Raw genomic sequence first — 57,671 nt, forward strand, 5'->3', positions numbered from 1 at the left:
CTAATTTTTTCAAACAAGACTAGTGGTCTGTCCCATTAATTTTGAGGAGTAAAAAACGAACCGCGAAGACGCGAAGTGCGCGAAGGAAGAGAAAAGAAGAAGAAACTTACCCTACATAATTAATGAGACAAAGCACTAGGATGTACCTCAGTTGCAACTCCTAGTTTCATAGTCCATACTGCATATTTTATGTTTTTGATGGAACACAATTTATGAAGAAAAGTGATATCTTGCGAATTAGGTATAATAGTAAACTCCGATACAATGATGCATTAGATAATACTTTGATTTTCTCCAATCCAATTTAAAAAACATTCTTTCACGGGTGTATCATCTTTGATATTGTTTAGCATATTTTTACGCTGTAAGTATAAATCTGTTCTGATAGTTTCCAGATTTTTATTTCCTAAAATTGCGTGGAGTATGTCAAATAATAACTTAATTCTTAAAGATGCAATATATTCTAATTTTAAGAATTCGTCTTCTGTATAAAATGTTGTAAAAATATTATTTTGCATTTTTAATGCAAACTCTTCTAATTCATTTTCTGGCAATAAATATTCAATAAAATCCTCAAACAAAAAAGCAGTATCATAGTTAGCGCGGTGTCTAATTTCCAAAATTTCAAATGGGTTTTCTACGTCATACTGATAAAGCTCATGATAAGATGAGATACTATATTTATATTTTTTGTACACATTATAATATTGCCTCCATACATCTTCATGAGGTTTATAGTTTCTCATTTCAATAATAAACTTATCGGCGGCAAAATCTTCAGTATAAACATGAAATACTATTTCTTTTTCTTCACCACTACTTGTTAAAAGTATAGGACGAGAGAATCCATTACCTTGAATATTTAGCAATCCATTAATACAATAAAATTGTGCATAATACAAGGTAACACAAGCCCATGACCATAAACCTTTGGAAACCAATTTTTTATAAATTGACCAATTATATAGAGCTTTACTAAATTGAAGATTTGCTTCATACAGTAATACTGATTTGAATTCTTCATCTACTAAACTATATACTTTGTCTGGGCTATCATATGTTCTGATTGTATTTTTAAGATAAATTTTAATACAATTATTCCTATCTATAATTTGAGTTCGAGCGTAAATTATTGCTTTTAATAAAGGAACATCAAAACTTTTATCACTTAAGCTAGGTCTATTTCTTTTATTGAAGCTAGTACTGATGTCATTGAGCATTTTATTTTAGGAATAAATATTATATTTTAATATCTGACGTATCCGATATTTCCGGAAGCATTTTGTTCAAATCTGCTGTAATTTTTTGAATTGCAACTTTATTTGTACTTTTACCTAATTTGGCACTACTAAAATCAAATTTTTTAAGATGAATTATCTGTTTTATAATATTTTCTACTGTAAAATCTTTGCCACATAAGCTATGAACTTTAGGAAAAATTCCACACATTGCCGATAACACAACAGCTTTTGTCAACACGTATTTAGTACTACCCCATTCTTCAGAAAAAACTGCTTTAAATGCGTTAAAATAGTTAACTAGTATGCCATACTGTAAATTTTCGTTATAAGGTGATAAAACACCTCCATTAGGATCAATCATTACCTCAACATTTCTTGCAAATGCCGCTTGAGAAACTAAACCTTTCCCAATACCTAACATTTTGATTTCATTATACCAAGGAGATTCAGGATCTAAATTCATTTGTTTCACTAAACTATGTGTTCGTTTTTCTTTAAAATCAGAGTCTTTAATTAAAGGTAATAAATCATAAATCACAGAAGGATTAATTCCCTTTTGCTCATTATTGATAGTGATAAATATCTTGGCTTGGCTTTCAAGTTTGAGATTGATAAAACCTGAGCAGAGAAGATCCAACTTTTTTGCTGTAAAATTAAATCCAAAAAGTCTATGTTGACCATCAACAACCCAAACTGATTTTTCTATATCTGGAAATTTAATTTTCCCAATTAATTCGTTTTCGGTTGGAGCAATATATTCCGTTTCTTCTGGTAAGTTAAGAATTATATTATTAGCAATAATAGCATCATTAGAATTAATAAACTTAGCAACTTCTTTGCATCTTCTCTCACTTAAAGGTCTTTGAACACCTTTGCTATTTCTTTCTTCTATGGAAACATAGGCTATACGCTGTAAAATGTCACTGTTACAAATGAATACATAAAAGTTTCCACCAGGGTGATTGATTTCCTGAGCAGGTAGTTCAATATAATTTGTCATCAGCTATACTCCACTAACTAATTGCAATAAATTTGGTAGTAATTTTATATGATTTATGTTCTTATAATAATTGGCGTAAATCAAACTCTTTCCTTAGTAAATCATTACTAAATATTTCAGAACTTAGAATTAACATCAGTCGCTCTGAATAGTCTACCGCTCCACGTAGCTCATTTTGTAAAATTTCCAGTCCACCATTGGCATACTCTTCAAATATATGAATACGTTGCTCGTCAGCGACATCTTGTTCGCTGAGGATATTAATGTCTTTGATTTCATTAATAGCCAACAAATTAATTAACAGAGAGAAACTGCTAGAAAAATAATCTTGTCGTAGTGGAGATAAATCTTTAGCAATTCCCTCTAAAGGAACTCGTTTTTTATTCTTTGCTCCCAACGCTGCTGCAAACACCATCACTTCTACATAGGTTTGGAAAGGCCCTGTTGTATCTTTTGACGCTACTAATGCTTTGACTAACTCAACTTTATCTTTAGCAATCCTGATTCTGTTTGCAGCCATTGATTTGCATATCTACATTGTGGAAATTTTAACCGAAACCAAAGAGCGATGGCACTACTTTATTGCCACATCCAAGCGATCGCTCTTTCTTCCCACCGCATCTGCTACAATTTCAAAAAACCCTACGTAGGAAATTGCACATTCTCATACAGCAAAGCTATGGGAAAGCGAAAATCAACGCTGGTTAAATGAACTTCATCCCCAGTTTCATAAGGATGTAATTCCCAAATTCCTCTATCATTTAACCGAAAACAATCTACACCAATTTTCTCAGCATCAATCAGCACATATTCTTGCAAAGTTTCAATTCGGCGATACCGCGTAAATTTACTACCTCTATCGTAAGCTTCCGTACTTGGGGAAAGGACTTCCACAATTAAACAAGGATACTGCAGAAATTGAATCGCTTGTTTATCTCGTTCATCACAACTCACTACAACATCAGGATAATGAAAGGTATTCTCTGACACAGCTACTTTTGCAGCAGCCATAAAGGGAATACAGCTACTTCCCCGTAGATGGCTTTTTAACGCTGAAGCCAAGTTTAAAGCAATATCATTATGGGGAAGAGTACCCCCAGTCATGGCGAAAACTTCACCATCAATATATTCGTATTTAATTTCTTGACGTACTTCCCATTCCAGATATTCTTGAGGAGACATATACTTGCAACTTACTCCCTCTCAAAAGCCACCTTTTTTAACTCTAACTAAAAAACTCTGCGCCTCTGCGTCTCTGCGTGAGACATTACCCCTCCGTCCTCACCGTCACCACCTGCGGCGGCGTAGAATCAGGAGGATACAAAAAATCTACCTGTACTTGTCGCTTCTCCCCCGCTAACATCTTCAACCTCACCAAAGGTTCACCCATTTGTCCCCGACGTTGTACTAAATGTACGTAGCGCGTCTTTTCCTCGCCATTATCATCGGTGTAACGCACCTTCACAGTACCGCGAAAAAATATTTGTTCCACCTTTGGCTTTAAAAATAGTAATCTATCGGTTCCCCCTTCATCTTTTAAAGGTGTATGCATTGATACGGTAACTATCTGGCTTTGATTACTATTATTACTTAAAGGCAAAGTCAAATTGTACTCTACACCATAGTTGCTGTGAGCAAAATATGCTGTATCAGGATAGCGTTTTAGCATTAGCGCACTCTGTATTTGTCCGGTGCTAAGAGTAATTAAAGGCACAGTCCCTAAAGGATAAGCAAAGGCTTTTCCGGGTTGGGGTATCGTTAACTCAGACACATTAGGATTATCCGTTAGATTAGCTTGCCATTGCGTACCTTGAGAGACACCAGCAACGCGGCTAAATACTGTTGGTTCCCTGGGAGGGTCGAGAGGGGTGGGAATGGGGTCGCGTTTTCCTGCTAAACTACCTGTATCTAAAAGCCTTTGCCATTCAGCCACAGTGGGAGGTGTAGAGCTATTTTTAACTAAGTTTGCCAGATAAATTGGGCGATCGCTCGCTAATCGCATCATTGTTGTGCGACCATTAGAAGAGGGAGCTTGTACAGGGATGGGTAAATTCGCTAATATTTGGGTTTTTCCTGGTTCTATCACCAGCTTTTCGGGAAAATTACTCTGTCTAATTTCTCGTAGGACATCATTCATTGTCCTACTACCAGGGCCAGCGTAAACTGTACTTTGGGAATTATCTACCATATCTGGTAAAGCAATAAATGGTGCTTCACTAGAAAGGTAGCTGGCGGCGTGTAATACTTGCAGTGTCACAGGTTGATTCCCTGGATTGTGGACAATAATTCCTTGGTAAACAGTGCGGTTTTGGGCTGGTGTTTCCGCCCTGACGATATGATGGGCAAATACATCAAATCTCCCCGAGAAGGGATAATTAAGGTGTGCTTCTGGAGATTTTTTACCATCTGGGGGGAAGGTAGAAAGTAAAATTCCTTCGGTAGTTATTAACTCCGGACTATTACTATTAAACGTAGGGATAGTATCAAGTTTTCCCGGTAAAAGGCGGACTTCTTGCGGTTGGACTTCTACGCCAGCAATATATTGTGGGGGTACAGTATAAATATTTAACGCCCGACACATCAAAGCTGCTACTTCTCCTCTGGTGGCGCTTTGCTGGGGTTTTAGCTGTTTGACTTGGGGATAGTTGACGACAATACTGTTGATTGTAGCGGATGCGATCGCACTGTGAGCATAGTTAGGAATTTGTGCTGCATCCTCAAAATATTGTTGTAATGTCTGCACTGGGTTAGATACAGGACTATAATTTTTACCCCCAGCGACAACACCGATAATTTGGGCGCGGGGTATTGGTTGGTTTGGTTGAAAAATTCCCCCTGGATAACCAGAGAAAAAGCCTTTTTGGTAAGCAGTAGTAATTGCTTTATTTGCCCAATAATTAGCAGGTACATCTTTAAATGTAGTAGCACTGCGTTTGATTGGTGCATCGGGGAAAGCATTCAACATTAAGACTGCGGCTTCAGCGCGTGTAACTGTTGCTTCTGGGCGAAAGCTTCCATCCGGATAGCCTGTAATTAATTTTCTTTCTCCTAGTTCTTGAATACAATTATTAGCCCAATGTTTTTGTGTATCAGAAAAGGTGAGAGTGATGGAGTTAGGTAAGGTAAAAAGCGAGGCGAGTATTAATGGTAGAAGCATTAATAGTAGTTAGTAGAAACTTAGGCTATTAAAGCATACAAGGATAACGAAACCCAGAAGCACAGAGAACACAAAGAAGTAGAGGTAAAAATCTTAATACTCTCTCTTTTTCCTCTTTCCTTCGTGTTCTTAGCGTACTTTGCGGTTCGTTTCTCTTGATCACCAATCTCGCTTTACCTCCACAACCTCTGTATACTCAAATTCATTAGGACTTTGCCTTACCAAAGGATATCTTTCCCCTCCCAATTCAATATAATCTTGTTCACAATCTGGCTTAGAAGAAAAGTACGTCAGCACATATTCCCTGCCAATTCTATCTGCCATTTCCTCTTCAACTTCACCCCGCCATTGAGTTTTTGTGACTAAAACAATTAACTGATTTGCTAACTTGGGAATTGTTTGAGCAATATGTCGCCGGGAAATTTCATCTAAACTACCAAAAGGTGAATCCATGACAATTGGAAAGGTACTGCTTTCTGGTAACATCAGCATTTTCCGCTTTTCACTCCATTCCCTGACTCTATCAATAATACTGGCGATAAAAGATAAACTGAGAATTTGATTCTCGCCAGTAGAAGCTGCAACTGGTGCTTCTAATCCGGCGGTATTTTCTACTAGCGTCAGTTCATATTTATCGCTAATTTTGGGAATATAAGGCGTAAAAGATATTTCTGCGAATATTTCCTGGACTCGCTTTTCTAATTGCAGCCGAAATTGCTTTTCTTGACGATTTCTTACTTCTGTTAACCGTTCAATTGCATCTTGGGTGGCGTTAATTCTTCGCTGTGCTAATGCTTGACGTTCTTCGTTTAGCTTTTGCTTGGCGATTTGTTTACCTAAGGCTTCAATTTCTGTAGTGAAGTGGGCGATTTGTTGTTGGTTAGCGCCTTGTTCTCGATTTAACTCATCTATTTTATTTTCGATTCCGTCTAAGCGTTTCTGTAAACTACTAATCTCTTCGTTAGCATCTTTACGCAATCTGTCTTGAATGTTATCTAATTCGCTTTCTATCTGTGAGATATTTTGCCTTAATTGATTAATTCTCCCTTGTTCTCTGTCAACTTCTTCCCAAAATGCGATTGCTTGTTTATCAATTTCATCAACTTGGGCGCTCATCCGAAAAGCCATTTCTTCTACTGCTGAAGAACACGCTTGATTTAACCATAGAGTCACATTTGTATGGGGGTGACTACCGATATTTAAATCTGTGCCGCAAATACAACGTTGCGAATTAAGTAACTCATTGATAAACTCCCGCGAAATTCCCGCCGTTAGCTCACCACGTTGTTTTAAATCATGCATAACTTCCCGAAACTGGGATGTGGTTTCAGCCAGGAGAACTGTATAACCTCGTGCAGAAATAATTTTTTTCAGGGCTTCGCGAGTCTTTTTATATTCTTCTTTATAGGCTTGGTTCTGCGTTTCTAAATTTTGACAGCGTTCCTGTAATTCTTTCGCCGCACTCAGTTCCCGTAAACGGTTACTTGTTTCTTTTTTAAAGGTTTGTTGATATTCTAATTCTTGTTTAATTTCAGTTTGGCGTTTGGTAATACTTTCAATTTCCCGTTCTATTTTTTCTTGCTGGCGCAAAAGCTGTTTGATTTCGGAATCGCCAATGGCTTTTAAGTCGTTCTCTAAACTTTTTTTCGCTTCACTCAAATGTTTAATTGAACGATTAATTACCTCTACACCCAAGAATATCTTTGTTGCTTCCGCAATTTCCGCTTTTTTATCAGAACGGACGATTTCTTCAATCCGTTCGCCGTCAAAGAAAAAATATTGATGCAAACTCGCAGGTAAAATTTGATTGATGATATCTTCTGGTTGCTGGGGTGGGAAATACCATTTACCATCATCGCCACCTACCCACATGGTTAATTGAGTTTTCCCAGCTTCAAAATCACTCTCGTTTTTATAAACCCGACTGGAACGTTTTACACGGTAGCGTTTACCTTCATGTTCCCAACCAATTTCTACCCAACATTCAATAGCTTGCTTTGGTTTAGCTTCTGCGATCGCTCTTTTATTAACTAGCTGTTCTACTGATGCAAATGCTGCACTAAACTTCTCATATAATACCCAGGTAAAGGCATTGAGTAAACTGGTTTTTCCAGAGCCATTATTGCCATGAATAATCGTAGTGTTGAGAACATCTCCTCCCGAAAGTACTATCTCTGGTGTCGTACCATAAAAGGAGCGAAAATTGCACAGCTTAATTGAAGTTAGCTTCATCGCACCTCTTCCTTAATAATCACCAATATTTCATCGTTAATGTGGCTGTTAATTCTCTTATCTAGTCTGCCTTTTTCCAGCTTCCATACCCGCTCAATAATTTGCCGTACTTCTGGCGGGGCGCTGGTAATTGGCTCCTGCACATCATCGATATTTTGCTCTGGTGACATCGCGGATGGTAGATAATTGTTTCTTTATTTTACCTGTATCTTCGAGTGCGATCGCATCTTCTGCTCTACCCTTTGTCTTATCTTTAATTTCTCACAAATTGGTGGGGTAAAGTCGAAAATTTTTAGTGAGGAGGGCTTTATTTAAAAGTGCTTTGCTGATATACTAAAAGCATATAATATAATGGAATATTTTCGACTTTAAAAATTTGACTCACATCCCATTATAAAGAAGATAATTTAATTATCCCATACTTCTGAACCTCATTCTTCACTATTACCAAAATTTTTACAAAAAGCAATAAAAAACCGCAGATAAACACAGATAAATAATCGGCGTTTATCTGCGTCTATGGCGATTCATATATCTAATAAACCATACCGTTTTTGTAAAGCAAGTAACTTCATTCTCGCTTCGCCAGCATTGTCAGCTAAATCGGCAAATTCTACAAAGCGCCGCAATTCTTTTTTTAATAAATTGCGTTCTACTTCTATAGTTTCCCTTTCTAAATCTGGCGGTAAAACTATCATGTCGTAAATAATGGCGCGTTCTTTCCCAGGATGGGGACGTAAAACGCGCCCGCGCCTTTGGATAAACTGACGAGGATTACCGGAACTTGATAAAATTACTGCAGTTTGAATTGCAGGAATATCCACACCCTCATCTAAACAGCGAATTGCAACTAAACCTTGCAATTCTCCGCTTTCAAATTGACGGCGTAAAATCTCCCTTTCTTGTAAGGAAGTTTGAGCAGTGTAGGTACTAACTTTGTATCCCAATTCTACGCCGAGAATTTTAGCAACGGCTTTCAGTTGACGCAACGATGAACGTTGTCCCACCTCTTGCGAACCATCACTGCAATAAAATAGGGTGTGAGTAGTATCTTTGCGAGTTGCCATTAATTTCCGCAAAGCAGTTAACTTGTTTTCTGCTGCACCAATTAATCTGGCACGTTGCATTAACAATGGCTTCAAATCTTCGTTATCTTCAAAATCTCCGACTGTGCCATTTTCTCTTTCCCGATATAGTAACGATCGCCCAATTCTGCGCGTTAATTTTAAATAGGCAATACTTTCGGCTTCTGTTAATTCCACCAAAATTGGGTAATAGAGATAATGTACCAAAGCACCTTGAGCGATCGCATCTCTCAAGGTAAACTCTGGTTGCAGCACAGGGCCAAAATAATCAAACAAAGATTGGGTACCATCATCATCAAAATACCTTTCCGGTGTGGCAGACAAGGCCAGTCTCAGCCCAATCCGGCGTGGTAGACTTTCTTCTAACTTTGGTGCGCCTAAATTATGGGCTTCATCGCCAATAATTAAAGTTCTGTCGGGGAAATATTTCACCTGCGACTGAAAACCATCTCCAATTAAAGTGGAGTTAGTAGTAATCACCGTGACAAATCTTTGGGAACCAGAACGCAGATTATAGATTTGGGTAGAGAGTTGACTTTGCCAATTGCGGACATTCTCAAATGCTAAAATCGGCTGCAAGTTAAATTTTTCGCATTCTCGCGCCCATTGGGTGACAAGATGACGATAGGGACAAACCACCACCAAAACTTGTAAATTAATCTGCTGATACAATTCACAAGCGATCGCCAATGCCGTGATAGTCTTACCACTACCAGTAGCCATTTTCAGCGTACCTCTGCCATTATTAGCAAACCAGCTTGTCATAGCTTGGCGCTGATATTGCTGCAATTGCAAAGATTGCGGCATTTTTGGGCATCCTAGTAATGATTTTTGAGTTTGATAACTGCCCTGATTTTCCCTTAACAATGGCAATCGTAAGCGAAAACCGGGCAGTTCTTGCACTCTATTTAGCGTCAGGTACATAATTTGTCATTTGTCATTTGTCATTTGTCATTGGGCATTGGGCATTGGGCATTGGGCATTGGGCATTGGGCATTGGGCATTGGGCATTGGGCATGGGGTAATTGGTAATTGGTAATTGGTAATTGCTTTTCTCCCCTTGCCTCCTCATCTCCCTCATCTTCCTCATCTCCCCAATCCCCAATCCCTAACCCCTAGTTATAATCACGCCAAACGGCGATTAAAGAACCTTGCACCTGTACATTCATCGCCGGAACTTCAATTGGTTGGTATTTAGCATTTGCAGGTTTGAGAGTCACGCGATCGCCACTACGATAAAAACGCTTTAATGTAGTACCATGTCCTTCAACTCTGGCAGCAACAATGGTGCCATTTTTAAGTTGATTTGGTTCTGGTACTGGACGCAAAAATACTAAATCACCATCAGCAATTAAATCTTCAATCATGCTGTCGCCAGCTACCCGCAAAGCATAACTTTGGGGAGGTAAGGCAAAATTAGTAATATCTAAATGTTCGACAGCATCTGTGAAAGGTTCTATTAAACCTCCAGCAGCAATAGTACCTAAAATTGGTACACCTGTTGCTACAGGACGTAAAATCCGAATTGTGCGCGCTTTCCCTTCAGTCCATTCAATATACCCTTTAGTGCGTAAATGTTCTAAACGGCTTTGAATTGGTGCTGGTGACTTCAAATTCATCGCTTGCATCATTTGCCGAATTGAAGGCGAATGCTGATGCGTTCGGATGTATTCTGCCAGCCATTCATAAAGTTCTTGTTGAGCTTCGGTTAAACGTTCCATAATTTTGTTGGGAAGTAATTACAAATGTCCCTAGAACATTAGTACTACATAAAATCCCATATAAGCAAGATAAAACTAAAAAGAATATATGGCAATCCGATTTAATTTTGGAATTGATTTGTAAAGATAGCGATTCTCAATGAGTTGTGAAATTACTGGTTAAGGTAAGAAACAGGAAAAAAGCAGGTACAAATGTACTTTTGGTTTCACAAATGAAATAGAAATGCTATATAGCGAACAATAATCACAGGAAATAAAGGATGAGGTCGTTTTTTTATGACTGCTTGAGGGTGAAAAATACATTTAAACCTCATCCATGTTGAAAAATAGGTTCCTCAAAAGCAAACAGGGAAGAGTCTGAGATTTGAGCAGAAAACTCTATGCTCAAAAATTAGGGGTTAAAAGTAGACAATAACTCTTTCTCCCCCTGCTCAACCTACAAACCTCTAGCCTCTCCTTACTCTGCCCCTAAAATACTAGCCAACAAAGCTTTTTGGGCGTGCATTCGATTTTCAGCCTGATCCCAAACCCGTGATTGCGAACCTTCAATAACGGCTTCGGTAATTTCTTCACCACGATGGGCTGGTAGGCAGTGTAAAACAATGGCTTCGCGGTCAGCCAGACTTAATAACTGCTCAGAAATTTGGTAATCTTGGAAAATTGGGAAGCGATCGTCTGCTTCTGATTCTTGACCCATACTTGCCCAGACATCAGTGTAGAGAACAGCAGCCCCTTTAGCAGCAATTTCTGGATCGTTAGTCAGGAGAACTTCAGTTTGATTATTAGCGATCGCTCTTGCCTGTTCTACAATTTTATTATCTGGTTCATAGCCTTGAGGTGTCGCAATTCTGACATTCATTCCTGCCAAAGCACAACCCAACATTAAAGAGTTAGCGACATTATTGCCATCACCTACGTAGGTTAAAGTTAACCCTTGGAGGGTACCAAAGCACTCTTGAATTGTCATTAAATCGGCTAATACCTGACAAGGATGTTCTGCATCAGTTAGCGCATTAATTACAGGAATCTTGGCATAGTTAGCAAAAGTTTCCAACTCTTGTTGAGCGAACGTACGAATTGCCAACACATCCAGATATCGATCCAACACCCTAGCTGTATCCTGCACTGGTTCCCCACGACTCACTTGAGTAACATTTGGGTTGAGATCAATTACCTGTCCACCTAGTTGGTACATAGCCACAGTAAAACTCACGCGTGTGCGAGTTGAAGCTTTGGAGAACAATAATCCCAAGACTTTATTACTGTGTAGCTTTAGTTGTTTTGACTTGAGTTGAGTTGCTAATTGTAGGAGTTCCTGAAGTTCTGTAGAACTCAGATCCGCCAGACTTAATAAATCTCGTCCGTTCAACGCTGCCATGCTTGTGATCTGTAAATAATAATGATGTCTTTGTGTTCCTTTAGCCAGTCCTACCCAAAAAAGTATCGCCTTAAAACTCTACCAGATGTTTTTGTGTCTAGCCCAGGATGAAAGTTAGCTTTTGCTATGACTATTAATTTATCAACTTTATGGGTGATTAATATGCTTGATTTTTGTTAGTTGTCCTACAAATGTCACACTTGCAAACCACTCTCGAATGTGAAACCTTGGCAAAATACAGAGGTTGCATCGAATAAATTCCTCAGATTTTTCCTGTTTCTTTTAGGTTCAAAAACAATTTTAATTGTGTTTCTTGACAAATCTTTTGCTTATGCTATGATTAGAAATCGGTTAGTGCTTAAGAGCAACACCTCAGCCCGCCAGCATAGCACAGTGGTAGTGCATCCGACTTGTAATCGGAAGGTCGTCGGTTCAAATCCGACTGCTGGCTTTATGTTTATTTTACATTCGTACATTATATGTCGCGATTCGCAAATGTACAGTGACTAATTATTTGTCGTCGGTGACAAATTGTTGTCGTTGAAGACAAATTAATGTCGCTGAAACTAGATAAGCCTTTGTAGGGAAATAGTGACAAATTAATGTCATCTAATATAGAATTCATGAGTTATGTAGGCTTTACTCTATATGATATCAAGCCAGCAGTCGGATTTGCTTTCAACCCACACAAACAAGAGAATTTATTATTTTATCCTAAATACTTGGGGTTATTAAATTATTAAACGTTCTAAAGTTTTTCAAAATTGTTGCTATACCCGTTCTTTAACTTAATACGAGAAACGCTTCAATAGAAAACCACGAGCATCAGGAATAGCTTATAAAATTTTAACCGTCTAATTGCTGCAAGGATACTTGCAAGAACTGTGATTCACTTTGTGGACTTGCATATAATATATTTCAAACTTCCCAGTGTTGAGAGAAAAGTTGCAACCTAAAATTCTGCATAAACACATTTAGAAGACAGCTTTCAACTCTCCCATTGCTGAGAAGACAGTTGCAACGAGGCATTAAAAATAAATCGAGTTTTAACTGCTGCTTTCAACCCTCCCATTGCTGAGAGGACGGTTGCAACGACTATTAGCTTGGGTTTGGCGTTTTGGTCGAACTTTCAACCCTCCATTGCTGAGAGGACGGTTGCAACTTTGAAGCCTTGGAACTAGCGATCGCTTACATGAGAGCTTTCAACCCTCCCATTGCTGAGAGGACGGTTGCAACACCCTAACTAGTTTCTTACTCGCTCACCTCCTCGTTCTTTCAACCCTCCCATTGCTGAGAGGACGGTTGCAACTTATCGGTTATTCTGTACGCTACTAGTAAGAAAATGCTTTCAACCCTCCCATTGCTGAGAGGACGGTTGCAACGAGTCTCTGAATCAAAAGCCGAGAAGTAAAACTGCTTTCAACCCTCCCATTGCTGAGAGGACGGTTGCAACTCTCTATAGCATCCCTATTTGGCTCTTTTGCTGGCCTTTCAACCCTCCCATTGCTGAGAGGACGGTTGCAACTGCTGTCATCTCAAACCCTTGTCTAGAAGGGTTTTCAAACCCAGCTTGAGCTAACCTTCTCAAAAATCCTCCCAGGATGTAATTTTTCAATTATCTACAAAAGAAATTTATGACTAAATTCTTTGTAGTATAAGGTTTTCATAACTTGCGCGAACCAAGAGCGGAATTTTGACCATTCTTTAGTCCTTCAAATGAAGAATTGGGGAGGGTTCCCCCTTGGTCGGGGGTGATTGAGTAGCCACTACAGCAGTACATCCGCGCCCTTATTGCTGGGAGCGCACCTATCCTGTCAGTTGACAGCAGCATCAGGGTGAGCAGCTACCAGGGTCAGAAAGCAAGACTGTATTGCTACAGTCAAACTAACCCTCATTTAACACACTTCAGAGGCTGCAAGCAGCATGAACTGCGGCGCTATTGATTATTTTATTGTCAAGGTTCAGATATTTGTCAATGTCACCTAGCTAGGCGGCTATGGTAGGTAGAAAGTGCTAATTCTTTTGCTTTATCCTGGGGACTACCGCGAATAGGTTGTTTTCCCTCTTCAACCATGATTCCTACCTGAGCAGCTTTACTTTGAATGCTTTGAATTAATCTGCCATAGCTCCACTGATGGACATTAACTCGATACTGTTTAGCATATTTTTGCTGGATTTCTACATAGCCAGGACATTTTGCTTCGGCTATAGCTTGAATTTCGCTTTGAACAATTTCCCGCATATCTCCTAGCTTCGGCAAGACTATACTACCTGCTTTGTAGGTTTGTGCGATCGCTACAATTTCTTTAGCTAATAATCTGTCTATATGCTGCCCTAACTCAGATGTACCAAACTGATTGGAAGAGAAACTTTTTTGAGCTTTGTGGCGTTCGTGAGATAGCGATCGCTGTTGTCGTCTTTGGCGATTGAGGAGTTCGTAATTATCGCCAAGTAACTGGCGGATACTCCGATAAGTTAAAACTTTACCTGCGTTAGCGTCAGCTTTGCCGTCAGGCATCGCATCCACTACAGCGATAGTTGCAGGTTTTTCTAGCCCCAAGCTGACTCCAACCAAAATATGTGATTGACCTTGGTACAGGGGTTTACTAGGACGATCAAATGAATTATTGATGCGGGTCAGTGTTGATTCTTTACGTTTAATAAAAGCAAGCTGTGTGTCACTTAGGTCACTTTTCTCGTTCATCTTGGTGATAAATTTGGTAATCTCCTCTGCCTTCTCCTGGCGAACTTGTTCTGTTCCATCCTCTGTCCAAAGGCGATTGTCAACACAGCAATAGAGAGTTAAGTGGTGAATATTCCAAGGTTCTTCTTTACCTTTACCTTCTTGCCAAGCTAAACGACCATTTCTCAGAGTAAATAAGCCACTTGAATGCTGATTTTTGCTTTTGCGTTTAGTTTGTTGATCCTCTAAGAAGCGTTTAAACCAATGCAGTTGGCGACTATCACAATACACTTCAAAAGTTAAATCGCTTAAGCCATTAAAGTGAACGCACAACCTACCTTTTTCGTTTTTTGACCAAACTAAATCTTCATTAGTTTCAAAAATTACAGGAAAAGGGACAGAACTAGATCGGGTTAAGAGAACATCCTGCCAGCGTTTGGCTTCAGTATTATCTTCTGGAACGGTGGTTGTAGCGGTGAAGAGTGTTTCCAACCATTTAGAGTTTGTTAAATCCCGACCCTTCGGAATTCGGCTTATTAGCTTGTCTGTTAGCCTTTGAATTTGAATTTCAACCTTACGACGGCGTTGAGAAAACTTTTCGGGGTCTTCTTCTTTATTATTGAGTTTGCAGGCATTTTTTAGCAGATAGCTAATGGCACTACGACTGAGTATGTCATCAGTTTCTTGGTAAGCGTCAAATAGTTTATGAGATAAACTCCTGTCACTATTGGAAGCGGACGAATTTGAATTTTTTGATTTCTTTGTCTTTCTTGTTTTAGTTACAGAAATATTAGAGCCAGATTCTGGTGTAGTCATTGCCAAAATCTCAGCAGCTTTAGTACGAATAGCCTCTAAACTACAACCACTAATTTCTACTAATTCAGCATCGCTGTTGAGCATTTCTATCCAGCGTAATTTGCCATCTAGCTGCTGCTGTAGCCGTTTCTGTATAGCCAGCCAAGATTTGTAGATGTAATCAACAACATGAATTGCTGATAGATAAAAACGGCTGGGTTGACCTGTAAAACTAGGGTGAGTTTTCAGGGGTTGGCAAAGTTGGTAAACAACTGTGGACGGTAGTTTGCCATTTTTTCGCCATTTCTCAAAATCTGGATGTTTACTAAGCTGCTGAAGCAGTTGGTTAATTAGAGGTGTATTTGATTCTGCCATCAACTTCCAGAGTTGCTGGCGGGTAGATTCACTGGCAATTAGGCGACATTGAATAGTGATTTGGCTCATAAAAATAAAATATCATAAAAACACATAATGTTATACAAAATACTAATGTGTTTTAGAAGATGCTTCTATAGGATGTTTCTTATGGAAGGAAAGTTCTACACCAGCACAGAAGCATCAGAAATTACTCATTGCTCTCGCCGTCAGTTGCAGTATTGGCGAGAGAAAGGAGTTATAGTACCTACGGTTAACAGTAGTGGTAAAGGTCGTAATGTTTACTACTCTAAAGCTGACTTACTGGCATTAACAGTAATGGAGCAGTTGTTGTCCATTGGTTTAAATTTTGAGGTTTGCCATGCAGCATTGGTAACACTGCGCGAACAGGAACCTTGGCTATTTGATGAGTCTGTTCCCGAAGAAAAGATGAAGCGGCTCATGTTATTACCCACGCGATCGCCTGAACAACCTTTGCAATTAGCAGAGTTTGACAAGCAAGTGGCGCTAGAAGCACTTTGTCACGGACAAACTGTGATTCCTTTTTGGAGCGATCGCATTCATCAACTATTAAGGGACAATCTTAAAAGCTTTAGTAGCTAGTTTGGCTTTAGATACTAAGTTATGTGTTTGCCACATAGCATAATGCTAGAGTTATGTTTGCTGCCACACACTTCTCTATTGAGTAAAGTCGGCGATTCTGATGCTGATGGGTTAATAGTTCGTGAGAATTTCGGGATGAAGCTTATACTCTTTGCTATTCCCGTTATGCTGCTCTCCAGCAAAATCCTGAAACGATTCAAAACTTAAAGTTTTACCCATCGCCTTTCCAATTAGCGTTAGCAAATTATGTGCCCGTGTCTGGAAAAATGCTTCAAAGTCATCTCGCCGCAAAGTTGTTGGAGAGATACCGTGAGAGCGCAACATTTCGTCCAATCTTCTTGGTGCTGTCCCAGAAAGTTCAAACTCTTGTAAATAACTGGAAGGAGCCTTACTACCAATTTTTTTGTTCGTTTTGGCACTTAGAGGTGTGCGATTAATCAAGCAGTTATACTTTTTGGAGTCTATTTTTTGCTTGCGACACCATGCCATTGGGAAGATATGATGCGAATCTATCTGTTCTTCAAAATAAATTACATCATTGATTTCCTCACCAGTACTCCAATCAATTGCACCTTCACGTCTTAATAAAGCCGCCAAACCCTGATACACTGCACCGTAACGCTTCCTAATGCTCAGTAATCTGTCAAAAGAAAAATTAGCTTGCATGATAGTAAAAGGAAGCGCACCACCAGCTAACCAGTCTGGGACTTCTACGATGTCTCTCCCTACCCGTGTCTCGTGCCAGCGCGTATAAACTTCACCAAAAATTCCGCACCATAACCACCGTTCGAGCATAGAACGTATATGGGAAGAACGGGAACGCTCTCCAAGAACCGTAAAAATTGCGCTGAGGACAACTAATTGAATGGGGTAAGCCAAATCATCTGCATCAAAGATTTTTTGACTGTAAAGAAAGCGAGCAGACTCTTCAAAACCTCTGGTAATTGGGTCAGCCCACTTTTGATATTCTTCCTTAGTCAGCTTTAATACTTCAGTGCGATCGCAAGCAACACCTGGTAATTTATCGGTATTCCCACCTTTTTTAATAGCTTCCATCCTTTTGGCGTAACCAGCCATCAACGTCACGGCTTGGACAAAATCGGTGCTTCGGAGCTTACGCAATACTTTTAAGGATTGAAAGCGATTTTCGCGCTGCTTCCAGTCATCTCTCAAACTGAAGTCAGCAGTACAATAGCTAGAACTCATCAAGTCAAAGTAGTTGAGGTCACAGCCAGAAGTGTTTGTATCTTCAAAGACTTGGCAAACTGCTTCTTTTGGTAAGGAGTCACGCAGTTGGATTACAGGAATTTGATAATGCTCAAATTTCTTGAGAACTTCTACTTCTAAGTTGTCAATCAGTTCGAGTTTTTGAGGATCGTACTGCCAATACTTAGAAAACTTACTCCGCCATTCAGAAAAAAAGAAAACTTTGGATAGCGGAAACAATAGTGCCTGATATTCCTTTTCAGGAGTAGAGCAGTCAATCAATGCACCAGTATAGGTGCGCGCAATTTTTGATTCAGGTAAGGCAATAATTGCACTATAGCGATCTCCTGAGGGATCGAGACATTTTTGGATATCCAGGTAGTACAACTTTTTGACGGTTTTCTGGCTTTTTTGGTCTTTGATGATGACTGGTTGTTGAGACAGTAGCACCATAAATGCAGTTGTCAAGCGTTGCTGTCCATCGAGAATCAATAAGTTTGGCGGCTGATTTTCTGGTGTTAATACCCCATCAACGAGCCGAGGTTTAAATTGTCGCTGTTGGTTGCCTTGCTGAAGCATCATGACTGCGCCAATTGGGTAAGCCAAAGATATGCTGGCAATCAGACGACGCACATGAGTATCATCCCAAACCCAATCTCGCTGAAAATCTGGCAGTTGGATACGTCCAGTTTTAATGTCTTTCATGACATCAAGGAGAAAATACTTGGTGATGTCAAAGGTAGAGATGGAGTTCATTTGATGTTCTGTCATTTTTGCCATCAAGAAAGATGCGGGTGTTCATAACAGTGGGTACGCTTTCCTGTCAGCCTAAGATTACCCTTAAAGTCAAAACAAGGGGTTTTTAGGGCAATTGATCGTGAGTCGCGATCGCTTTTGTTTATTCTTGAGGAAAGTTTGGAGGTAAAGTCACAATACCTTTTGCCACAAGTTGTCTAAATTGGTTGATTAGATCTGCTTGCCGTAATATGCGGGTAACGTATTTAGGTCTTCGGCGAAAGTCTGTCCCCCAGTCTTTAACAGTTTTTGGGCTAGTACCTGTAACTTGGGCGATCGCATTAATGCAGGCTTTGCGATAATTGCGGCCTGGTTCCTGACTTACCCAACGGTGACAATAATCCGTCGGTTCCAGGGGCAACTGACGGAGTATATCAATTCGATGGTTATTCTGATGGGAGGTTCTCCCAGTCTGCATCTTTGGTCTTGGTGAGTCTGATTAAGCCAGCAGAGGTTGGGAGTAGTAGGAAATGCTAGTGAGCTAACCTGTTACTCTCATCAAGCCTGTGCTTGCTGAACTCAAGTTAGAAAATATCTGCTCATAGTACAAGTATTTTACTCACGAATCACGACTAAATTATTTTTGTGGATAATCAGGAGGTAAGACTATTTTTCTAATTTGGTTAAGCATATCTGCCATGCGTAGTATATGGACTACATAGTTAGGTCGCCTCTCAAAGTTTTGTCCCCAATTCCCTATAGTCCTTTCACTTAGCCCAGTTGCTTCAGCTAGGGCAGCAATACAAGCTTTTCTATATCCCCGCTCATCCGAGGACATTTCAACCCATCGTTGGCAGTATTCCAAAGGCTCCAAAGGCTTCTCACTGAGCGCATCGATTCTATATTGAGTTGTCTGGGGATTGCTGTCTATTGCCCGGTTTATTCTTAACTGCACAATCACTCACGATTCGTGACTATCTTATAGATATTATGAGTCACGATGTGTGTAGAAAGCAGTGTAATGCCTGCGGCGGGCTACGCCAACGCATTCATCAACTATTAAGGGACAATCTCAAAAGCTTTAGTAGCTAGTTTGATTTTTAATAATAGGTTTTCTAGTTCCTAGATAGCAAAATACTAGACTCATACTTAACAGCAAACAGGAATTAAGTCTAGAATTATACTACGCATCCTCTAAACCGAAAGCCGAACTTCTTTATGTCAGAAGCAATTGACAAGAAATCTTTGAGTGAACGTGATATTTGTACGAAGTACATTACACCTGCTTTGACTAGTCGGGGATGGGATATCAACACTCAGATTCGAGAGGAAGTGACGCTGACAAAGGGTAGGGTGATTGTGAGGGGTAAGCTGGCTAGTCGAGGTGAGCAGAAACGCGCTGATTATGTCCTTTATCACAAGCCAGGTGTACCACTGGCGGTAATTGAGGCTAAAGATAATAATCACGGCGTTAGCGCGGGAATGCAACAGGCGATCGCCACTGGTGAATTAATTGATGTACCATTCATCTTTAGCTCGAATGGCGACGCTTTTATGATGTGCGATCGCACGATTAGCGAAGGACAGCGAGAACGGGAAATTCCCCTTCATCAGTTTCCGACACCGCAGGAACTTTGGCAAAAATACTGTGATTGGAAGGGGATTGACTCGGACATTCAGCCGATTGTGGCTCAAGATTATTACCCCAGTCCTGATAAAAAACAGCCACGCTATTATCAACAGATTGCCATTAACCGAACAATTGAAGCGATCGCTAAAGGACAAAACCGCATTTTGTTAGTGATGGCGACGGGTACAGGTAAGACTTTTACAGCTTTTCAAATTATTTGGCGGTTGTGGAAGTCGGGGGCGAAAAAGCGTATCCTGTTTTTGGCAGATCGGAATATTTTGGTTGATCAAACTAGAGTCAATGACTTTAAACCCTTTGGCGCAAGAATGACCAAAATTCAGAAGCGACAGATAGATACATCTTACGAAATTTATCTATGTTTGTATCAGGCAGTAACGGGAAATGAAGAAGCGAAAAATATTTATCGGCAGTTTTCGCCAGGTTTTTTTGACTTAATTATTATAGATGAATGCCATAGAGGAAGCGCGGCTGAGGATTCGGCATGGCGAGAGATTTTGGAATATTTTAGAAATGCTACACAGATTGGCTTGACAGCTACTCCCAGGGAAACCGAAGAAGTTTCTAACAGCTTTTATTTTGGTGAGTCACTTTTTACCTATTCGCTCAAACAAGGGATTGAAGATGGCTTTTTAGCTCCCTATAAAGTGATTCGCATTGATTTTGATACAGATTTGAGTGGATGGAAACCGAAGCCAGGACAAAGAGATAAATATGGTAAGGAAATTCCCGACCAAGTATTTAATCAGCGAGATTTTGATAGAACTTTGGTTTTAGAGAAGCGTACTGAATTAGTGGCGCGGATTATTTCTGATTATCTTAAATCAAGCGATCGCTTTGCTAAAACTATCGTTTTTTGTGAGACGACTGACCACGCAGAACGGATGCGGGTAGCATTGGTGAATGAAAATACTGATTTGGTGGCGGAGAATAACCGCTACGTTATGCGAATTACTGGGGATGATGCTCAAGGTAAGGCAGAATTAGATAATTTCATCGACCCGGAAAGTAAATATCCCACAATTGTTACTACTTCTGAGTTACTGACGACTGGCGTTGATGCTAAAACTTGCAAGTTGATTGTTTTAGATCAGCGCATTCTGTCCATGACTAAATTTAAGCAAATTGTTGGTCGTGGAACTCGCATTGATGAAGACTACGGCAAAATGTTCTTCACTATTATCGATTTTAAGAAAGCGACTCAGTTATTTGCCGATCCTGATTTTGATGGTGAACCTGTACAAATTTACAAGCCTAAACCCAACGATCCAATTAATCCGCCTGATCATGGGGATGATGGGCAAATCATAGATGATGGTGAACTTAGCCGCAAGCAGAAGCGAGAAAAGTATGTAATTGCAGATGAAGAGGTGGCGGTTGCTTTTATTCGGGAGCAATACCACGGCAAGGACGGTAAGCTGATTACAGAATCGATTAAGGACTATACTCGCAAAACAGTTAGTCAGGAGTACGCCTCATTAGATGCGTTCTTGAAGAAATGGCACTCTAGCGAGCAGAAGCAGGCTATTATCCAAGAGTTACAAGAACTGGGTGTGCCTTTGGAAGGGTTAGAAAAAGAGATTGGTAAGGATTTTGACCCTTTAGATTTGATTTGTCATGTTGTCTTTGATCAACCGCCACTAACTCGCAAAGAAAGGGCGAACAATGTCCGCAAGCGTAATTACTTTAGCAAGTATGGCGAACAAACCAGAACGGTTCTCAATGCTTTGTTGGATAAGTATGCTGATGAGGGGATTGAAGATATTGAAAGTTTAGATGTTTTGAAAGTTAAACCTATCAGCGATTTAGGGACTCCGTTAGAGATAATTAAAATTTTTGGTGGTAAGCAAGCTTATTTACAAGCTTTGTCGGTTCTGAAGTCAGAACTATATCGAGTATCTTGACTTGTGGGAATAAGATATGATGTCTCTTCTAGTAGTCTATCGCATTCATTTTGTTCTTTTGCTAGATCCCCGACTTCTTAAAGAAGTCGGGGATCTGATCACCACGAAAAAACGAACCGCGTTCGCGTTGGCGTTCGCGTAGCGTCTCCGTTAGGAGAAGCGTCTCGCAGAAAAGACACGAAGTACACAAAGGAAGAGAAAAGAAGAAGAAACTTACCCCACATAATTAATGAATAGTGGCTATTGACTTGAGAATAGTGGCTATTGGCTAGAGAATAGTGGCTATTGGCTAGAGAATAGTGGCTATTGGCTAGAGAATAGTGGCTATTGACTTGAGAATAGTGGCTATTGACTTGAGAATAGTGGCTATTGGCTAGAGAATAGTACGGGCGGGTTTACAAATATCTTCGCTTTTATAACCCGAATCTCGGTGAACCCGCCCCTACAGACTTTTGACTTTTGATTGTGGTACAGGTGGATTTTTAACAGCAGCAATTGATTACATTCGCCAACATTTTCAAAGTGCTGATGTTCCAGAAATTCTGCAACGGACGATTCGCGGAACTGAGAAAAAGCCGTTACCTTATAACCTTTGTGTAACGAATTTGGTATTACATGGTATTGATGTGCCAGAAGCAGAACATGATAACACTTTGGCACGACCATTGCGTGATTACAGTCCGCAAGAACGGGTGGATGTAATTATTACAAATCCGCCTTTTGGTGGGATGGAAGAAGATGGAATAGAAGATAATTTTCCCGCTACCTTCCGCACCAGAGAAACCGCAGATTTATTTCTGGTGCTGATTGCTCATTTACTCAAAGAAGGCGGTAGAGGAGCAATAGTTTTACCAGATGGTACGCTATTTGGGGAAGGTGTGAAGACGCGGATTAAAGAAAAACTGCTGCAAGATTGCAATCTACATACAATTGTGCGCTTACCAAATGGCGTATTTAATCCCTACACAGGTATTAAAACTAATCTGCTATTTTTCACTAAAGGGGAACCAACAGAAAAGATTTGGTATTATGAACACCCTTACCCAGCAGGGTATAAGTCATACTCGAAAACTAAGCCGATTCGCTTTGAGGAATTCGCACCGGAGCAAGAATGGTGGGATAACCGCGAGGAAAATGAATTTGCTTGGCAGGTTTCAATTGCAGATTTAAAAGCGAATAATTACAACCTAGATATTAAAAATCCTCACAAGGTTGATGTAGAACACGCTGATTTAGATGAGATGTTAGCAGAGCATCAAAAACTCATGGCTGAGTTGGGTGATGTGCGGAGTAAGTTGAAATTTGAATTAATGGAAGCGTTGGAAGATAAGTAGGGGCGGGTTTACAGATATCCTCAATTATCAACGATGATCTTCGTAAACCCGCCCCTACATCCGCAATTAATCACGATGACGATTATGATTAATTACCAACGAATATTCGGGTAGGGTCGGGTTCACAGATATGCTCAATTATCAACGATGATCTTGGTAAACCCGCCCCTACGTCCGCGATTTATAATGATGAATAAATAATATAAATTATGAAATATAATCCAGATAAACATCATCGTAGATCAATTCGGTTACAGAGTTATGATTATACACAGGTAGGGATGTATTTTATAACCATTTGTATTTGGCAACGTGAATGTTTATTAGGAAATGTTGTAGGAACAGATTCACCAATATCATCAAATAACAAAGATGATATCAATCAAACTGCCACTACATATATCGAATTAAGTCGTTATGGTCAAGTCGTTCAATATAACTGGAATATTCTACCTAATAAATTTAGTAATGTGCAGTTAGATGAATTTATAATTATGCCTAATCATATACATGGGATAATTCAATTAACCACATCAGGAGAGGAAGCATTATCAGAAATAATACGTAATTTCAAAACATCTTCTGCTCGTCGTATTAATCAATTGAGAAACTCAAAAGGTATACCTGTTTGGCAACGTAACTATTACGAGCATATTATACGTAATGACGAAGCATTACAGAAAATTCGTGAATATATATTTAATAATCCTTTATCTTGGCAACAGGATCAATTACATCCAAATAATCCATCTAAATGGTAACGGATGTATTCTATCTGCTGTAGGGGCGGGTTTACCCAAATCATCGTCATTAATTGAGGATATCTTTGAACCCGCCCCTACTGTGAACCCGCCCCTACTGCTAGAAATGCGTGATGATGGGTTCATGCTAGACAGTCAATTACAAATTGTGAATCTATTTAAATGAAAGTAGATACGTTTTTTCAGAATTTTGAATTATTAACTGATGCGCCAAATGCAATTGACAAGTTACGGAAAATAATTTTGCAATTGGCTGTAATGGGTAAGCTTACGCCTCAAAATCCAAATGATGAACTTGCTTCAATCTTGTTGAAAATAATTAAGACGCAGAAAGAACAGTTAATTAAAGATAAAAAAATACCCAAAGATAAGCCACTTCCTCTGGTTGTAGATTCTGAATTACCTTATGAAGTTCCTGAACGTTGGCAATGGGTGAGATTAGGTGAATTAGCCAAAGTCATAGAATATGGCACTTCTGAAAAGTCATCAGAATTAGGTGGAGATATTCCCGTGTTTCGTATGAATAATATACGTGATGGGAAACTTTTGTTTGATAACTTAAAGTATTTGTCAGCAAAAATAAAAGATTTACCAAGATTATTTCTACAAAAAAATGACTTATTATTTAATCGAACAAATAGCTATGAATTAGTAGGAAAAACCGGAGTATTTAAAGGTGACAGTAATCAATATACGTTTGCCTCTTATCTAATAAGAATTTCCCTTCTATCAGAGTATATAAGCCCAGATTTCGTTAATTTGGCACTTAATTCAACTTATTTTAGACAGACTCAGATTGAGCCTGAGATTACACAACAGTGTGGACAGGCTAACTTTAATGGAACTAAGCTCAAGAATACATTAATACCTCTTCCACCACTGGCAGAACAAAAACGGATTGTAGAGAAGTGCGATCGCCTGCTTTCCATCTGCGACGAAATCGAAAAACGGCAGCAGCAAAAGCAAGAGAGTATTGTGAGGATGAATGAGAGTGCGATCGCTCAACTCCTCTCCTCCCAAAATCCCGACGAATTCCGCCAACACTGGCAACGCATTTGCAATAATTTTGACTTATTCTACAGCATTCCTGAAACAATTCCTAAACTGCGCCAGGCGATTTTGCAATTAGCTGTGCAGGGTAAACTTGTAAGGCAAGATTCAAATGATGAACCTGCATCAAAATTAGTAAAGAGAATCAGAACTAAAAAAGATATTTTAATTAAAGAAAAGAAAATTAAAAAATCTAGCCTACTACCTTCAGTAGAACTTGAAGAAATACCTTATAGTATACCGGATAATTGGGTATGGGTTCGGCTTGATGATATTAGTGATATAGGAACTGGTAGCACTCCATTAACCTCAAACCGCGAATATTATATTGATGGTAATATTCCTTGGATAACCAGTACAGCAACCTCCCAAGAATTTATTAATTCAGCAGATATTTTTATTACTGAATCTGCTGTTGCTGACTATCGTCTGAGAATTTATCAACCTGGAGCATTAATCGTTGCATTATATGGGCAAGGCAAAACTCGTGGGCAAATTTCTCAACTGCGAATAGCAGCCACTATTAATCAAGCTTGTGCTGCTATTGTTTTCTTTGAAGCAGCTGAAGACTTACAAGTTTACGTTAAAAGAGTTTTTGAGAAAAAATACGATGAACTGCGAGAATTATCTGCCGGAGGCGCTCAACCCAATTTGAACGTAGGGAAAATTAAAGAAACGCTTATCCCTTTACCCCCTCTCGCCGAACAAAAACGTATTGTTGCCAAAGTTGATCGCCTGATGTCTCTCTGCGATACCCTAGAAGCCAAATTGAAACAAGGGCGAGATAGCAGCGAGAAACTGATGGAAGTCGCAGCCAAGCAAGTTTTAACAGCCTGATAAATTCCTAGCGTTTCGCATTCAATCAGCTTGCAGGCGATCGCCGAATACCGTTAACTCAAATTGTAGAGAATTGCGATCGTACTCTCCCTACTTTTGAAAACCCATCAAGATGCGATCGCTTACGTTGGCTCTGTGCTAAAAGCGGTACTGACTGGGGTATTGTAATTGGTCGATTTTATAACTTTGCTAGCGATCGCTGCTGCTGCACATATTACTAGTTGATTCGGTTGAGCAAACTAGCCCCACTGCTGCTTAGATATGCAGATGCTTTCGTAAAAAAGGTTGCTATTCTAAAGCTTGATAAAATCACTGAAGTGCTTATATCTTATAGGTTACAAGTCACAGGTTACAATTTTCTGTGCGAGTCTCCTATGTACATCATCATCAAAACCCCAAGTACCATTCCAAGCCCCAAAATCACTCAATTTCCCCTCAAAATTCCCGTTTACTAACCTCCCCTTGCGCCACCCCCAATCTCCAATCCGGTATTTATACCCTACTAAATCACGTATTATCCACAATGGTGGTGGATGACTAATGTATTTAGTATAAATTAATGCAGGTAGAAAGGCATGAGACGCTGACAACGCACCTGTGGATAAAATTGATTGATATAATTCATCTATCGTATTATTCTTGTACCAACCTACGCACTTAAGATAGTCTCCAAAATAACCATCTCCGTCTTCATCTGTTTCGGCGAGTCCCCGGTAAATTTTCATCTGGATGCTGATACCGAATTCACCGTTACTATTTTCGAGCCAGATTTGATTAATTTCTCTAATAGTTTCACAAGGGAAATTCTCTAACAGCTTCCTCCAATTTTCATAGTTTTCTTTCACCATCACCTGGTAAAAAATCCAAACTGTTTCCTCATCTGCCTCTTTCCAAAGCCCTTGCTTCAGATAGTTTTCTAATAATTCACATAGCCTATTTGCTCCCAATTCATCAGTATATTTTCTCAATTCAGATTCAAAAGCTTCATCTGCTGCTGAGTTAAATTGAACTGCTAACATCTCAGAAAAGCCTTGCCTGAATCGTTCTGAATTGTCCTTATTAGCGAATTTCAATCGAAAAATTTCTTGCCATTTTTCTTTACTTATATTATTTTTATTCCCCCACAACTGATGTAATTTTTCATGAGCTTTTTGGTAGAGATAATAGACTTCTGAAGCTTCAGGTAGTTTAATACCGGGAATGATGTGAGGTAAAATGCGCGAAAATCGATAAAATCGATTTGATTCTTCTGGTTCGGGACTGACTTCTATAAGCCCTAATTCAATCGCTCGACTCAACTGTTTTTTGTAGTTAGAAGTAGACTCACAAACTGCTGATAATGCTGGCATAGGAACGGGAATTTCAAATACCAAACATCGGCTGAGTATTCGCTCAATATTTTGGTCAATTTGCTCGTATAACTCTTCCCAAATTATTCTTCCTTGCCATTGAGTAGGATTAGCTTCAAGTTGAGTGAGTTTTATTTCTACATCTTCTGTTGACAACACCTCATCATTTAACCATTCCAACAACCGAGGATTACCATCAGCCAAAATTTTGGCTCGCTCAATTAAATTTAGAGAAATTTCCTCGGAATTAAAAGCTTTTAATCGCCTCAGTTTTTTCTGTAGATCCGATTTGCGTAAGGATTCTAGAGGTTGTTTGTAGAATGATTCATCCAGCTCTGATTCAAAGTCATAACGACAGGTAATAATAATACGGTTGTCGGCATTACAGTCTTTAATTGCCCACACTAATGACCTCAATATCTCGGCTACTTGAGTTTTGAGAATATACCTTCCTTGACGATGTTCTAAATTCCACTCAAAGTCATCAAATACCAGCAAAAAATGTTTCTCCCCAGATTGGTTCAACTCCGCAAACACATCTCTTAATCGATATTTGAGTTCCTCTTTGCCTTCTCTGAGTGCTGTCCGTAGTTCTGCATTCCTCAGTTTATCTGCTAGCTTACTCACCAAACTAGATTCATCAATTTGTCGCCACCAAATGATTTTTTCACTTTCAGATAAGCGATCGCACAATCTCGCAGCAATCGTACTTTTTCCTAATCCTCCCATGCCATGAATTAAAACCCCAATCTTTTCTGAATAAGGCTTGAGTACCCGCAGACAGTTTTGTAACTGGCGACGACGACCAACAAAAGTTTCACGGGTGGCAACTCTCAGTTTCATCTCTGGGTCTAAAAACTCTTGAGCAACAGAAGCACGAGATACGGGTTTACGTCCGCGCTTGACCAACGCACCAGGTAGAGTTTCTGCCACATACAAGCGCAACAAATGCCAATCTCGTGCTTGATTTTTTAGCAGTACTTGATAAGCGATTGCAACTGCTTCTGTAAGCGTCTTTCCGGCTGATAATTCCTGGTACAAGGCAGCAGCAGTAGCGATGGCATCAGTATCCAACACTCGCTGACCCCAACCGATAACAGCAGTTGCACCTTGCTTTAGTAATGCCTCTGCCATTGATGGTACTGCACCAGCGTCACTTGAGTATCCAGTATTACAACCAGAAAGGAAAATCAGCTTGGGCAGTTGGAATTGCAATTCTGTAGCGATGTCTTCTGCACTGCTATATTCTGCTTCTCCCAATTCCGTCTCAGTGATAAAACATGGTTTTTTACCCAGAAACGTAGCATGACCTGTCAGGTGGATAACATCAAAGTAACTCTTCTCGTAATCATCCACCAAATAACCCAACTCTTTTAGGCAACCACTTTCTTCCACTATCAACGATAAGGGTTGACGCTTCGTTGCTGCTAAAATTTTGGCTTCTTCAGCCTCAAAATCCAGTTCCGGTTCGATTCCCAATGGGGAAGTTGCCATAAACAGAACATTTAATGCCCGATTTACTGCCTGATCTTCCGGTGTCAATTGTTTAGAATCATCATCCTTTACCCACCGGATGGGAATAATGGGAAAAGGTCGCCGATTCAGCAAAAAATCTGTACTATCGTGCAGTATTTCCCACGGTAAATGGGCGAGTTTTTCTGTTGCAGCAATGGCAAGAACGATACCCTCACGCTTATGCTGGGAAATAGCAGTTTGAAAAATGCGATCGCTTCCGTCTAACCAGTTATAAAGTGCCTGCCCAGTCTTAGCATAGTCTTCGGGCAGTCTGGTGTAATAATCTGTTTCTACCTTTTGAATCAACTCAGTGATTTCTGCCAGGGGAAGCTGACGAGACTGGCAATTATTGGGATTATCCCAGAATAAACGCAACTGAGCGTAGCGATCGCCCACGAGTTTCAGGTCAAGGTGGAGAATATTCATTGCTACTTGTAGTTTTCTAGAATCTCCTTGATTTGCTCTACTGTTGCGTCTTTGAGCAGTAATCGCCGATTATCATCAGTAACAATTAAAACTTTCTCAATCCTTGCACCATTTGGGTCGTGTAAAGACTTCTGATTCTTCTCCTTCCACTTGTGAATGCTCTCTGCAACGGTCAATGTTCCACTCACAATTCCCACAATTGTGGCGATAGTGGCTAGAGTTCCTTCCCGCTCAACTTCGTCAATAGTTTGATAACTTCCTTCTAATCCTTCAATTGCTAAAAGTTCTTCTGTAGCGGTGACTGCATCTCGTCCTTGGATTTCAATTTTCATATTATTTGTTTCTAAATAAAAATTTTGCAGAAATAATTTACAAGTTATAGGCGCTTATATCTTTACTTATAAAAATATTAGACACGAGTAGAGATGTTAGAAACTGTTGAATAAAATAGCACAGGGTTCACACCCCACTTGGGCATCTAGCGAAAATTTTTACATTCCTTGAGAATGCGCGGTCTCGCTGCGAATATCTCCAGGATGTACAGAAGTACATCACAAAGAGCGCATAACCAAATTCTCCTAACAGATAGGCATAAATTAGACAGTCGCTACTCGCGCTTCTTCAACAAATTACTGTGGTGTCATTGTCCCTCATTCTGTGCTTGTTTAATCGCTCGTTTCAAAATTAACACTGCCATTTGAGACAAAGAACGCTCCTCTGCATCAGCCAATTTTTGCAGGGCTTCTTTGTCTTTTTCTTCCATGTAAATAGTTACAGTTACTTTTCCCATGTCATCATCATAAGCCAATTAGTGTGTTTCTATATTTATCACATAAAAACACACTAATTAACATAAAAACACTTCGTTATTGCGTATAATTACTTATAAGTCAAAAGCCAGCCATCAACTTTCTCACGGCGGATGCTGGCTTTTGGCCCCCCTATCACAGGAGACATATACAATGTTAAAGCCTGTTAGCTATAAAACAGATCAACACCGAGCTTATCAACAAGCTTTAGATGATTTCGGCATCACCGAATTACTAGCCAATCTCAAAAACTACTCTGACGCAGACTTTGATAGCACCTGGATGCAACTCCAGCAGAAAGAACGAGAAACTCTTGGGGCAATTCTGATTTCTGCGTTAACTCACAGCATAAATGGTAAATTGCTTGCCGCTTATCTCAATCTCATCAGGCACAATCACCAAGATATAGCCCCAGATTTAATTAACCTCAAATACCCAGACGCATCTATTGAACTTCCCGCTAACTTTCCTGATGTAGCCAAGACACCCAGATTTTTATATGGCGATCGCTTGCGTTGGCTCTCCACTGAAAGCGATACTGACTGGGGTATTGTCATTGGTCGATTTTATAGCTTTGCAAGCGATCGCTGCTGCTGGAGTTGGTGCTACCTGATTTGGTTGAGCAAAAATAGCCCCAGTGCCGCTTGGACATCTGCCGATATTGCTTGGGAAGAAGATTTAGAACCAATGGGCGAGGAGACATACTAATGAATCCTCATCCACTCAAGCAGCGAGAGCAAGATTTGATGCAATTCTACAGTTATTGCCAGTTGGGTATGACTCCCCAGCAGTTTTACACCAAGTGGCAGGTGAATTACGAACAAATGGCTCAGATTTGTGATCGTTCCCTGTCCACAGTTCGACGCTGGTTTGCTAGAGGTAAAAACTACCGCCGCCCCATGCCAGACGATTTACGCCACCTAGCACTGATGAACTTTTTGCTGGAACACTTTGAGGAGATGCCCGAAGAACTGTTGCAGAAGCTTTGTTTTCCAAACGAACGTAGGGGCGGGTTCATAGATATCTTTAAGGATAAGTGAGGGTATTTGTCAACCCGCCCCTACCGCATCTAATTGCAATATCAAAATGATATTTCTTGCCAGCCTGTATCTCAGTAGGCTGGCTTTTGTCTTGGAATTTACAGATATTACCAGGAGAACTTCATGACTTACCTTGAAAAGCTCAATCCTTGGTGTATAGTCCGGCTTTTACCTAATATGCAGAACCAGATTGTCGCTCGTTTTCGTCGCCGCAGCGATGCCGAAGCTCATTTACAAGTTTTGCGCCGACTCATCCCTGGTGTGAGTTTTACAATTATTTTCAATGTGGGGTTAGAGCAACAAGATTTGACTGCTGTAGAGTGAATAGCGATGAAATTAAAAAACACCGATTAATGCAAAAGCTACTAACCGATAAAAAACGAGTCAAGCTTAATTAACTTTTGACCATAAAAGTAAAATGAAATTATCTTCCACCTAAGACTCATCATGGTTGCCCCAGAACTCGAACAAAAGCTCCTTCAGCTTTCACCTGACGATAAACTTTATATTATTCAAATCCTGGCACAAAGCCTAACTACACACAATAACAACATCCATTTACTAAAAACCCTTGTTGAGTCTCTACAACCAGCAACTCCAGCCGAAATTCCAGAATATCCTCGTCCTCAATTCTATGGATGTATCCAAGATGAAACATTCTTCCGCCATCCTCAAGGACAACAACCAGAACGCGAACCAATCTTGTGAAATTCCTGCTCGATACTAACACCTGCATTATCTATATGCGGGGTAAAAATTCTACTTTGAAACAGAAATTAGAATCTACTGCTACTAAAGATATTGCTGTTTGCTCAATAGTCAAAGCCGAACTATTTTATGGTGCAATGAAAAGTGCCAACCCACAACGCAATCTTACTTTACAACTGCGATTTTTAGCGCAATTTATATCACTACCCTTTGACGATTTAGCAGCAACAACATTTGGCACAATTCGCTCTCAACTAGAAGCTGTAGGTACTCCCATTGGAGCGTATGATTTACAAATCGCTGCGATCGCACTGACAAATAACTTAACGCTCATTACCCATAATACTAGAGAATTTCAACGCATTAATAACTTGTTGATTGAGGATTGGGAGATATAGCGATAAGCCTAACGGCATAGCTTCGCTTACCGCCAAAACAATAAATGCGTAGGTGTAGCCAGCCCTAGCGATCGCTTTGTTACTGTTGCGGTTTTTAATTGCAATAGCTACACCTAAAATGTAATTCGCTACATTAATAATGTATCGTCTAACATTCGCAATGTATCGCCGTGCATTAATGATGTATTGCTTTGCATTTACAATGTATTGTCTTACATTAATGATGTATCGCCTTACAGAAAGATTGTTTTTCAAACATCCTTTTATAGATTCTCAGTTAAGTAAGCTTTTCTGGAATTAAGGGCGTTGGCGTTGAATTATTCTTATAATTATGTCGCGTCTCACGCCCTTACCCATGAACGAACAGCGTCAGCAAGCCTATCTTAACTTGATTCGCAGTCTGTTAGATGCCCCCAGTGGTGAAGAACCAAAGATTTTAGCCGCACACCAAGATTTACTTGATGCTGGCTTGGTGCAGAAGGTAGAAGAAGTAGCACAGATGTGTTCTCAGCATGGAGATGAGAAGACAGCAAATAGGTTGCAAAGTTTGGCAATGCAACGAAGGGAAGCGTTGAATCTAGATACTCAAGTAGATTTGCAATCTTTCAGAGAAGACGAGATACAAGCATATGCCCAATTTTTGATGCAGGTAATACAAGCAACCAAAGACAGCAGAGGTAATCCGCAGGTAGTTTACCCCTTGTTGGCAAAGAATATAGACAAACTTGATGAAGTATTAGCAGAAATACTACGTCAATGGGAGACAAATAGACTAGGGGAAGTAAAAGCAAATGAGGCGGAAATTTTAGCAGCAGTTATTTTTACATTTAGCAATTTAATAGCGCAATTTCCATTGGGTGACAAAGCCAGTAATATGGAAATTGCGATCGCTGGCTACGAAATCGCTCTCACTGTCTATACCCGCAGCGCCTTTCCTGAAAATTGGGCTGCTACGCAAAATAATCTGGGGGAAGCTTACCGTAACAGAATATTAGGAGAGAGAGCCGAGAATATTGAATTAGCCATCGCAGCTTTTTCTGCTGCTCTGTCAATATATACGCGCAGCGCCTTTCCTCAAAATTGGGCAATGGCACAAAATAATCTGGGGATTGCTTACGGTGACAGAATAGTAGGAGAGAGAGCCGAGAATATTGAATTAGCGATCGCAGCTTTTTCTGCTGCATTAGAAGTCAGAACCCGCAGAGCTTTTCCAGAAGATTGGGCAGCAACGCAAAATAATCTGGGGAATGCCTACAGAAATAGAATCATCGGCAACAGAGCAGAGAATATTGAATTAGCAATCGCTGCTTATTCTGCTGCTCTGTCAATATATACGCGCAGCGCCTTTCCTCAAAATTGGGCAATGGCGCAAAATAATCTGGGGATTGCTTACGGTGACAGAATATTAGAAGAGAAAGCCGAAAATCTGGAATTAGCGATCGCAGCTTATTCTGCGGCACTTGAAGTATATACCCGCAAAGCTTTTCCTCAACAATGGGCAATGACGCAAAATAATTTGGGGATTGCTTACCGTAATAGGATACAACAAGAGCGAGCCGAGAATCTGGAATTAGCGATCGCAGCTTATTCTGCGGCACTTGAAGTATATACCCGCAAAGCCTTTCCTGAAAATTGGGCAACAACGCAAAATAATCTGGGGAATGCTTACAGTGACAGAATATTAGGAGAACGATCTGAGAATATTGAATTAGCGATCGCAGCTTTTTCTGCGGCACTTGAAGTATATACCCGCAAAGCTTTTCCTGAAAATTGGGCAGGTACGCAAAATAATCTGGGGAATGCTTACAATAACAGAATATTAGGAGAACGGGCTGAGAATATTGAATTAGCGATCACTGCTTATACTGCGGCACTTGAAGTATATACCCGCACTGCCTTTCCTGTTGATTGGGCAATGACGCAAGTTGGTCTGGGTATTGCTTACCGTAACAGAATATTCGGAGAGAAAGCCGAGAATATTGAATTAGCGATCGCTGCTTATACTGCGGCTCTGGAAGTCAGAACTCGCACTGCCTTTCCTGAAAAATGGGCAGAAACGCAAAATAATCTAGGGGCTGCTTACGCTGAGAGAATATTAGGAGAACCAGCCGAAAATTTGGAAGATGCGGTCAAGGCTTATACTGCGGCACTTGAAGTATATAACCGCAACACCTTTCCTGTTGATTGGGCAATGACGCAAGTTGGTCTGGGGAATGCTTATAGTTACAGAATATTAGGAGAACCAGCCGAAAATTTGGAAGATGCGATCAAAGCTTATACTGCGGCACTTGAAGTATATAACCGCAACACCTTTCCTAAAGATTGGGCTGCTACACAAAATAATCTGGGGGTTGCTTACCGTAAAAGAATATTAGGAGAACCAGCCGAGAATCTAGAGTTGGCGATCGCGGCTTATTCTGCTGCATTAGAAGTCAGAACCCGCAGCGCCTTTCCTCAAAGCCACGCAGAAACTTTGTTAAGTCTCGGCATTTCATATCAAAACAAAAAACAATTTGACTTAGCTTACAAAAATTTTACCGATGCGATAGCAACAGTCGAATCTTTGCGGGAAGAAATTATTTCTGGTGATGAAAACAAGCGCAAACACGCAGAAGAATGGAATCAACTTTATAGACGCATGGTAGAAGTTTGTCTAGCATTAAACAAAAATACCGAAGCTATTGAATATGTTGAACGCAGCAAAACCCGCAACTTAGTCGAACTTCTTCTCGAACGTGACAGCAAAACTATCTTTCGTCCAGAAGAGTTCACTCAACTAGAACAACTCCGAGACGAAATAGCCAGTAAACAATATCAACTCCAAAATAGCAAAGCTGAAAATCCAACTGCTTTAGCTCAAAATCTCCAACAATTACGACAACAGCGCAACAACTTACAAGATAAATATTTGCCTGTTGGTTCTGGCTTCAAGTTTGCTCAATTCCCCAAAACTTTAGATGCAAATACAGCAGTTATAGAATGGTATATTGCCACAGATACAATTCTCACATTTATTATCAAACCTCACGGACATGATATAACCTCTTGGCAATCACAACCAGAAGATAAAACGGCACTATTTGATTGGGGTGATGAATATTTAAATGATTACTACAACTCAGAAGACGAAAATAAAATCCAATGGCAGAATCAACTAGAAACACGCCTGAACAAATTAGCAGAAATTCTGCACATTGAAGAAATATTAGCCCACATCCCCGAACAATGCCAAAGATTAATCCTCATTCCTCATCGCTTTTTACACCTATTCCCTCTCCATGCTTTACCCGTCAAATCATCATACTTAATTGACTTATTCCCCAAGGGCGTAAGCTATGCACCGAGTTGTCAAATCTTACAACAAGTGCAACTGCGTCAACATCCTGAATCTCAATCATTATTAAAATCCTTATTTGCTGTACAGAACCCCACAACAGATTTATATCAAGACTACGAAAAAGACTTAGGTGCAGTCGCCGCCATTAAAAAGAAATTTACTCAGGCTCATATTATCAAACAAGCCAACGCCAACAAATCAGCAATTCTCCATGTTGATGAAAATCATCACACCACCCTCAACCCAGAATTACGCCAAGCGAACAACATCTTTTTCTTCTGTCACGGCTACTTCAACCCTAACTCTCCCCAAGATTCCGGCTTACAATTAGCTGACGCAAACCTAACTTTAACAGAGATCATCGCTCACTTCAAATTAGCAAACTGTCACCTAGTCACCCTTTCAGCTTGCGAAACTGGGATGATAGATTTCAGAAACACCAGTGACGAATACATAGGTTTACCCAGTGGGTTTTTGTTAGCTGGTAGTACCAATGTAGTCAGCAGCCTTTGGACTGTCAGTGCTACAGCTACAGCCTTATTCATGATTAAATTTTACGAAGAACTACAGCAGCAAACTAATATTGTATTAGCTCTAAACGCAGCACAACACTGGTTAAGAAGTACAACAATTAAAGGCTTTCAACACTGGCTACCTAACTCATCATTAAGTCTACATTCTCAGAAAGACATAGGTAACTACTTGACTGAAATCGTCAAAGACAAAGGAGAATCTACACGACCCTTTGAGTCACCTTTTTATTGGGCTGCTTTTTATCACACAGGTAAAGGAGTTTAACAAATGTCATCGCAAAATAGCATCCAAGCCTTTATTCAAATACTTAATTCACAATCACAGTTAATTTCTCTACCAGACTGGGAAGAATTACAGCAAATACATAGAAATTTACCAGAAGATGACGATGAGGAAATTGCCGAAATATTAGAGGATTGGTTACAAACAGCATCTCGCAGTCAACTGTTAGCAGCTTACGAAGAAAACCTCGAAATAATCACAGATAAATCTTCTATTGATGTAGGTAAAAACTTAGGGATAGCTAAGAGTAAATCACAGACACCACCAGATAAACCCAGCCCATCATCAAAGGAATTGTTAGACAATGCTATTAAACTCAACGCGCCTTTATCAGACAAGCAAAAATCTCAACCAACAAAGTGAAGAATTTTAGCCTCAGCCTCTACGCTTTTCATCTCCGCGACAGCTTCACCCATCTTCCTGGTGAAGTTGTGGCAGATGCTGATTTATTATGGGAGAATTTGGTGAAACTGGGAGAGAATAACCTTACCTTTCCTAGCTTAAAAGATTTGCGCTCAAAACTAGTTTCTTATCATCATGGTGTATACACACCCCAGCAAGAAACAGCCATCAAAACTGAATGGTTAAGCATTTCAGGAAAAGATTTAGACTTAGGTAGTCTCCCCACCCCAGCCGGATTTAACATTAACGCTAATCTTCAGCCATTCTTACTTAATGACACCTACGCCATAGATTTAACCTTATCTCCCGAATTACCAAACACCGAAATAGACATCCCCCAACTGCAACATTTCCAACCCCAATATTTATTACCCGCTAATATTCAAGCATCATTAGGACAAACATTATCAATTTATGGAGAAGTAGAACCCAGTGAAGATTGTGAGACTTTAGCACAAAAAATTGCCATAGCCTTAGTAGCAGGAATTAACTTAAATTCTCCGATATTAATACGTAAGGGAGAATTGTTTGAGAGTTTATTGTTTGAATACCAAGCACTTGACACCTATGCACTAGATGACCCTGCTAAACAGTGTCAGATTTTAATAGTCATCAATAATAGTCAAGCAGCAACAGAACAACTCGCAACAGTAGCGCATGACTGGTTATTAAAGTTACTTTGGAGCTATCATAAAATCCTTTATATTTATCAACTAGCACGTCAACGCTATGGAGAAGGGAGGCAAATTTACGGCTATTTAGAAAATAAAATCCAAGAATTTAACAATTTGATAACTGCAAACCAACCAAACTTATCTGCATTAAAAAGCTTAATATCCCAAGTTCCCCAAACAAGCTTAGACTACACTAGATGCTGTCAAGATTTAGAAACCCACCACACAGCAATTACTACAAACATTACTAATTATAAAACCTGCTTAGATAACATTACAGCCATTAATAACGGCAATATTCCCCAAACATGGGAAGATTTTTTCAACAAAGAATGTCAAAAATGGCAAAAACAAATCCAAACAGATATTCACTATCTTGCTCCAGGTAAAGAAATATTTGGACAATTAGTTGATACTATTCGCGGTATAGTAGAAACAGAACAAGCAGAGAGTGATCGCCGCAAAGAAACCGCAGATAAAATACGCGACACTAAATTACAAAATACCATTCAAGCAGTGGGTGTCGGTATTGGTGTTGGGACGGGAGTAGCAGGCATATTTTCCCAAACTTTCCCTTTAATAATAGAGAAAAAATGGGCATTACCTAGCAAAGAGCATCCCTTTCTTTATCCTCATCCTTTCTTGACTTCCTTTGGCGTAAGTCTGATATTGGGCGCTTTTCTTGGGTGGCAAGCTTGGCGTTATTTTAAACAACGCCTTGACAGCAAACTACCCCCAGAAGCATCATCTACTAATACTTTAGCTGTGGCAAATTCCAAACCAGAAGAACTCACTTAGAGACTTGGTTAATTTAACTCCTTATTCTGATATTTTTACAAGCCCTTCTGTTGCTTTGCCATTTCCGCAAACAGCATCCTACATCTATGACAACAGCCATCCTCCCACAACGCAGGCATTTTGAAAGGTGCTTGACAATTGGGACACTTCGCTAAAATCTTGAGTTGATGGCGATCGCATTTCCATACTGATTTATACTGCCATTCAATTCGGTGACAAGGGGTTTCTGCATAACAAGCACCACACAGGCGAATTGGCTCATGCTGCATTCCCACTCCCAGAGGTGGCAGCATTTGAGCTAACCTTTCGGCATCTACCTCTACTACAGATGCGATCGCTTCTAGCTCTTTTTGACTTGGACGAGGATTAAAATGAAATCGCTCCCACCTTGCTATCACTGCACCAATCCCTGCCAAAATACCCAACCCACTTGCCGATAAATGGTTAGCACGTTGCTCCCCAGAAAGCGACAGTCAATTTGTCATTATGAAAATACACAAAAGCTTTTCTGTCGTTCAGAAAGCGACAGCTAATTTGTCACAATTACGGACGATGACATCTATTTTGTCACTACAAAGAAGTTATACAAAAATTGTAAAATCGCTAAAATCTATACTGTGCAAAGATTTTCTCGATGACATTAATTTGTCACGACGACAGATAATTAGTCACTGTACATTATTTGTCTGCGTTGACAAATTAATGTCGACGAAACTAGATCAGCTTTTGTAGAGAAGTAGTGCGATCGCATTTTACCACTGGCGAAACAAGATAACCTCTCAAATTTCGCCAGCAGTCTATTCAAGTATTAACTAACGAACTCTAACAAACCCAGCTTGCTCAATAGCCTGTTGTCCTTGGTCGGTAAGTACAAGATTGGCATAAGCATTGCCAGCCTGTTGTGCTTGACCTTTGTTTTGTTTAATAATCACAAACAGCTTAGAGGTTATAGGATAGCTACCATTTTTAATGGCTTCCGTATTCACCTGATTGCGTTGGCGCGGACATTGTTCAGGTGATACAAAAGGTTGACGGTAAGGGGAAACGAAATCAGTACCAGTCCGGCCTAATAGTAAGGGTTTCACACTACATTGAGGTACGACAGCACGGGCAGAAGCATAATATATACCACCAGGAGTTTTGCTGAGTTGACGTACTGCATCTGTAGTGGAGTAGATATATTTGACATTAGAACCCAGTGCTTGTTTCGTTGACTCGCCATTACTAGAGAAGATGCTTGTGTCTGCATTCTCTGGTTTTTGAGAAAAAGCTGTTATGGGTAGATTTGGCCCTCCTACCTGATTCCAGTTAGTTAATTTCCCTAAATATATCTGCTGCAATTGGTCAACGGTTAAACCTGGCAAGTTCAACGATGGATTAACTACTACCGCTATCCCATCAATACCCACCTGGCGTTGTTCAAGGGTGAAACCTCTCTCTTTGGCAATGGCTTTTTCTTCTTCTGTAAGGGGGCGAGAAGATTGAGCAAAGTCTAATTTTCCATCCAGCAACATTCGGATACCGGAACTAGAACCAGGGCTACCATCTAGAGGGTCTAAGTAGCGCAATTTCAATTCAGGGCGCGCACTGAGGATTTGAGAATCTACAACTTGCCTAATCGGTGCCCAAGCAGTGCTACCACCGTAGTTAAATGAATCAGTAGGCACATTGGTAAGTGACCCAAAGGTAGATACAGCATTCGAGGTCGGCTGTAAATTTTGATTAGAAGAATCAGCCAAACTGGGATTAGATGAATCAGTATTATTGCGAGCCATGAACTCAGGCTTGAGCAACCACCAAAGTAATCCTCCGATCACCATCAGTGTTAGCACTTTACCAATAATTAAACCTTTGAGGAAGATGCTGATATCTTCCTTAATCAAAACTTTTTTTTGATTTGTGTTGTCCATTTTATTAATTTTGTTTATTTGTGAGGTTGACAACAATTGGTGGCAATACTACTCGGTTAAACGTTTTGAAATCAAAATTTGTTTTGGGGAAAAGGTTAAAGGTTAAAGGTTTTTTATTTCCCTTTTCCCATTCCCCTTTTTTCCCTTAACCGACGAGTATTACAATTGGTGGTAGATGCAAGGTATAAAAAACATTTGTAATTATCAGTTGATAATAATTTACTTATAATTAACTATTCCTGATTTCATCAAGCTAAATATACTTTTTATTAATTGCTTGTAGCACCTAATTATAATTACTAGTTTTTATGTCATTTTTCTAAATCCAGAATACAGATAATTTACCCCCTTCCTCCTGCTGTTTATGTGTATCTTGATTTTGGATAATTGGTATTAGTTAACTAGCTCTAATCTACTGATCCATCTACATGGGCAGCAGAAAGATTATTAAATTTTTCGATGAATGTTTGTGATGGAGTTGGTTGTTTTTGTGGCGATAAACTTGTACTCAAAAATGTATATATTAGAGCTATTAGTAATACACTAGTAATAATGCCAAAACCCAGACCCAGCAGCAACATAAACTTGCGGTAAACAACTAAAGAATCCTCATCAGGTTGTTCATCTGGAACACTCAACTCTGAGTACTTTGGCAGCGTTATATCGGGAATCAGTGCTTGCAAAGCTTCTCCTGCAGATTGGTAACGCTGGTTATGGCGTTCGCTAATCATGATATCTAAAACATCTGCTAGCCAATCGCTGACTTTTGCTTTGTTCCGCCAAATTAATTGTCCAGTATCGGGATCTTCTGGTAATTCTTCAGGTTTTAAACCAGTCAAAGCTTGAATCCCAATCATACCTACTGCATAAATATCGCTGCTAAGTCTTGGCTTACCTTTAGCTTGTTCTGTTGGCATATAGCCAGGAGTACCAACAGAAACAGTCAGGGTATTGCCCGGATTACCTACTTTTTTAATACTGCCAAAATCAATGAGTATAATTTTGCGATCGCAGTTCCGTCGCATGATATTTTGTGGCTTAATATCCCGGTGAATTATTCTGTTTTGGTGAACGAAGTCCAACACTTCCAGGATATCTTTCAATAAATTTAAGACTACATCTTCGCTTACAGGTTTACCGGGGACAATTTCTTGGGTTAAGTCGTAACCATCAATAAATTCTTGAACTAAATAAAAATCTCCATCTTCATGAAAGTGAGCCAACAAGGTAGGAATTTGCTTATGATTGTTGCCTAGCTGATATAAAATTTCGGCTTCGCGATCAAAGAGGTTTTTGGCTATCGGTAAAACAGCAGGATGAGGATGTTTAGGATAAAAATGTTTAACAACACAAAATGGTTTACCCGGTAAATCCAAATCAATTGCTAAGTAAGTATCACCAGAACCCCCTCTAGCTAAAAGTTGGACAATCTTAAAGCGATTCCGCAGTGTTTTTTTAATCAGAGGATACTGTTGCTGTTCTCTATTCCCTTGTTTATTTCCTGCATCGCCAGATAGTAAATAAGTAATACCACCAGATAATTTACTTTTTAAGTACGTCACATGATTGTAGCGATTTCGGAGTGTTTTTCTAATGCGAGGGTACTGACGCATGGGACATATCCTAACCTATCTAAAATAGCTGACAAGTTAAATTTTGGTGGTAGATTGTGCTTGACATTCCGCCTGAATGCCTGCGTAGTTGCTTGATATTTAAATTTAAAAATTTTCCAAGCTAGATATTAGTTTAGTGGCGAAATTCTATAATTTTTTAGAGATTTTAAGGGCGCTAATATCACAATATAATTTTAACCAAATATTTTATCCTTTCAATTTTTATTGTTGCTGTAGTTGCACCTATATCGGACTAAAGTTAATAGTCTTGAAATCTCAAAATATCTTAGTAAACACACTTTAGTATACAATCCAGCTAAAATTCAATATGGTTATAAATGTATAAAAAAAACAAAGCGCGTTTCATTCTGATTTAGAGCAGAGTAAAAAATAATACGATGAATCAGAATATAGATGAGCTTGCTATCTGGATAGTGTTGCAGATAAATGTCAATTAGAGGATGTAATTAGCAAGATGCTCATTAAACAAGAAAATTGAGGATATTTTTTGATTTACTATTGCCTTAGTCAAATCTACGCCTCCCAAGGCATAAATTCTAGAGATATTACAGAGTTAACACCATGAAATGCAGCAACTATTATCACTCAGTGATTATTCTATGACGGAAATTAACCATAAAAAAACCCCCAGTGGGGGTTAGGTAGTTATTCGCGTGGAGTGAACAACTACTTATTAATACTTAGAGGATGTACAACAATCCGAACAAAATTATCCAAATTACATCAACAAAATGCCAGTAAATTTCCGCAGCTTCAATACCGAAGCGTTTTTCGTTAGTGTAATGACCGGCAACGCGCGATCGCCACAGTACAGCTAAAATTGCTAACACACCGATAGTCACGTGCAAGCCGTGGAAGCCAGTTAACACGTAGAATGCACTGGCAAATAAATTGGTAGTTAAACCGAATTCTAGATGGGTATATTCATAAACCTGACCTACCAAGAAAATTGCACCCATTGCGGCAGTAATTGCCAACCAAGTCTGCATACCCTTGGTATCATTCTTTTTGATAGCAGTGTCAGCATTATGCATCACAAAACTGCTAGCTATTAGATTAACGGTGTTAACGCCTGGTAGCAAAAGTTCTAATTCGGGTGTTCCCTCTGGCGGCCATACAGGTAAGGTAGAACGGAAAGCCAGATATGCTCCGAACAACCCCATGAAAATCATGCCCTCAGCAATCAGAAACACAATTAGCCCAAACAAACGATGGTCGGGATGTTCTTCGTGACCCGCATGTGCAGCTTCCGCGCTATGGTGATGATTCAGTTCAGCTTGTGCTGGGTCAATAGTTTGACTTTGCATGAATATTAAAAAGGATAAGTGTAAAGGGATTGGGGACTGGGGACTGGGGACTGGGGATTGGGGAACTCGGGGCCCCCACGACCGTAGGAAGTGGGGATTAGGGGTAATGGGGATTGGGGACTAGGGATTGGGAAAGAATATAAATATAAATCCCAATTACCAATTACCAATTACCAATTACCAATTACCCAACGCCCAATGCCCTATGCCCTATTTATTCTTTTTCTGCTGTGATCCCTGGATATGGTTCGTCTGGTTGGGCGCGCAACACTGAGTTTACGCCAGCAGATAAGACTGGATCAGGATCGGATAGGGGTACGCCCTTGTAAGCATTTTCCAAGCCGTAGTCGTAGGGGCCTGTTGCTAAGACTGGGGTTTTGTCAAAATTCTCAATCGCGGGTGGTGAGGTTGTCATCCACTCTAGAGTTAATGCATTCCAGGGATTATTACTTGCCTTGGGCCCGTATAACCAACTCCAGATGGCATTGATGATGAAGGGAATTGTAGAAACTGCCAGGATATAAGAACCATAAGTGCAGATTTCATTTAACAATGCAAATTTGGGGTCATACTGAGCAACTCGGCGGTTCATGCCCATTAAACCCAACTTGTGCATTGGTAAGAAGGTCATATTCAAACCAACTATTGTCAAGGCAAAGTGAACTTTACCCCAAAATTCGTTCAGCATCCGTCCCGTCATTTTTGGGAACCACTGATAGATGGCGGCAAAAATCCCCAGAACGCTACCACCAAAGAGGACGTAGTGGAGGTGGGCGACCACAAAATAAGTGTCGTGAACGTGAATATCAAAGGGTACTGCTGCCAACATTACGCCACTGATACCACCAATCACAAAGGTGCCGACAAAACCCATAGCAAATAGCATAGGACTGTTGAGACGAATTTTTCCACCCCACATTGTCGCCAACCAGCTAAAAATTTTAATTCCTGTAGGTACGGCAATGATCATTGTGGTGATCATAAAGAACATCCGCAACCAACCAGGAATACCGCTGGTAAACATATGGTGCGCCCACACGATTAAACCTAGAAAACTAATCGCCAGGGAAGAATAGGCGATCGCTTTATAACCAAAAATTGGTTTGCGAGAATGAACTGGGATGATCTCAGAAATTGCTCCAAAGAAGGGCAAAATCATGATGTAAACCGCTGGGTGGGAATAAAACCAGAACATATGCTGGTAAACAACAGGATCTCCGCCCCCAGTTGGGTTAAAAAATGTTGTGCCAGCAATTAAGTCAAAGGACAACAGAATCAGACCGGCTGCGAGTACAGGGGTAGATAGCAGTACCAATGCTGAGGTCGCAAACATCGCCCAGCAAAACAAAGGCATTTGATGCACTCCCATCCCTGGGATACGCATTCTCAACAAGGTGACGAGGAAATTAATCGCCCCCAAAATCGATGATGTACCCAGTAGCAGGACACTGATAATCCAGATAGCCTCACCAACTTGACCTGTAACTAAGCTCAAAGGTGGGTAAGAAGTCCAGCCGGCATCGGGTGCGTCACCCACCGCTAAACTGGCAATTAATAACACGCCAGCAGGTGGGATCATCCAAAAGGCCACAGCATTGAGCCGCGGGAATGCCATATCCTTAGCCCCTATCATCAAGGGAATCAGAAAGTTAGCAAACCCTGCCCCTGCGGGTACAATCCACAAAAAAATCATGATTGTGGCGTGCAGGGTAAATAGGCTGTTGTAGACTTCTGGGGTGACAAAATCTACTTCTGGAGTTCTTAGTTCTGTGCGAACTAAGTCCGCCATCACGCCGCCAATGCAGTAAAAAATAAACGAAGTGACTAGGTATTGAATCCCGATCACTTTGTGGTCAGTATTAAAGCTAAAGTAGTCTCGCCAATGCCTGACCCCTGGTTCTTCAGCCAGGGCGGGCGTATTAGCGGTTTCTTGGATTTGGGCTTGTGTCATAGGAGGAGAGGGTCAAGGGTCAAAGGTCAAGGGTCAAGGGTCAAGGGTCAAGGGTCAAAGGTTAATGTCATAACATTGGACTTTTGACTGTTGACTTTGGACTCTGGACTATTGACTTTGGACTATTTGTGAACTTGATTAATTATTGCGGTGTTAATTCCCATGTCCTTGGTGTAAGGAGCGAGGAATTTATCGGGGGATAGATTTGCAGGATTATAAGCAACAGCTTGATTTAGAGTTTCTCGGCTAGCTACTTGCTGCTCTTTTTGCCATTGATCAAAGGCTTCTGGTGTTTCTACCACGATTGGCGCTCTCATAGCACCGTGGTAGGGGCCGCAAAGTTCGGCGCAAACTAAGGCATAATCGCCTGCTGTTCTAGGTGTGAAGCGAATTTCGGTTTGTCTACCAGGAATAGCATCTTGCTTTAAGCGAAACTCTGGTACCCAAAAGGCATGGATGACATCGTTAGCTGTCATATTGATTTTCACTTCCCGCCCGATGGGAAGATGCATTTCCCCGGTGGTAATACCTGTCTCTGGATAGGTGAAAATCCAGGCGTACTGCAGACCCGTTATATTAACCAACAATTCTGGGGGTTTACCTGCTTTGTCAGGACTTTCGCCAATGGTAGGAGCTACACTACCAACTCCCGGCGCATCGACTTTTTGGGGAATTTGATCGGCGTTGCGAACTGCAGCGGTACCTGGATCTTGCATCGCCGCATCAGATTTTTCTTGATTGAGGTTAGGTTCGTTGCTGGGTGGTGTGTCGTTTAACGTTGCGGCAATTGCTGCCCCTGGCATTTTCATCGACATATTTTGAGTCACCGGGGCATCATGGATGGCATGGGGATCAAAACCACCAATTTCGTTATAAACCTCAAAGCTGTAAACAGAAATACCAATAACTATAATTGCTGGGATTGCCGTCCAGAGGATTTCTAGAGGTACATTTCCTTCTACAGGAGGCCCGTCTTCATTGTCACCAGGTTTTTGACGATATTTAAATGCAGAGTAAATTAAAACACCTTCGACAATGAGAAAGATACCTGTAGAGATGACCATCATCGTGTTAAACAGACCATCAACCAAGACGGCTTCATCAGAGGCTTCTGTTGGCAACAGACCGTGATTTTGACCGTACCAAAGGCTGGCAAGTGTTAACACAATGCCAATTAGTAATGTCCAGATCGAACTTGGAATTTTCACGGCTCACTTAAATGAATTTACTACGTTATCTCAAAGGTACCCACTTACTAAGGTAGTGTAGGTCATCAATTATGGTCTTCCAATGTCTGAAATTTTTATTAATTTTTTTGGCTACATAAATAATTTTGAGTACAAGAGTTTTATCAGATATAGCTCAGGATAGATGTGAATCATGGTAAAAATTTAAGAAAAAATTTAGATAGTAAAATTAGTTGCCATTAACGAAAAATTGAGAACTTAAAAAATACCTAAAGCTTTTGGCTAAAAGTAGCTAGAGTGATTCAAAGTGTAAGTAAAACGTATAACTGAAAGCTAATCTATCAACCTTGGTCGTATACGCTAGGGTTTATATGGGTCGTGATTGACAAACTGATAATTTTAAATAGCTCTACCAAGAGCGGGCAGAAGGTATCGTTCATGAGCGAATTTGTCCTACAACAACAAAATGAAGCAACAGATCCCCAGCAAAAGCCCCAAGAAATAATTCGTCGTTTTGTTTGGAAGATCTGCATCGCCACCTTAATTTTGATGGCAATAGGCAGTGCCACGCGGGTAATGAACGCTGGACTTGCTTGCCCAGACTGGCCTTTATGCTATGGAGAATTAGTGCCAGCCAAGCAAATGAATTTTCAAGTCTTCTTGGAATGGTTTCACAGATTGGACGCAGCTTTGATTGGTCTGAGCGCGATCGCACTTGCCGGTCTATCCTGGTGGTATCGTCGCGCATTACCCCATTGGCTGCCTTGGGCATCTACATTCGCCTTGTTTTTAATTGTCTTCCAAGGAGTCTTGGGAGGGCTGACTGTCACTGAACTATTACGGTTTGATATTGTGACTGCCCACTTGGGAACGGCGTTGTTGTTTTTCACCACCCTCCTAATTATTGGTACGGCACTCACCCCTTATCAAGGAACCGGCAATGTTGGTAGTTTGCCTTGGTTGGGTTTAACTGCCGCCGTGTTAGTTTATCTACAAAGTCTTCTAGGCGCATTGGTGGGATCTCGTTGGGCGCTCCACCAATGTTTAGGCACATCCCAACTCTGTACTGTCATGTACAGCCATATCTTTGGGTTGGTACCACCAACAGTGGCAACCTTAGCAGTGGTATTAATATCTTGGCTGACACCGGCACTCCATCCAGCTTTGCGCCGCTTGGCAAATATGGCTGGTGGGTTATTAATGTTACAAATTATCTTGGGAGTTGCGACTTTCAAATTACGCCTGCAAGTTGAGCCGCTTACCGTCTCTCACCAAGCTGTAGGCGCAGCTTTACTTGGTACTTTAGTAGCTTTCACAGTCTTGGCATTACGCGACTGGGTTGCTAGTCGTGACACCAATGTTTACCCTGTAGCTGTACCAGCAAAGGGGTCGCATCTATAACCAAAGAAGGGGCATAGGGCATGGGGCATGGGGCATTGGGTAATAGGTAATGGGTAATTGGTCATAGGTAATTGGGAGTTATAGTTTATTCTTTCCCCATTACCCCTTATCCCCAAAGGGGGCTCCGAGTTCCCCAATCCCCATTACCCCTTATCCCCAATCCCCAGTCCCCAATCCCCATTACCCCTTATCCCCAGAGGGGGCCCCGAGTTCCCCAATCCCCACCTTAGCAACTAGAAGTGGTGGAACTAAAAATAAACCCTTGTCTCTACCTATACCTCACTACAAGTTGATGTTTTCGCTAGTCTCTCTGAGACAGACTGAGTAAAGGGAATGAGGGAGCGGGAACAGAGGTAATAATTCTCCTCATCTTCCTCATCCTCCTCATCTCCCTCATCTTCCCTTAGTCTTTTTTTCATGGCGATTCAGTATGAGCAGGGGCTGCAAATAAGTTGAAAAATAAGGAAATCGAGCCAAAATGATTGAGACTAATGTCTCTCGCCACCACGAAACTTTTCTACAGGTAATTCAAAGCTACTACCAGTTAACCAAGCCCCGGATTATTCCGTTGCTCCTAATTACCACCGCTGGCAGTATGTGGATTGCTGCTAAGGGACAAGTAGACATCTGGTTGTTGCTAGTAACTATGATTGGTGGTACTTTTGCTGCTGCTAGCGCCCAAACAATTAACTGTATCTACGATCGCGATATTGATTATGAAATGGAGAGGACACGCCATCGTCCTATGCCTTCTGGTAAGGTACAGCCGCGTGGCGCTTTGATTTTTGCGATCGCTCTGGCTGTCATTTCTTTCACTTTACTGACGGTTTTTGCTAATCTGCTAGCCGCCCTGTTAGCATTTTCTGGCATAGTTTTCTATGTTGTAGTTTATACCCACTGGCTGAAACGCCATACTACTAACAATATTGTGATTGGTGGCGCGGCTGGGGCAATTCCGGCGTTAGTAGGTTGGGCTGCTGTTACGGGTACTGTAGGCTGGCCGGCTTGGGTAATTTTTGCGATCGTCTTTCTTTGGACTCCGCCTCACTTCTGGGCTTTAGCTTTGATGATTCGCGATGAATACGCCAAAGTCGGGATTCCGATGCTACCTCTAGTTGTGGGCGATCCCGCAACTGTGAAGCAAATTTGGTATTACACTCTGGCGACGGTAGCGACAACACTAGTATTGGTTTATCCCTTAAATGCTAGTGGGATTTTGTATGCTGCGATCGCAGTCGGTTTAGGCTCAGTTTTTATTCGCAAAGCTTGGCGTTTATTGCAAAATCCAGAAGATAGAACCATCGCCAGAGAATTATTCCTCTATTCCATCTCTTACATGATGCTGTTGTGTTTAGCGATGGTAGTAGATAGCCTCCCGATTACTCATCATCTAATTAATGCTGTAATCGCTCAGTTGCATTTTCTAGCTTAGGAATAAGCTCACAAACGCACTTGGTTTATATTTCGCCTTTTTCCGCTAAACCAAAATTATTAATTTTTATCCCGCCTAGAACTAAGTTCCGGGCGGGATGTTTATCACACAATCCACAATCTAAAATTCCTATGATGCCCTACTTAGCCAAAATTTTACTCTACCCGATTAAGTCTTTTGATGGTGTGGAAGTAGAGAAAGCTAGAGTTCTCTCTAGCGGTACTCTAGAATTTGACCGTGAATTTGCCATCTTTGACGAGCGCGGCAATTTCGTTAATGGCAAACGCCATGCCAAAATTCATTCTTTGCGAGCTAAATTTGCCCTCTCAAATAGAACTCTATCTCTGCAAATACCTGGAAGTAACTCAGAACAAGTATTTCATCTCGACGGAGACAAACAGGCGCTAACAGCAACTTTAAGTGATTTTTTCGGTTTCACTGTGAAATTACAGCAAAATTCTGTTCAAGGATTCCCCGATGATACAGAGCGTCTTGGGCCAACAGTGATTAGTACCGCAACCTTAACAGAAGTGGCTTCCTGGTTTCCGGGTGTAACTGTAGAACAAATGCGCCGCCGGATGCGCGCCAATTTAGAAATTGGTGGTGTACCTGCTTTTTGGGAAGACCAATTATTTAGTTCACAAAGCGATCAAACAGTCTCTTTTCGGATAGGAAACGTTAACTTTATTGGAGTTCAGCCTTGCCAACGCTGTGTAGTACCAACACGCAATCCTGACTCTGGATTAGCTGATGCTCAGTTTCAAAAAACATTTGTAACACAGCGACAAGCAACCTTACCCAATTGGGTAGCTATATCTCGCTTTAATCATTTTTATAAATTGAGTGTCAATACTATTGCTTCTATTTCACCATTTGAAGCAATGTTACAAATTGGTAATGAAGTTGCAATCATAGGTTAAAAAATTAATTTTTCTTAAATAAGAAAATCAAAAAGTAAAAATCTCCTAAATTTCTTTACTTTTGAATCGAAAATTTATCTAGTAATTTTCACGGTTTTGTAATTGAATATGTATGATTGTTTGCCTAAAACCAAGATTTAAAGACTGAGTACTTCACGGGTAAACAAGACAGACTTTTATTTGGGTTATTGTGTCTATTGTGACAATCATGATTTAGCCCCATACTGTAGTCTATTGGTTAAATTTAAACCAATATATATGCTCATCTGCATGACTATAAGTATATTTTGTAGTTCACCAGAGAAAAAATGCTAATGTATTGCCGCTGAAAAGCCACCAAATTCAAGTGTAATAACCACACAGAAAAATTTAATTGGGGAGGAACCGCATCGGGCAAAACTATAGTATTAAAAACACTGGTACTAACCTCTTTTATACAAACTTAGGTTAAGTGCATAATAACTTTTCCTAAAAAGAGTAGTACTAATGCTTATATTCCTTGTAATTTATATGGCAAGAAGACCCATAGGTTAACAATGGGGATCAAATTACACCACAATGTTATCTAAACTTCATCACGTCAAATCTCTCAACCGCTTATTTGAACAGGCCTATATTAATACGATGCCTTTCAAATCTATTTTAATTGTGCCTTTAGTGTTGCAATTTTGTGGATCGGTGGGACTGATAGGCTATCTGTGGTTGCAAAATAGACAAGAAGCGGTAAAAGATCTGGCAATTCAGTTAGAAAAGGAAATCTGCGATCGCATTGAACACCACCTCGACCAAAACTTAATCACTCCCCAGCAAATTAACCACGTTAACTGGGATTTGATGCAGGTAGGTTTGCTCAAGCATACTAATGTGGAAGCAACCGAAAATTACCTAGGGAAACAGATGCGATTTTTTCATATTCAGTACAACAAATTTGCCAATCCCAAAGGTGAATTTCTCGGTATTCAACAACTACATAACGGTAGACTCTTGATTAAGGAGGTTTCTCAAAAAAAGGGTATTGGTAAACTGTATGTTTACGCCACAGATAGCCAAAAAAATCATACTCATCTTCAAGAAGTCAAAAATTACGATCCTCGTCTAGAAAATTGGTATATAAATGCAGTTAATCTGGGGAAGCCATATTGGAGTCAAATTTCACTATGGGAGAATAAACCAGAAGTTTTATCTATCTCTTCGAGTTCACCACTTTACGATCGCACTAACAAGCTAGTAGGAGTGGTGGGTATAGATTTAATCTTGTCACACATGAGAAATTTTTTAGGTAACTTAAATGTTGGTAAAGGAGGAAGAATCTTTATTTTGGAGCGTTCTGGGCTAATAGTATCTGACTCCAAAAATCAACCACCATACACTATTATTCAAGGTCAAGCAAAACGTTTATCGGCAGTAGATAGTCAAGATGACTTGATCAAATTGACAACAGAATATTTACTCAAACGTTTTGGCAGCCTAGGATTCATTGTTGGTAAACAACAGATTCGCTTTTCCAGCACACAAGGAAGTTATTTTGTACAGGTAAAAAATTGGCGGGACGATATTGGCTTGGATTGGTTGATTGTCGTAGTAGTTTCCGAAGCTGACGTTATTCAACAAATTAATGCTAACAACAACACTACTCTTTTATTATCTATAGCCGCATTTTTAGCAGTTACCCAATTAGGTATTTTAACTACTCGTTGGCTGCTCAAGCAAATTCTGCGATTAAATCAATCAACCCAAAAAATTACTTCCAGCCTCTGGAAACCAACAGGAGAAATTTCTCCAGTCCAAAAACTCGGGATACTGACTTACCCATTTAATTATATGGAAAAGCACCTGCAAAGGTCGATTACTACCTGGCAAGCAAAGCAGATATTTTTAAATAAAAGCTTAGGAAACAGTCAGATTCAACCTCGTAAATTATTAGCAGTTACACCAGTAGAAATAGCTAATCATGCTCATATGAATTACATTAGTCAACAAATGCTGGCTGAAGGAATGGTAGCTGAATTTTCTGCTGAACAATTATTAGAAATTTATCGGATTTATCTTGCCCAAACCAAGCAGCAAAACCGCAGTGGTGATGGTAAGCGGCTGGTTGTCAGAGAACGCCTGTCTGGTTTAAGAGCATTACCAGGGGAAAGTATCAACTTAGATAATTTAGAACTTCCCCATTCGCAACAGATGATTGCGTCAGAGGCTTTGAGAATGCCCATCATGGAAGAATCAGAGCAGATTGATTTAGCGATCGCCACTGCTACGGATATTACCCAAGGGAAACAAGCCGACAAATTATTAGCAGAATACAACCGCCTGTTAGAATCACAAGTCAAAAAACGTACCCAAGAGCTGCTCAAAGTCATCCACAAGCTGCAAACTACCCAAAAACAACTGATTCAATCCCAAAAAATTGCCGCTAGAGGCAGAATAGCAGCTGAACGGGCAAACCGTGCCAAAAGCCAATTTCTGGCTAATATGAGTCATGAACTACGTACCCCACTGAACGCTATCCTCGGCTTTGCCCAAGTCATGAGCCATGACAGTTCTTTATCGGCTGAACATCAAGAAAATTTAGCCATTATCAATCGTGCTGGTGAGCATCTCCTCAATTTAATTAACGACATTTTGGAGATGTCGAAAATCGAAGCTGGCAAAACGACCTTGAATGTCAATAGTTTTGACTTTATTCGGTTTTTAGGCAACTTGGAAGAAATGTTGCGCTTCCGCGCTGCTGCCAAGGATTTACTGCTGGTATTTGAATATGCGCCTAATATTCCCCAATATCTGCAAACCGATGAAAGCAAACTGCGGCAGGTCTTGCTCAATCTCTTAGGTAATGCTATCAAGTTTACTCATCAAGGTACTGTAACACTGCGCGTCAGGCTGGAGTCTGGAGATTGGGGAATAGAAAACGAGCATCAATCTTGCCAATCGTTAATCTTTGAAATTCAAGATACTGGCCCTGGGATTGCACCACAAGAAATTGATTTATTATTTGAAGCCTTTGGGCAAACCGAAACTGGCAGAAACTCCCAACAGGGAACAGGACTAGGCTTGGCAATTAGCCGCAAATATGTGCAACTCATGGATGGCGATATTACTGTGACTAGTACCCTAGGCGTGGGTAGTAAATTTACCTTTGATATTCAAATTCACCCCGCCTCAGCCAGCGAAGTGAAACAGCAACATTGTCAAGACCAAATCGTTGGTTTAGCACCAGGTCAACCAGAATACCGCATTTTAGTAGTTGACGACGCTAGAGATAATCGGCTGGTGTTGGTGAAATTACTTACATCCATAGGATTTGTCGTAAAGGAGGCGACAAACGGACAAGAAGCGATCGCCCAATGGATGGAATGGCAACCACATCTGATTTTTATGGATATGCGGATGCCTGTTATGGATGGTTATGAAGCCACAAGAGAGATCAAAGCTAAAGAAAAGAGTTATCTAGATAGGCCCTTGCAACTAGCTTGTCAATGCTCCACAATGCCCCTCAGCACCAATAGCAATACTATTATTATTGCTTTAACTGCTAGTGCCTTTGAGGAAGAACGACAGAACATCCTCTCAACAGGTTGTGATGATTTTATTCGCAAACCATTTACGAAAGAAGTCTTACTCAAAAAAGTCAGCGAACATCTAGGTGTAGAATATATCAGTCAAATAGATAGCTTACAAACAGCAGTTATCAATCCAACGACAGAAATATTTTCCACAGAAGCTGAACTTATGTGGCATTTATCACAGATGTCACCGCAGTGGTTAGCTAATATACGTCATGCTGCAGCTAGCTGTAGCGATGACATGATTTTACAGTTGCTTGAGCAAATCCCCCCAGAAAAAAGCCCCTGTTTTCAACTGCTGCGGGATTTAGCTAACAACTACCAGTTTGAAAAAATTATGGAATTACTTACAACAAACGCAGAATGAACTACGAGCGGTTAGAACCTGACAAAAAAGATATCCTGCTCATTGATGATATGGCAGATAATCTGCGAGTTTTATCCTCGCTCCTTACTAGAGAAGGATATAACGTCCGTAAAGCTTTGAACTGGCAAATGGCTTTGACTGCTTGCCAAACAGTCTTACCAGACTTAATATTACTGGACATTATGATGCCAGAAGTTGATGGCTACGAAGTCTGTCAACGTTTGAAAGCCTGGGATATGACTGCAAATATTCCGGTAATTTTTATTAGTGCATTAGATGATGTTTTCGATAAAATCAAAGCCTTTCAGGTAGGAGGTGTAGATTACATCACTAAACCTTTTGAATTGCAAGAAGTATTAGTTCGCGTACAAAATCAACTGGCACTCAGAGCCGCACAATTAGAAGTAATCAAGCTCAACATTGAACTTGAAGAAAGAGTCAAACAACGTACTTGGGAGCTAGAGAACGCATTGCACAAGCTCCAAGACGAAGTTGCTTCGCGCCAACAATTACAAAGTAAACTGCTAGATTTAGCATTGCACGATTCTCTGACTGGTTTAGCTAACCGAGTTTTATTTATTAGGCGCGTAGAAAAAGCTTTAAACAGAGCCAAACAAAACTCTGATTATCAATTTGCCCTACTTTATTTAGACTGCGATCGCTTTAAAGTTGTCAATGATTCTTTAGGGCATTTAGTAGGAGATGAATTACTCTTAGCCATTGCTCACCGCCTCAAAATATCGCTAAGAGAAAATGATACTCTAGCCAGATTGGGTGGTGATGAATTTGGCATTTTGCTAGAAGATCCCACAAATATGAATATGGTACTGGAAGTTGCGGAAAATATTCTACAGCAGCTATCACTCCCATTTAAACTGACTAGATATGAAGTATTTATGAATGCCAGTATTGGCATTGCTTGGGGCAATAAAGAATACGATATTCCCGAATATTTGCTCCGCGATGCTGATACAGCCATGTATCGGGCCAAGGCTTTAGGGAGAGCCAGATATCACGTTTTTGACCCGATCATGTATCAAGAAGCTATCCAGCTTTTAGAGCTAGAAAATGATTTACGCAGAGCTGTAGCTAGACAAGAATTTATTGTTTACTATCAACCCATAGTTTCGCTCTATACAGGTAAAATAGCTGGTTTTGAAGCCCTAGTCCGGTGGAAACATCCCCTTCGGGGACTAATTCCACCTTCTGATTTTATTCCGGTAGCAGAAGAAACAGGTTTGATTAGTGATATCAACACTTGGGTATTGCAATCAGCTTGCCAACAATTACATTTGTGGGAAAATCACCCAGAAATTACCCAACCCATTACTATGAGTGTCAATTTAAGTGCGCGGATGTTTTCACAACCCAACTTAATTGCTCAAATTGATGAAATTCTTTATGAAACCAAAGTCAATCCCGAGAACTTAGAACTAGAAATTACAGAAAGCGTAATTATGGAGAATATTCATGCTGTGAAAACTATTCTCCAGCAATTACAAGAGCGTCGCATTAAATTAGTGATGGATGATTTTGGTACAGGTTATTCTTCTTTAAGTTATCTGCATAGCTTCCCACTGAGTGCGCTAAAAATTGACAAGTCATTTGTCAAACGTATGCAGGAAAATCAAGAAGACATGGGTTTAGTGCCGGCTATGATTGGGATTGCAGACTCAATGGGCATGAGAACGATCGCAGAAGGTGTAGAAACTAGAGAACAGTTAGACCAATTGAGAAGCTTAAACTGCGAATTTGCTCAAGGATTTCTGTTTTCTCAACCAATAGAACAGCAATCAGTCATCCATTTACTTACTAAAGCACCTCAATGGTAATTGCATCCGTCAGTATATCTAACTAAAGTACCTACACTTGCACTAGTGGTAAGTGTAGGCTGCTTTGACATCTAAACAATCAATTATCCCAACTTTTAGAATTAACAGGACTCTTCCTCACCCCTGCTCCCTGCCCCCTGCCTAAATGCGTTAGGATACTTTTTGAGTTGTTAATCCCTTACCGCCCGTTTCCTCTGATGATGGGGTTTTCTACAGATTCCCGATATTGTTGTACTGCATCTGTATACCCAATAGGTAAAACAGTTTCAACGTTTTCATGGGGACGAGGAATAATTACCCAAGATTCCAAAGTTCCACCATAAACATTTTCCGCTGCTTCCACACCAGCCGCCATCGCGGTTTTTACTTCAGAAACATCGCCACGAATATTGACTGTAAAACGAGCGCTACCTACTCTGATATAACCAACAAGGGTAACTCGACCGGCTTTTACCATCGCATCGGCTGCGGCTAAAACAGCAGGAAAACCCTTAGTTTCTAATGCTCCAACTGCCTGTAGTGACATTAACAATCTCCTGTATGAATTAACTTATGTGGCGCTACAAGTTACATTGTACGAAGCTTAACCACAAATTTTTATGATGAACTTGTTTAGAAGATACGGAAAGGTTCAGATTCTTCAGTAAAGTGGATAGGAAGGATGGTTTCCACATTTTCTGGAGGATTGGGAACTATGTAATGGGTGATAACTGTACCAGCCTTTACTTGTTCTCCAGCAGCAATTCCTGCTTCCACTGCTGTTCTAACTTCAGCAACGTGTCCCCGAACTGCAACCAACAAGCGAGCGCTTTCCGCTTGCCCATAATACACTAATGTGACTGCCGCAGATTTAACCATTGCATCTGCAGCCGCCAAGACCGAAGGAAAACCTAAAGTTTCAATTACGCCAACCGCCATCGGCATGGCTACACTCTCCTGAGTTAAGCATAAGTGATATCAATTGTACGAGGCTTTAGTCCCAATTTTGACATTTACCTCAACTTTCTTGGATACTTGGGACATTGGGTATGGGGTAATTGGTAAAATGTTGTCCGTAGGCGATCGCATTCAACAAAATATTTTCGTTACCTGTGGCTCTATCAAGGGACAATAACCCTAAAATTGCTCCAGCAGATCTGGCAATCACATCCAATTTTTTATTCCCAGCAATCAGTTCTGGTGTAATCCAACTAACTAATTCTTAAGCATGTTGTATAGTGTGTCATCACCCAGAAATTGACTAATTTTCACTAACGCATAGATCATTGAACTCCAGTCAGTTGCAGCACCGATTCCTACGAAGCGAGCCATTCTTTGCCGAGATTCCAAATTCAAGCTTTGAATTTGCTGGCGCAAGGGTTGTAAACTTCTTAATGCAAACTCACATGAGCGTGAATCGCCAGTTACTTGAGCAAGTACTGCCACGAACAGCGCAACTCCAATTATTTGTCGTGATTTGATCTAGCTGTAAACTGCAATGGCTACAACAGTACCAACAGCCTGATTAATTTTGCAGACTTTACTCCCACGTCTAAATAAAATAGCAGCAGCCTATTCCATTTATATATGGGTTAGGTAATCTTGTCATTTTGACAAAGATACTCCTCTGATCGTGGGAGTGGTCAAGAAAACTTTAATGGTAAGCAGTCACACAACAAAGGTTCAAGGACGAGCCAAGGGGGCAAGATACCGAAATTGCTCACAATTTTTAGTGATTCCTATGCAACATCGAGAAATAATATAGCCGAAAACCCTTAATGGAGAGGGGATAGAAGGGCGACAAAAGAATTTGAAACTTTTTTCCAAAAAAAGTTGACAAACCAAAGGAGGCTCGATATATTAGATAAGTGCCTGAGAGCGGAGCGCGAAAAGCGGCGCTGGTAGGGACACCGAACCTTGAAAATCATATAGTTTGAAAGCCAGTATATAACATATACCCTGCGTCAGTAAAGAGAATTACCAGACTGAGGTATAAATCAGTCGAATAAGAGCTAAACGAACTTTATCTACAAAATGGAGAGTTTGATCCTGGCTCAGGATGAACGCTGGCGGTATGCTTAACACATGCAAGTCGAACGGTCTCTTCGGAGATAGTGGCGGACGGGTGAGTAACGCGTGAGAATCTAGCTTCAGGTCGGGGACAACCACTG

General features: G+C 40.4%; 44 protein-coding genes, 1 tRNA gene, 1 rRNA gene and 1 CRISPR repeat array (1 of these 47 only partly in view). Of the genes, 20 read left to right on the forward strand and 26 right to left on the reverse strand.

Going from position 1 to position 57,671, the window contains the following annotated elements; all coding sequences use genetic code 11:
- Positions 1-272: 272 nt before the first annotated feature.
- The 10 genes from AACU25_RS20550 to argF form a co-directional block, all read right to left on the reverse strand.
- Positions 273-1,220 carry a hypothetical protein gene (locus AACU25_RS20550; RefSeq protein WP_096578796.1) on the reverse strand — a complete coding sequence of 316 codons (948 nt, stop codon included), beginning with the start codon at positions 1,218-1,220 and terminating at the stop codon, positions 273-275.
- Positions 1,221-1,239: 19 nt separating this feature from the next.
- Entirely contained in the window at positions 1,240-2,241 is a 1,002-nt protein-coding gene (locus AACU25_RS20555; protein WP_096578798.1) for a DGQHR domain-containing protein, read from the reverse strand.
- Between the two features lie 61 nt (positions 2,242-2,302).
- Complete coding sequence (locus AACU25_RS20560; RefSeq protein ID WP_096578800.1) at positions 2,303-2,761, reverse strand: DNA phosphorothioation-associated protein 4; 459 nt, start codon at positions 2,759-2,761, stop codon at positions 2,303-2,305.
- A gap of 122 nt (positions 2,762-2,883) precedes the next feature.
- Positions 2,884-3,423, reverse strand: coding sequence for a Uma2 family endonuclease (locus tag AACU25_RS20565; protein WP_096578802.1), 540 nt, complete (start codon positions 3,421-3,423; stop codon positions 2,884-2,886).
- An 85-nt stretch (positions 3,424-3,508) separates the two neighbouring features.
- Entirely contained in the window at positions 3,509-5,398 is a 1,890-nt protein-coding gene (locus AACU25_RS20570; RefSeq protein WP_096578804.1) for a DUF3370 family protein, read from the reverse strand.
- A 159-nt stretch (positions 5,399-5,557) separates the two neighbouring features.
- Positions 5,558-7,630: an AAA family ATPase gene (locus AACU25_RS20575; RefSeq protein WP_096578806.1), complete on the reverse strand. Its 2,073-nt coding sequence runs from the start codon at positions 7,628-7,630 to the stop codon at positions 5,558-5,560.
- The gene (locus AACU25_RS20580; protein ID WP_167727186.1) at positions 7,627-7,800 is read right to left on the reverse strand and encodes a hypothetical protein; all 174 of its coding nucleotides are present in this window, start codon (positions 7,798-7,800) and stop codon (positions 7,627-7,629) included. Before AACU25_RS20580 ends, AACU25_RS20575 begins: the two co-directional genes overlap by 4 nt.
- A gap of 357 nt (positions 7,801-8,157) precedes the next feature.
- Entirely contained in the window at positions 8,158-9,639 is a 1,482-nt protein-coding gene (locus tag AACU25_RS20585; protein ID WP_096578808.1) for a DNA phosphorothioation system restriction enzyme, read from the reverse strand.
- Positions 9,640-9,830: 191 nt separating this feature from the next.
- Complete coding sequence (gene lexA / locus AACU25_RS20590) at positions 9,831-10,436, reverse strand: transcriptional repressor LexA (protein ID WP_096578810.1); 606 nt, start codon at positions 10,434-10,436, stop codon at positions 9,831-9,833.
- Positions 10,437-10,893: 457 nt separating this feature from the next.
- Positions 10,894-11,814, reverse strand: coding sequence for an ornithine carbamoyltransferase (gene argF, locus AACU25_RS20595; protein WP_096578812.1), 921 nt, complete (start codon positions 11,812-11,814; stop codon positions 10,894-10,896).
- A gap of 379 nt (positions 11,815-12,193) precedes the next feature.
- Between argF and AACU25_RS20600 the strand changes: the two genes are divergently transcribed.
- Positions 12,194-12,265: transfer RNA gene (locus tag AACU25_RS20600), tRNA-Thr, on the forward strand.
- A gap of 534 nt (positions 12,266-12,799) precedes the next feature.
- Positions 12,800-13,339: direct repeats of the CRISPR family, unit length 37 nt; unit sequence CTTTCAACCCTCCCATTGCTGAGAGGACGGTTGCAAC.
- Positions 13,340-13,792: 453 nt separating this feature from the next.
- Here AACU25_RS20600 and cas12k read toward each other — a convergent pair.
- The gene (cas12k, locus tag AACU25_RS20605; protein WP_096578814.1) at positions 13,793-15,736 is read right to left on the reverse strand and encodes a type V CRISPR-associated protein Cas12k; all 1,944 of its coding nucleotides are present in this window, start codon (positions 15,734-15,736) and stop codon (positions 13,793-13,795) included.
- Between the two features lie 81 nt (positions 15,737-15,817).
- Here cas12k and AACU25_RS20610 point away from each other — a divergent pair, with 81 nt between their 5' ends.
- Positions 15,818-16,270: a MerR family transcriptional regulator gene (locus AACU25_RS20610; protein WP_190445859.1), complete on the forward strand. Its 453-nt coding sequence runs from the start codon at positions 15,818-15,820 to the stop codon at positions 16,268-16,270.
- A gap of 111 nt (positions 16,271-16,381) precedes the next feature.
- Here the strand turns inward: AACU25_RS20610 and AACU25_RS20615 are convergent, their stop codons facing one another.
- The 3 genes from AACU25_RS20615 to AACU25_RS20625 all read right to left on the reverse strand — a co-directional run bounded on the left by AACU25_RS20615 (position 16,382) and on the right by AACU25_RS20625 (position 19,166).
- Entirely contained in the window at positions 16,382-18,247 is a 1,866-nt protein-coding gene (locus AACU25_RS20615) for a GmrSD restriction endonuclease domain-containing protein (protein WP_096578818.1), read from the reverse strand.
- Positions 18,248-18,374: 127 nt separating this feature from the next.
- A complete protein-coding gene (locus AACU25_RS20620) occupies positions 18,375-18,689 on the reverse strand; it encodes a hypothetical protein (RefSeq protein WP_096578820.1) in 315 nt (104 codons plus the stop codon).
- A 159-nt stretch (positions 18,690-18,848) separates the two neighbouring features.
- Entirely contained in the window at positions 18,849-19,166 is a 318-nt protein-coding gene (locus AACU25_RS20625; protein ID WP_096583908.1) for a hypothetical protein, read from the reverse strand.
- A gap of 263 nt (positions 19,167-19,429) precedes the next feature.
- On the opposite strand from AACU25_RS20625, the gene hsdR reads away from it, so the two are divergent.
- The 4 genes from hsdR (at position 19,430) to AACU25_RS20645 (ending at position 25,745) form a co-directional block, all read left to right on the forward strand.
- The gene (hsdR, locus tag AACU25_RS20630; protein ID WP_096578830.1) at positions 19,430-21,763 is read left to right on the forward strand and encodes an EcoAI/FtnUII family type I restriction enzme subunit R; all 2,334 of its coding nucleotides are present in this window, start codon (positions 19,430-19,432) and stop codon (positions 21,761-21,763) included.
- A gap of 452 nt (positions 21,764-22,215) precedes the next feature.
- Positions 22,216-23,097, forward strand: coding sequence for an N-6 DNA methylase (locus AACU25_RS20635; RefSeq protein ID WP_321206781.1), 882 nt, complete (start codon positions 22,216-22,218; stop codon positions 23,095-23,097).
- A gap of 209 nt (positions 23,098-23,306) precedes the next feature.
- Positions 23,307-23,858 (forward strand): transposase, encoded by a 552-nt coding sequence (locus AACU25_RS20640; RefSeq protein WP_096578832.1) that lies wholly within the window; start codon positions 23,307-23,309, stop codon positions 23,856-23,858.
- 162 nt (positions 23,859-24,020) lie between these two features.
- Positions 24,021-25,745 (forward strand): restriction endonuclease subunit S, encoded by a 1,725-nt coding sequence (locus tag AACU25_RS20645; protein ID WP_096578834.1) that lies wholly within the window; start codon positions 24,021-24,023, stop codon positions 25,743-25,745.
- A 335-nt stretch (positions 25,746-26,080) separates the two neighbouring features.
- Here AACU25_RS20645 and AACU25_RS20650 read toward each other — a convergent pair whose 3' ends face one another.
- The 3 genes from AACU25_RS20650 to AACU25_RS20660 form a co-directional block, all read right to left on the reverse strand.
- On the reverse strand, positions 26,081-29,035 hold the full coding sequence (locus tag AACU25_RS20650; protein WP_096578836.1) for a CHAT domain-containing protein: 2,955 nt from the start codon (positions 29,033-29,035) through the stop codon (positions 26,081-26,083).
- 2 nt (positions 29,036-29,037) lie between these two features.
- Complete coding sequence (locus AACU25_RS20655; RefSeq protein ID WP_096578838.1) at positions 29,038-29,367, reverse strand: hypothetical protein; 330 nt, start codon at positions 29,365-29,367, stop codon at positions 29,038-29,040.
- Between the two features lie 308 nt (positions 29,368-29,675).
- Positions 29,676-29,843, reverse strand: coding sequence for a ribbon-helix-helix domain-containing protein (locus AACU25_RS20660; RefSeq protein WP_339382051.1), 168 nt, complete (start codon positions 29,841-29,843; stop codon positions 29,676-29,678).
- A 154-nt stretch (positions 29,844-29,997) separates the two neighbouring features.
- Here AACU25_RS20660 and AACU25_RS20665 point away from each other — a divergent pair, with 154 nt between their 5' ends.
- From AACU25_RS20665 to AACU25_RS20700, 8 genes are all read left to right on the forward strand, one after another.
- Complete coding sequence (locus tag AACU25_RS20665) at positions 29,998-30,552, forward strand: hypothetical protein (protein WP_096578842.1); 555 nt, start codon at positions 29,998-30,000, stop codon at positions 30,550-30,552.
- Positions 30,552-30,884 (forward strand): hypothetical protein, encoded by a 333-nt coding sequence (locus tag AACU25_RS20670; protein ID WP_096578844.1) that lies wholly within the window; start codon positions 30,552-30,554, stop codon positions 30,882-30,884. Before AACU25_RS20665 ends, AACU25_RS20670 begins: the two co-directional genes overlap by 1 nt.
- 123 nt (positions 30,885-31,007) lie before the next feature.
- Positions 31,008-31,208, forward strand: coding sequence for a hypothetical protein (locus tag AACU25_RS20675; RefSeq protein WP_096578846.1), 201 nt, complete (start codon positions 31,008-31,010; stop codon positions 31,206-31,208).
- Positions 31,209-31,331: 123 nt separating this feature from the next.
- Positions 31,332-31,592: a hypothetical protein gene (locus tag AACU25_RS20680; protein ID WP_199347394.1), complete on the forward strand. Its 261-nt coding sequence runs from the start codon at positions 31,332-31,334 to the stop codon at positions 31,590-31,592.
- The gene (gene vapC, locus AACU25_RS20685; RefSeq protein WP_096578847.1) at positions 31,589-31,990 is read left to right on the forward strand and encodes a type II toxin-antitoxin system tRNA(fMet)-specific endonuclease VapC; all 402 of its coding nucleotides are present in this window, start codon (positions 31,589-31,591) and stop codon (positions 31,988-31,990) included. Before AACU25_RS20680 ends, vapC begins: the two co-directional genes overlap by 4 nt.
- Before the next feature lie 331 nt (positions 31,991-32,321).
- Positions 32,322-36,125: a CHAT domain-containing tetratricopeptide repeat protein gene (locus AACU25_RS20690; RefSeq protein WP_321206780.1), complete on the forward strand. Its 3,804-nt coding sequence runs from the start codon at positions 32,322-32,324 to the stop codon at positions 36,123-36,125.
- A gap of 3 nt (positions 36,126-36,128) precedes the next feature.
- The gene (locus AACU25_RS20695; protein ID WP_096578848.1) at positions 36,129-36,506 is read left to right on the forward strand and encodes a hypothetical protein; all 378 of its coding nucleotides are present in this window, start codon (positions 36,129-36,131) and stop codon (positions 36,504-36,506) included.
- Positions 36,503-38,017, forward strand: a complete 1,515-nt coding sequence (locus tag AACU25_RS20700) for a hypothetical protein (RefSeq protein WP_190445858.1) — start codon at positions 36,503-36,505, stop codon at positions 38,015-38,017. The genes AACU25_RS20695 and AACU25_RS20700 overlap by 4 nt, the downstream gene beginning before the upstream one ends.
- 35 nt (positions 38,018-38,052) lie before the next feature.
- On the opposite strand, the gene AACU25_RS20705 is transcribed toward AACU25_RS20700, so the two are convergent.
- The 6 genes from AACU25_RS20705 to AACU25_RS20730 form a co-directional block, all read right to left on the reverse strand.
- Entirely contained in the window at positions 38,053-38,442 is a 390-nt protein-coding gene (locus AACU25_RS20705; protein WP_339382052.1) for a TniQ family protein, read from the reverse strand.
- Between the two features lie 387 nt (positions 38,443-38,829).
- Positions 38,830-39,927, reverse strand: coding sequence for a PstS family phosphate ABC transporter substrate-binding protein (locus tag AACU25_RS20710; protein WP_096578851.1), 1,098 nt, complete (start codon positions 39,925-39,927; stop codon positions 38,830-38,832).
- A gap of 407 nt (positions 39,928-40,334) precedes the next feature.
- Positions 40,335-41,540: a serine/threonine-protein kinase gene (locus AACU25_RS20715; protein WP_096578853.1), complete on the reverse strand. Its 1,206-nt coding sequence runs from the start codon at positions 41,538-41,540 to the stop codon at positions 40,335-40,337.
- 701 nt (positions 41,541-42,241) lie between these two features.
- Positions 42,242-42,868 carry a cytochrome c oxidase subunit 3 gene (locus AACU25_RS20720; RefSeq protein WP_096578855.1) on the reverse strand — a complete coding sequence of 209 codons (627 nt, stop codon included), beginning with the start codon at positions 42,866-42,868 and terminating at the stop codon, positions 42,242-42,244.
- Positions 42,869-43,082: 214 nt separating this feature from the next.
- Positions 43,083-44,819: a cytochrome c oxidase subunit I gene (gene ctaD, locus AACU25_RS20725; protein WP_096578857.1), complete on the reverse strand. Its 1,737-nt coding sequence runs from the start codon at positions 44,817-44,819 to the stop codon at positions 43,083-43,085.
- Between the two features lie 122 nt (positions 44,820-44,941).
- Positions 44,942-46,027, reverse strand: a complete 1,086-nt coding sequence (locus AACU25_RS20730) for a cytochrome c oxidase subunit II (protein ID WP_096578859.1) — start codon at positions 46,025-46,027, stop codon at positions 44,942-44,944.
- Positions 46,028-46,444: 417 nt separating this feature from the next.
- On the opposite strand from AACU25_RS20730, the gene AACU25_RS20735 reads away from it, so the two are divergent.
- The 5 genes from AACU25_RS20735 (at position 46,445) to AACU25_RS20755 (ending at position 55,521) form a co-directional block, all read left to right on the forward strand.
- Complete coding sequence (locus AACU25_RS20735) at positions 46,445-47,407, forward strand: COX15/CtaA family protein (protein WP_096578861.1); 963 nt, start codon at positions 46,445-46,447, stop codon at positions 47,405-47,407.
- 478 nt (positions 47,408-47,885) lie between these two features.
- Positions 47,886-48,839: a heme o synthase gene (locus AACU25_RS20740; RefSeq protein ID WP_096578863.1), complete on the forward strand. Its 954-nt coding sequence runs from the start codon at positions 47,886-47,888 to the stop codon at positions 48,837-48,839.
- 134 nt (positions 48,840-48,973) lie between these two features.
- Complete coding sequence (locus tag AACU25_RS20745; protein WP_096578865.1) at positions 48,974-49,759, forward strand: MOSC N-terminal beta barrel domain-containing protein; 786 nt, start codon at positions 48,974-48,976, stop codon at positions 49,757-49,759.
- A 558-nt stretch (positions 49,760-50,317) separates the two neighbouring features.
- Positions 50,318-53,689, forward strand: a complete 3,372-nt coding sequence (locus AACU25_RS20750) for an ATP-binding protein (protein ID WP_096578867.1) — start codon at positions 50,318-50,320, stop codon at positions 53,687-53,689.
- Positions 53,686-55,521, forward strand: coding sequence for a two-component system response regulator (locus AACU25_RS20755; protein ID WP_096578869.1), 1,836 nt, complete (start codon positions 53,686-53,688; stop codon positions 55,519-55,521). The genes AACU25_RS20750 and AACU25_RS20755 overlap by 4 nt, the downstream gene beginning before the upstream one ends.
- Before the next feature lie 178 nt (positions 55,522-55,699).
- Here the strand turns inward: AACU25_RS20755 and AACU25_RS20760 are convergent, their stop codons facing one another.
- The 3 genes from AACU25_RS20760 to AACU25_RS20770 form a co-directional block, all read right to left on the reverse strand.
- Complete coding sequence (locus AACU25_RS20760; protein ID WP_096578871.1) at positions 55,700-56,047, reverse strand: carbon dioxide-concentrating mechanism protein CcmK; 348 nt, start codon at positions 56,045-56,047, stop codon at positions 55,700-55,702.
- 86 nt (positions 56,048-56,133) lie between these two features.
- Positions 56,134-56,445, reverse strand: coding sequence for a carbon dioxide-concentrating mechanism protein CcmK (locus tag AACU25_RS20765; RefSeq protein ID WP_096578873.1), 312 nt, complete (start codon positions 56,443-56,445; stop codon positions 56,134-56,136).
- A 73-nt stretch (positions 56,446-56,518) separates the two neighbouring features.
- Positions 56,519-56,668, reverse strand: coding sequence for a hypothetical protein (locus AACU25_RS20770; RefSeq protein ID WP_190445857.1), 150 nt, complete (start codon positions 56,666-56,668; stop codon positions 56,519-56,521).
- 863 nt (positions 56,669-57,531) lie between these two features.
- On the opposite strand from AACU25_RS20770, the gene AACU25_RS20775 reads away from it, so the two are divergent.
- Positions 57,532-57,671: ribosomal RNA gene (locus tag AACU25_RS20775) — 16S ribosomal RNA — on the forward strand; it runs 1,349 nt beyond the window's last position.

The sequence above is a fragment of the Tolypothrix tenuis PCC 7101 genome (assembly GCF_963874875.1).
In the GTDB taxonomy this organism is placed as follows: domain Bacteria; phylum Cyanobacteriota; class Cyanobacteriia; order Cyanobacteriales; family Nostocaceae; genus Aulosira; species Aulosira tenue.

Bases quoted from the DNA above. Each gene is read 5' to 3' on its own strand.
- AACU25_RS20550 (WP_096578796.1), bottom strand. From the start codon at position 1,220: ATGCTCAATGACATCAGTACTAGCTTCAATAAAAGAAATAGACCTAGC.
- AACU25_RS20555 (WP_096578798.1), bottom strand. From the start codon at position 2,241: ATGACAAATTATATTGAACTACCTGCTCAGGAAATCAATCACCCTGGT.
- AACU25_RS20560 (WP_096578800.1), bottom strand. From the start codon at position 2,761: ATGGCTGCAAACAGAATCAGGATTGCTAAAGATAAAGTTGAGTTAGTC.
- AACU25_RS20565 (WP_096578802.1), bottom strand. From the start codon at position 3,423: ATGTCTCCTCAAGAATATCTGGAATGGGAAGTACGTCAAGAAATTAAA.
- AACU25_RS20570 (WP_096578804.1), bottom strand. From the start codon at position 5,398: ATGCTTCTACCATTAATACTCGCCTCGCTTTTTACCTTACCTAACTCC.
- AACU25_RS20575 (WP_096578806.1), bottom strand. From the start codon at position 7,630: ATGAAGCTAACTTCAATTAAGCTGTGCAATTTTCGCTCCTTTTATGGT.
- AACU25_RS20580 (WP_167727186.1), bottom strand. From the start codon at position 7,800: ATGTCACCAGAGCAAAATATCGATGATGTGCAGGAGCCAATTACCAGC.
- AACU25_RS20585 (WP_096578808.1), bottom strand. From the start codon at position 9,639: ATGTACCTGACGCTAAATAGAGTGCAAGAACTGCCCGGTTTTCGCTTA.
- lexA (WP_096578810.1), bottom strand. From the start codon at position 10,436: ATGGAACGTTTAACCGAAGCTCAACAAGAACTTTATGAATGGCTGGCA.
- argF (WP_096578812.1), bottom strand. From the start codon at position 11,814: ATGGCAGCGTTGAACGGACGAGATTTATTAAGTCTGGCGGATCTGAGT.
- cas12k (WP_096578814.1), bottom strand. From the start codon at position 15,736: ATGAGCCAAATCACTATTCAATGTCGCCTAATTGCCAGTGAATCTACC.
- AACU25_RS20610 (WP_190445859.1), top strand. From the start codon at position 15,818: ATGGAAGGAAAGTTCTACACCAGCACAGAAGCATCAGAAATTACTCAT.
- AACU25_RS20615 (WP_096578818.1), bottom strand. From the start codon at position 18,247: ATGACAGAACATCAAATGAACTCCATCTCTACCTTTGACATCACCAAG.
- AACU25_RS20620 (WP_096578820.1), bottom strand. From the start codon at position 18,689: ATGCAGACTGGGAGAACCTCCCATCAGAATAACCATCGAATTGATATA.
- hsdR (WP_096578830.1), top strand. From the start codon at position 19,430: ATGTCAGAAGCAATTGACAAGAAATCTTTGAGTGAACGTGATATTTGT.
- AACU25_RS20640 (WP_096578832.1), top strand. From the start codon at position 23,307: ATGAAATATAATCCAGATAAACATCATCGTAGATCAATTCGGTTACAG.
- AACU25_RS20645 (WP_096578834.1), top strand. From the start codon at position 24,021: ATGAAAGTAGATACGTTTTTTCAGAATTTTGAATTATTAACTGATGCG.
- AACU25_RS20650 (WP_096578836.1), bottom strand. From the start codon at position 29,035: ATGAATATTCTCCACCTTGACCTGAAACTCGTGGGCGATCGCTACGCT.
- AACU25_RS20655 (WP_096578838.1), bottom strand. From the start codon at position 29,367: ATGAAAATTGAAATCCAAGGACGAGATGCAGTCACCGCTACAGAAGAA.
- AACU25_RS20665 (WP_096578842.1), top strand. From the start codon at position 29,998: ATGTTAAAGCCTGTTAGCTATAAAACAGATCAACACCGAGCTTATCAA.
- AACU25_RS20670 (WP_096578844.1), top strand. From the start codon at position 30,552: ATGAATCCTCATCCACTCAAGCAGCGAGAGCAAGATTTGATGCAATTC.
- AACU25_RS20675 (WP_096578846.1), top strand. From the start codon at position 31,008: ATGACTTACCTTGAAAAGCTCAATCCTTGGTGTATAGTCCGGCTTTTA.
- AACU25_RS20680 (WP_199347394.1), top strand. From the start codon at position 31,332: ATGGTTGCCCCAGAACTCGAACAAAAGCTCCTTCAGCTTTCACCTGAC.
- AACU25_RS20690 (WP_321206780.1), top strand. From the start codon at position 32,322: ATGTCGCGTCTCACGCCCTTACCCATGAACGAACAGCGTCAGCAAGCC.
- AACU25_RS20695 (WP_096578848.1), top strand. From the start codon at position 36,129: ATGTCATCGCAAAATAGCATCCAAGCCTTTATTCAAATACTTAATTCA.
- AACU25_RS20710 (WP_096578851.1), bottom strand. From the start codon at position 39,927: ATGGACAACACAAATCAAAAAAAAGTTTTGATTAAGGAAGATATCAGC.
- AACU25_RS20715 (WP_096578853.1), bottom strand. From the start codon at position 41,540: ATGCGTCAGTACCCTCGCATTAGAAAAACACTCCGAAATCGCTACAAT.
- AACU25_RS20720 (WP_096578855.1), bottom strand. From the start codon at position 42,868: ATGCAAAGTCAAACTATTGACCCAGCACAAGCTGAACTGAATCATCAC.
- ctaD (WP_096578857.1), bottom strand. From the start codon at position 44,819: ATGACACAAGCCCAAATCCAAGAAACCGCTAATACGCCCGCCCTGGCT.
- AACU25_RS20735 (WP_096578861.1), top strand. From the start codon at position 46,445: ATGAGCGAATTTGTCCTACAACAACAAAATGAAGCAACAGATCCCCAG.
- AACU25_RS20740 (WP_096578863.1), top strand. From the start codon at position 47,886: ATGATTGAGACTAATGTCTCTCGCCACCACGAAACTTTTCTACAGGTA.
- AACU25_RS20745 (WP_096578865.1), top strand. From the start codon at position 48,974: ATGCCCTACTTAGCCAAAATTTTACTCTACCCGATTAAGTCTTTTGAT.
- AACU25_RS20750 (WP_096578867.1), top strand. From the start codon at position 50,318: ATGTTATCTAAACTTCATCACGTCAAATCTCTCAACCGCTTATTTGAA.
- AACU25_RS20755 (WP_096578869.1), top strand. From the start codon at position 53,686: ATGAACTACGAGCGGTTAGAACCTGACAAAAAAGATATCCTGCTCATT.
- AACU25_RS20760 (WP_096578871.1), bottom strand. From the start codon at position 56,047: ATGTCACTACAGGCAGTTGGAGCATTAGAAACTAAGGGTTTTCCTGCT.
- AACU25_RS20765 (WP_096578873.1), bottom strand. From the start codon at position 56,445: ATGCCGATGGCGGTTGGCGTAATTGAAACTTTAGGTTTTCCTTCGGTC.